General features: G+C 67.0%; 46 protein-coding genes and 3 pseudogenes. 18 read left to right on the top strand and 31 right to left on the bottom strand.

Annotated features, from left to right (window positions below; translation table 11 throughout):
• The 5 genes and pseudogenes from RT688_RS11965 to RT688_RS11945 form a co-directional block, all read right to left on the bottom strand.
• Positions 1-375 (bottom strand): annotated as a pseudogene (locus RT688_RS11965) (hypothetical protein); the annotation flags it as partial.
• 223 nt (positions 376-598) lie between these two features.
• Positions 599-910, bottom strand: coding sequence for an H-NS histone family protein (locus tag RT688_RS11960; RefSeq protein WP_313705099.1), 312 nt, complete (start codon positions 908-910; stop codon positions 599-601).
• Between the two features lie 76 nt (positions 911-986).
• On the bottom strand, positions 987-2,087 hold the full coding sequence (locus tag RT688_RS11955; protein WP_313705098.1) for a glycosyltransferase: 1,101 nt from the start codon (positions 2,085-2,087) through the stop codon (positions 987-989).
• A 351-nt stretch (positions 2,088-2,438) separates the two neighbouring features.
• A pseudogene (gene rfbC / locus RT688_RS11950) lies at positions 2,439-3,014 on the bottom strand (dTDP-4-dehydrorhamnose 3,5-epimerase).
• A gap of 88 nt (positions 3,015-3,102) precedes the next feature.
• Positions 3,103-3,324 (bottom strand): hypothetical protein, encoded by a 222-nt coding sequence (locus RT688_RS11945; protein WP_313705097.1) that lies wholly within the window; start codon positions 3,322-3,324, stop codon positions 3,103-3,105.
• Between the two features lie 113 nt (positions 3,325-3,437).
• On the opposite strand from RT688_RS11945, the gene RT688_RS11940 reads away from it, so the two are divergent.
• Entirely contained in the window at positions 3,438-4,295 is an 858-nt protein-coding gene (locus RT688_RS11940) for a symmetrical bis(5'-nucleosyl)-tetraphosphatase (protein ID WP_313705096.1), read from the top strand.
• 193 nt (positions 4,296-4,488) lie between these two features.
• Here RT688_RS11940 and RT688_RS11935 read toward each other — a convergent pair whose 3' ends face one another.
• The 6 genes and pseudogenes from RT688_RS11935 to RT688_RS11910 form a co-directional block, all read right to left on the bottom strand.
• A complete protein-coding gene (locus RT688_RS11935) occupies positions 4,489-5,235 on the bottom strand; it encodes a lysophospholipid acyltransferase family protein (RefSeq protein ID WP_313705095.1) in 747 nt (248 codons plus the stop codon).
• Between the two features lie 45 nt (positions 5,236-5,280).
• Entirely contained in the window at positions 5,281-6,561 is a 1,281-nt protein-coding gene (locus RT688_RS11930) for a dihydroorotase (protein ID WP_313705094.1), read from the bottom strand.
• 11 nt (positions 6,562-6,572) lie between these two features.
• Positions 6,573-7,541 (bottom strand): annotated as a pseudogene (locus RT688_RS11925) (aspartate carbamoyltransferase catalytic subunit); the annotation flags it as partial.
• Positions 7,531-8,061 (bottom strand): bifunctional pyr operon transcriptional regulator/uracil phosphoribosyltransferase PyrR, encoded by a 531-nt coding sequence (gene pyrR, locus RT688_RS11920; protein WP_313705092.1) that lies wholly within the window; start codon positions 8,059-8,061, stop codon positions 7,531-7,533. The pseudogene RT688_RS11925 and the gene pyrR, both read right to left, overlap by 11 nt.
• Positions 8,048-8,440: a Holliday junction resolvase RuvX gene (ruvX, locus tag RT688_RS11915; RefSeq protein ID WP_312551190.1), complete on the bottom strand. Its 393-nt coding sequence runs from the start codon at positions 8,438-8,440 to the stop codon at positions 8,048-8,050. Before ruvX ends, pyrR begins: the two co-directional genes overlap by 14 nt.
• A 2-nt stretch (positions 8,441-8,442) precedes the next feature.
• Positions 8,443-9,063: a YqgE/AlgH family protein gene (locus RT688_RS11910; protein WP_312551209.1), complete on the bottom strand. Its 621-nt coding sequence runs from the start codon at positions 9,061-9,063 to the stop codon at positions 8,443-8,445.
• A 233-nt stretch (positions 9,064-9,296) separates the two neighbouring features.
• Here RT688_RS11910 and RT688_RS11905 point away from each other — a divergent pair, with 233 nt between their 5' ends.
• A complete protein-coding gene (locus RT688_RS11905; protein ID WP_313705102.1) occupies positions 9,297-10,760 on the top strand; it encodes a deoxyribodipyrimidine photo-lyase in 1,464 nt (487 codons plus the stop codon).
• A gap of 113 nt (positions 10,761-10,873) precedes the next feature.
• On the opposite strand, the gene RT688_RS11900 is transcribed toward RT688_RS11905, so the two are convergent.
• The 6 genes from RT688_RS11900 to RT688_RS11875 form a co-directional block, all read right to left on the bottom strand.
• The gene (locus RT688_RS11900) at positions 10,874-16,342 is read right to left on the bottom strand and encodes an Hpt domain-containing protein (RefSeq protein WP_313705091.1); all 5,469 of its coding nucleotides are present in this window, start codon (positions 16,340-16,342) and stop codon (positions 10,874-10,876) included.
• Positions 16,343-16,356: 14 nt separating this feature from the next.
• Positions 16,357-18,663, bottom strand: coding sequence for a methyl-accepting chemotaxis protein (locus RT688_RS11895; protein WP_313705090.1), 2,307 nt, complete (start codon positions 18,661-18,663; stop codon positions 16,357-16,359).
• A 44-nt stretch (positions 18,664-18,707) separates the two neighbouring features.
• The gene (locus tag RT688_RS11890) at positions 18,708-19,247 is read right to left on the bottom strand and encodes a chemotaxis protein CheW (protein WP_313705089.1); all 540 of its coding nucleotides are present in this window, start codon (positions 19,245-19,247) and stop codon (positions 18,708-18,710) included.
• Positions 19,247-19,615: a response regulator gene (locus RT688_RS11885; protein ID WP_312552820.1), complete on the bottom strand. Its 369-nt coding sequence runs from the start codon at positions 19,613-19,615 to the stop codon at positions 19,247-19,249. The genes RT688_RS11890 and RT688_RS11885 overlap by 1 nt, the downstream gene beginning before the upstream one ends.
• Positions 19,616-19,638: 23 nt before the next feature.
• Positions 19,639-20,034: a response regulator gene (locus RT688_RS11880; RefSeq protein WP_313705088.1), complete on the bottom strand. Its 396-nt coding sequence runs from the start codon at positions 20,032-20,034 to the stop codon at positions 19,639-19,641.
• A 364-nt stretch (positions 20,035-20,398) separates the two neighbouring features.
• Positions 20,399-20,551 (bottom strand): rubredoxin, encoded by a 153-nt coding sequence (locus RT688_RS11875; RefSeq protein ID WP_091876441.1) that lies wholly within the window; start codon positions 20,549-20,551, stop codon positions 20,399-20,401.
• 95 nt (positions 20,552-20,646) lie between these two features.
• On the opposite strand from RT688_RS11875, the gene RT688_RS11870 reads away from it, so the two are divergent.
• From RT688_RS11870 to RT688_RS11855, 4 genes are all read left to right on the top strand, one after another.
• Positions 20,647-21,471, top strand: a complete 825-nt coding sequence (locus tag RT688_RS11870; RefSeq protein ID WP_313705087.1) for a hydroxymethylpyrimidine/phosphomethylpyrimidine kinase — start codon at positions 20,647-20,649, stop codon at positions 21,469-21,471.
• A 17-nt stretch (positions 21,472-21,488) separates the two neighbouring features.
• Positions 21,489-22,787, top strand: coding sequence for a glutamate-1-semialdehyde 2,1-aminomutase (hemL, locus tag RT688_RS11865; protein WP_313705086.1), 1,299 nt, complete (start codon positions 21,489-21,491; stop codon positions 22,785-22,787).
• Positions 22,788-22,867: 80 nt separating this feature from the next.
• Positions 22,868-23,674, top strand: a complete 807-nt coding sequence (locus RT688_RS11860) for a hypothetical protein (RefSeq protein ID WP_313705085.1) — start codon at positions 22,868-22,870, stop codon at positions 23,672-23,674.
• A gap of 7 nt (positions 23,675-23,681) precedes the next feature.
• Positions 23,682-24,194, top strand: a complete 513-nt coding sequence (locus RT688_RS11855) for a hypothetical protein (RefSeq protein ID WP_313705084.1) — start codon at positions 23,682-23,684, stop codon at positions 24,192-24,194.
• A gap of 120 nt (positions 24,195-24,314) precedes the next feature.
• Here the strand turns inward: RT688_RS11855 and RT688_RS11850 are convergent, their stop codons facing one another.
• Positions 24,315-26,720, bottom strand: a complete 2,406-nt coding sequence (locus RT688_RS11850) for an outer membrane beta-barrel family protein (protein WP_313705083.1) — start codon at positions 26,718-26,720, stop codon at positions 24,315-24,317.
• 299 nt (positions 26,721-27,019) lie between these two features.
• Between RT688_RS11850 and RT688_RS11845 the strand changes: the two genes are divergently transcribed.
• The 3 genes from RT688_RS11845 (at position 27,020) to RT688_RS11835 (ending at position 29,538) form a co-directional block, all read left to right on the top strand.
• Positions 27,020-28,237, top strand: a complete 1,218-nt coding sequence (locus tag RT688_RS11845) for a YeeE/YedE family protein (protein ID WP_313705082.1) — start codon at positions 27,020-27,022, stop codon at positions 28,235-28,237.
• A gap of 212 nt (positions 28,238-28,449) precedes the next feature.
• A complete protein-coding gene (locus tag RT688_RS11840) occupies positions 28,450-28,845 on the top strand; it encodes a GFA family protein (RefSeq protein ID WP_313705081.1) in 396 nt (131 codons plus the stop codon).
• A 27-nt stretch (positions 28,846-28,872) separates the two neighbouring features.
• Positions 28,873-29,538 (top strand): class I SAM-dependent methyltransferase, encoded by a 666-nt coding sequence (locus RT688_RS11835; protein WP_313705080.1) that lies wholly within the window; start codon positions 28,873-28,875, stop codon positions 29,536-29,538.
• Between the two features lie 17 nt (positions 29,539-29,555).
• On the opposite strand, the gene RT688_RS11830 is transcribed toward RT688_RS11835, so the two are convergent.
• The 5 genes from RT688_RS11830 to RT688_RS11810 form a co-directional block, all read right to left on the bottom strand.
• Positions 29,556-30,212, bottom strand: coding sequence for a PEP-CTERM sorting domain-containing protein (locus RT688_RS11830; protein ID WP_313705079.1), 657 nt, complete (start codon positions 30,210-30,212; stop codon positions 29,556-29,558).
• Between the two features lie 143 nt (positions 30,213-30,355).
• Positions 30,356-31,330 (bottom strand): magnesium/cobalt transporter CorA, encoded by a 975-nt coding sequence (corA, locus tag RT688_RS11825; protein WP_313705078.1) that lies wholly within the window; start codon positions 31,328-31,330, stop codon positions 30,356-30,358.
• A 123-nt stretch (positions 31,331-31,453) separates the two neighbouring features.
• Positions 31,454-32,176 (bottom strand): monofunctional biosynthetic peptidoglycan transglycosylase, encoded by a 723-nt coding sequence (mtgA, locus tag RT688_RS11820; RefSeq protein WP_313705077.1) that lies wholly within the window; start codon positions 32,174-32,176, stop codon positions 31,454-31,456.
• An 8-nt stretch (positions 32,177-32,184) separates the two neighbouring features.
• Complete coding sequence (gene aroE, locus RT688_RS11815; RefSeq protein ID WP_313705076.1) at positions 32,185-32,994, bottom strand: shikimate dehydrogenase; 810 nt, start codon at positions 32,992-32,994, stop codon at positions 32,185-32,187.
• A complete protein-coding gene (locus RT688_RS11810) occupies positions 32,991-33,842 on the bottom strand; it encodes a TonB family protein (RefSeq protein ID WP_313705075.1) in 852 nt (283 codons plus the stop codon). The genes aroE and RT688_RS11810 overlap by 4 nt, the downstream gene beginning before the upstream one ends.
• A 289-nt stretch (positions 33,843-34,131) precedes the next feature.
• Between RT688_RS11810 and nhaA the strand changes: the two genes are divergently transcribed.
• Positions 34,132-35,352 (top strand): Na+/H+ antiporter NhaA, encoded by a 1,221-nt coding sequence (gene nhaA / locus RT688_RS11805; RefSeq protein ID WP_313705074.1) that lies wholly within the window; start codon positions 34,132-34,134, stop codon positions 35,350-35,352.
• Between the two features lie 16 nt (positions 35,353-35,368).
• Here the strand turns inward: nhaA and RT688_RS11800 are convergent, their stop codons facing one another.
• From RT688_RS11800 to mpl, 6 genes are read right to left on the bottom strand one after another with little or no spacing between them, the layout of a single operon-like run.
• Complete coding sequence (locus RT688_RS11800; protein WP_313705073.1) at positions 35,369-35,677, bottom strand: hypothetical protein; 309 nt, start codon at positions 35,675-35,677, stop codon at positions 35,369-35,371.
• Entirely contained in the window at positions 35,674-35,940 is a 267-nt protein-coding gene (locus RT688_RS11795; protein WP_313705072.1) for a hypothetical protein, read from the bottom strand. The genes RT688_RS11800 and RT688_RS11795 overlap by 4 nt, the downstream gene beginning before the upstream one ends.
• A gap of 33 nt (positions 35,941-35,973) precedes the next feature.
• Positions 35,974-38,019: an RNB domain-containing ribonuclease gene (locus RT688_RS11790; protein ID WP_313705071.1), complete on the bottom strand. Its 2,046-nt coding sequence runs from the start codon at positions 38,017-38,019 to the stop codon at positions 35,974-35,976.
• Positions 38,016-38,600, bottom strand: a complete 585-nt coding sequence (locus RT688_RS11785) for a chorismate lyase (protein WP_313705070.1) — start codon at positions 38,598-38,600, stop codon at positions 38,016-38,018. Before RT688_RS11785 ends, RT688_RS11790 begins: the two co-directional genes overlap by 4 nt.
• Complete coding sequence (locus RT688_RS11780; protein WP_313705069.1) at positions 38,597-39,196, bottom strand: YqiA/YcfP family alpha/beta fold hydrolase; 600 nt, start codon at positions 39,194-39,196, stop codon at positions 38,597-38,599. The genes RT688_RS11785 and RT688_RS11780 overlap by 4 nt, the downstream gene beginning before the upstream one ends.
• On the bottom strand, positions 39,193-40,563 hold the full coding sequence (gene mpl, locus RT688_RS11775; RefSeq protein ID WP_313705068.1) for a UDP-N-acetylmuramate:L-alanyl-gamma-D-glutamyl-meso-diaminopimelate ligase: 1,371 nt from the start codon (positions 40,561-40,563) through the stop codon (positions 39,193-39,195). Before mpl ends, RT688_RS11780 begins: the two co-directional genes overlap by 4 nt.
• A 76-nt stretch (positions 40,564-40,639) precedes the next feature.
• Here mpl and RT688_RS11770 point away from each other — a divergent pair, with 76 nt between their 5' ends.
• The 8 genes from RT688_RS11770 (at position 40,640) to RT688_RS11735 (ending at position 47,992) form a co-directional block, all read left to right on the top strand.
• Positions 40,640-41,272 (top strand): hypothetical protein, encoded by a 633-nt coding sequence (locus RT688_RS11770; RefSeq protein ID WP_313705067.1) that lies wholly within the window; start codon positions 40,640-40,642, stop codon positions 41,270-41,272.
• A complete protein-coding gene (locus RT688_RS11765; protein ID WP_313705066.1) occupies positions 41,269-41,823 on the top strand; it encodes a TlpA disulfide reductase family protein in 555 nt (184 codons plus the stop codon). Before RT688_RS11770 ends, RT688_RS11765 begins: the two co-directional genes overlap by 4 nt.
• A 129-nt stretch (positions 41,824-41,952) precedes the next feature.
• Positions 41,953-42,384, top strand: a complete 432-nt coding sequence (aroQ, locus tag RT688_RS11760; protein WP_313705065.1) for a type II 3-dehydroquinate dehydratase — start codon at positions 41,953-41,955, stop codon at positions 42,382-42,384.
• Positions 42,385-42,481: 97 nt separating this feature from the next.
• Positions 42,482-42,955, top strand: a complete 474-nt coding sequence (gene accB, locus RT688_RS11755) for an acetyl-CoA carboxylase biotin carboxyl carrier protein (protein WP_313705064.1) — start codon at positions 42,482-42,484, stop codon at positions 42,953-42,955.
• A 94-nt stretch (positions 42,956-43,049) separates the two neighbouring features.
• Positions 43,050-44,438 carry an acetyl-CoA carboxylase biotin carboxylase subunit gene (gene accC, locus RT688_RS11750; RefSeq protein ID WP_313705063.1) on the top strand — a complete coding sequence of 463 codons (1,389 nt, stop codon included), beginning with the start codon at positions 43,050-43,052 and terminating at the stop codon, positions 44,436-44,438.
• A complete protein-coding gene (prmA, locus tag RT688_RS11745) occupies positions 44,435-45,391 on the top strand; it encodes a 50S ribosomal protein L11 methyltransferase (RefSeq protein ID WP_313705062.1) in 957 nt (318 codons plus the stop codon). Before accC ends, prmA begins: the two co-directional genes overlap by 4 nt.
• Positions 45,392-45,403: 12 nt before the next feature.
• Positions 45,404-47,044, top strand: coding sequence for a DUF3426 domain-containing protein (locus RT688_RS11740; protein ID WP_313705061.1), 1,641 nt, complete (start codon positions 45,404-45,406; stop codon positions 47,042-47,044).
• 6 nt (positions 47,045-47,050) lie between these two features.
• On the top strand, positions 47,051-47,992 hold the full coding sequence (locus RT688_RS11735) for a carbohydrate kinase family protein (RefSeq protein ID WP_313705060.1): 942 nt from the start codon (positions 47,051-47,053) through the stop codon (positions 47,990-47,992).
• Between the two features lie 178 nt (positions 47,993-48,170).
• Here RT688_RS11735 and RT688_RS11730 read toward each other — a convergent pair whose 3' ends face one another.
• Positions 48,171-48,704, bottom strand: a complete 534-nt coding sequence (locus RT688_RS11730; protein ID WP_313705059.1) for a YggT family protein — start codon at positions 48,702-48,704, stop codon at positions 48,171-48,173.
• Between the two features lie 152 nt (positions 48,705-48,856).
• Positions 48,857-49,662 (bottom strand): transcriptional regulator (locus RT688_RS11725; protein WP_313705058.1); only part of this gene is annotated, 806 nt, incomplete at its 5' end.

The following is a 49,662-nucleotide window of genomic DNA, read 5'->3' as shown; positions in this document are numbered from 1 at the left end:
CTCCTGCCAGCGCCGCCCGCCATCCTGCGAGCGCCACATGCCGTTGTAGTCCGGCGGGTTGTGGCTGCCGGTGACCATGATGCCCGAGCGGGTGCCTTCGAGGACGTTGGTCGCGAAGTAAACCATCGGCGTGGCGACCATGCCGAGGTCGATCACGTCGACGCCGGCGGCCTGCAGGCCTTCGGCCAATGCGGCCGCCAGCGCCGGACCCGACAGGCGGCCGTCGCGCCCGATCACGACCTTGCGCTCGCCCTTGGCCAGCGCGGCGCGGCCAAAGGCCGTGCCGATGGCACGCGCCACGCCGGCATCGAGCGTGCTGTCGATCACGCCGCGAATGTCATATGCCTTGAAAATCGTCTTCGAGAGAGCAACCATGTTCGACCTTAGAAAAACGGACGGCAGCCGGCATCGCCCGAATCACGATGCAGGCAGACGCAGCTTCGCCAAAAGTTGGAGGGATGACAAAACAGGGAGTATTGTAGCGGCAAGCGCACCAATGGGGGTTGCCCCATTGGTGCGCTTGCTTGTTTGTCTTTGGAAGCGTGCTTCTGAAGCGTGCTTCTTAAGCGATTCCTGCCGGCGAGCGCCGGAGGAACAATCAGACGCGCAGCTTGTCGAGCGACTTGCCGCCTTCGACCCATTCCTTGACCCACTTCGGTTGGCGGCCGCGGCCGGTCCACTGCTGGGACGAATTATCCGGGTGACGGTAACGAACGGCAACCGTACCGGTTTTCGCGCCGCGGGCATTGGTGGCGATCAGGTCCTTCAGGGGTACGCCCACGCTTTGGGCAATCGCCAGGATCTGTTCGCGTGCCTTCTGCACCTCTTGTACCTCACGCTTTTTCATTTCCTGTTTGATTTGCTCCTGCAGGTTGCGCAAATCGCCTACGGACATATTCGACAGATCCATCATCGTTCCTCGATAGTTGGGTTAATCTAATTCAGGTGAATTCTCACCAAATGTCGCAATATACTACAACGGCAATTTATTGCCAGTCCTTCTTGCGCCAAATCAGCCAGCGCGGCGACCTGAATCGAACAATACGCGCATACAGCCACAGGTAGCTGATAACGAACAATAAACAGAAAACTATCAGTACGCTTGTATTCTGCCAGAATAAAGTGGCCGGGATGACGGCCATGAGAGAAAAAAGCCACAAATAAGGGGAGGTCCGGGCATTACGCTTCAGCAGCGCCCGCGCTTCTTTTCTTCCCACCGTCCATTGCACTACCCTCCGGAAAATGAGACTGTGAAGGTGTATGCCGTCAGGCACTGCTGGAGATTTCCCGCGTACAAACATTCGTCGATAAGCGGAAAACACCGTTTCGAATGCCGGATATATCAGCAGCAGCGCGGCATACCAGGTCGAGACGTCGGGATTGCGCATTACCAGGAGCAATGCCAGCTCGCCGAGCATGAACCCGATAAAGTAGGCGCCGCCATCGCCCAGGAAAATCAGGCCGACCGGGTAATTCCAGACGAGGAAGCCCGCGGTTGCCCCGGCCACCGTCAACGCGGCAATCAGCACGAATACATCGCCCACCTGCAGCGCCACATAAGCAAGCGAAAGCAGCATACAAATGGTCACCATGCTGGCCAGGCCATTGAAGCCGTCGATGATATTCACCGCATTCGCGATACCGGCCACGGCCAATACCGTCAAGGGCGCCACGATCCAGCTTGAGGCAAACAATACCAGGCCGAATGGAAGGTCGATGCGGGCGATTTTGGCATCCAGCAGCAGATAACCCAGCATGGCGCCGGCCATGGTCAGCAGGAGCCGGCGCGAGGGCCGCACGGCGCCGGTGTAATCCTCGACAATTCCACCGATAAAGGCGACGAAAGCGCAGAACAGAAGCGTGGTCATCCATTGCAGCAGGACCGGCTCGCGCCAGATTGAAATGGTGGCGCTGACGATAACCGCAAAGTAGATCGGCAGGCCGCCAATCCGGGCCACCAGGTGGCTGTGCGCCCGCTGTACGCCCCGGAAATCGGTGTCGAGCGCGGGCTCATGCAGTTTCGCCTGCTTGATGACGAGCAGGGTCAGCAGGGTGGAGCAGACAAAGCTAACCAGGAATGAAAACATGAGGATCCTGCGGTTCCGACTCTCGGCAGACAACGGCCTGCAACGCGCATGCGGTGCCAGACGACGCCATGCGGGGCATGATGAAAGGCGGAGGCACCCAGCTCCGCCACGCTTGCCAAAAACGTAATTACATTGTAACCGCATAAAAGCGGCCAACCGCAAACACGGCAGTTTATCGCGCACGAAATACGCACGATTGATCAAGATCGCCTGTAACGGGAGATGTGGAAGAGAAACGCAGTACTGGCGCAGTGCCTTGGAGCGCCGAACAAAACTGTCAGGGGAAGGGATGCGGCCACCCGACGCAGTGCCGCAGACAGTACGCGGGTACGGCGAGGCGTTGCAACGCAGTCATGGCGGTTTTATTAGGCGCTCTTGGAAAAAGTCGCAGGTGTCGGCGTCGCGTAACCGCGTGCCGGTCCTGTCTTTTTCCGACAATATCGGTTCTCCGCTCAATGGCCATGCAATGGCCAGGTCCGGATCGCTCCACAGCAGCACGCGCTCGTGCGCGGGCGACCAATAGCCGCTGGTCTTGTAGACGCATTCGGCCCCTTCGCCCAGCGCCAGGAAACCATGGGCAAATCCCGGCGGAATCCATCACTGGCGCCGGTTTCCGGCGCCGAGCACGATCGTCATCGCCTGCCCAGAGGCGGGCGAAACGCGGCGCCTGTCGACCACGACATCGAATACCGCGCCCCGCACGACGCGCACCAGTTTGCCCTGCCGTATTCCGACCTGGTAATGCAGTCCGCGCACGGCATTCGGCACCGGGACCGACTGGTTATCCTGGACAAAATGCGGCCGCAGGCCGGTGGCCTGTTCGAATGCGTGCTCGTTACAGGTTTCGAAGAAAACGCCACGCTCGTCCTCGTGGACCAGGGGCTCGATCAGCAGCCCCCCGGGAATGTCGGTCGCTGGCGCTTTCATTTCAGCACCAGATAGTTCAGTCATGGCAACGGGATTTTCCGTTACTGGCTTGCCGTCATGGTCCAGTCCGGCTTTTCACACGGCCGCATCAATACAGCCCATGCGAAACGGCATTTAATTCGGCAGCACCATTTTCAGGCCCTGGCGCTTTTCGCGCACGGCCCTGCATCGCACCGCATCGCGCAGCGATACCGGTCGCCATTACCGGGATCGCCATCTCTGCTTGCATCAGCGTAGTCAGCGGGTAATTCATTACCGGCTTGCCGAGTACCGGCATTGGCGGCATCGACACGCCCGCCACCGAAATCATTTAGTATGCCACCACTGCAAGGGCGAGGACGGCGCCGCCGCCACGTCCCTGCAGGCATGATCGAACAAGAACAAGGGCCGCGGCGCGCGGCCGCGCCCAGGAAAGAGCAGACGATGAAAACCTATGTCATAGGCGACCTGCAAGGTTGCGCCCACGAGGCCCAGGCCCTGCTCGACAAGATCGCTGAGGATGCCGCGGGCGACGCCCGCATCCTGTTTGTCGGCGACCTGATCAACCGCGGCCCGGAGTCATTGATGGCGCTGCGCCGCATGAAGGCGCTGTCGGAAGCGAGCGGCGGGCGCGTCGAAGCCCTGCTCGGCAACCATGACCTGCACCTGCTGGCGGTCGCCGTCGGCGCCCAGAAGGCCAGCAGGTCCGACACGCTCGACGAGATCCTCGGCGCGCCCGACCGCGACGAACTGATCGGCTGGCTGCGCATGCGTCCGCTGGCGATGTTCGTCGACGCCCACCTGATGGTGCACGCCGGCGTCGCGCCGCAATGGGACGCGGCCCAGACCATGGCGCTGGCCGGCGAAGTCGAGGCCGTGCTGCGCGGCGAGCGCTGGATCGATTTCCTGGGCCGGATGTACGGCAACCAGCCCGACCGCTGGGACGACGGCCTGGAAGGCATCGACCGCCTGCGCTGCATCGTCAACGCCCTCACCCGCATGCGCCTGTGCCTGCCCGACGGCAGCATGGATTTCGCGCACAAGGAAAGCGAGAAGGGACCGGAAGGCTCGGGACTGATTCCCTGGTTCGACCTGCCGGGGCGCCGGACCAACGACGTGACGGTGGTGTTCGGCCACTGGTCGGCGCTGGGCCTGGTGCTGCGTCCGAACCTGGTGGGACTGGACAGCGGCTGCGTCTGGGGCGGCAAGCTGACCGCGGTGTGCCTGGACGACCGGACGCTGTTGCAGGTGGATTGCCCGGAATACCGCCCGGTAGGGTGGACTCCCGAGTCCACGCGGTGATGGTTACCGTATGCCGTGCCGCGCGCGACGATCTTGCCGATGGCTTGTCGTAGGGTGGGTTCCCGAACCCACGCGGCACCGCGCGGGCGTATCGAAACACGTGCCAGCGAAAAAGGCCGATGATCGGCGCATTTCTGCTAGATCATCGGCCTCGTTTTATCGACCGCCTTACCGGTGGGTACGAGTACCCACCCTACGGCACCACGCGTCCCTCGAGCGCTGCCGCCACCGCGTCGTGCGCTGCCTGCGCCAGCTCGCGCCGGTGCGCGCCTTGCGCGTCGAGCGGCGCCAGGCAGGCCAGGCGCGCGCGGATCGGCCCGCCGCGCAGGATCCTCAGGATGCTGTCGACGAAGGTGACCTCGCCGGCGTAGTCGACGTTCGGATGCCAGTTGCCGGCCTCGTCGAGGTAGGCCAGCGCGCAAGGCTGCACCTGGACGCCGGCGTCGATCGCCGCCTCGAACAGGTTGGCGTGAAACGGCAGCACTTGCCCCTGCCGCGCAACCGTCCCTTCGGGGAAGAAGGCAACGCGCTCGCCCTCCCCCAGCACGCTCACGATACCCTTGAAGATATGGCGCAGTTCGCGCCGGTTGCCGCGCGCGATGAAGACGGTGCCGGCCGCCCCGACCAGCCAGCCGAGCACCGGCCAGGCGCGGATCTCGGCCTTGGCCACGAAGCGGCAGGGATGCAGCGCGTTGATGACGAAGATGTCCAGCCAGGAGACGTGGTTCGAAACGAACAGGGCGTGCTCGAGCGCCGCGTTGCCGGGCGCCTCTTCGACGCGCACGCCGCAGATTGCCAGCAGGCGGCGCGACCAGCGCCGCGTAAGCGCGCCGCGCGTCCGGCTGCGCGCCCAGGGGAAGACCAGCGCGCAGGCGGCCAGGCCCGCCAGCAGGTGGAGGGCGACGCGCGCTAGGCGCCAGGCTAGCCGCAGGCGGAGCATGAAGTCAGGCGGGTTCGCGGCGCCGGAGACGCCGCGTAGTCAATCTCAACGCTGGTAGGCGACACGGCCGCCGACCACGGTCGCTTTCACCTGCCCGGTCAGCTCGTAGCCGAGGAAAGGCGTGTGCTTGCCCTGGCTGGCCAGCGCCGCGCCGTTGACCTGCCAACGCACATTCGGGTCGAAGACGACGATGTCGGCCGCGGCGCCGGGCGCCAGGTGGCCGGCGTCCAGGCCGGCGGTGCGCGCGGCCTGCGAGGTGATCTTCCCCAGCGCGCGCACCAGGGCGGCGTCGCCGTGCAGTTCCTCGGCCCACTTCAGCGTGAGCGAGAGCAGCAGCTCCAGGCCGGTCGCGCCGGGTGAGGCTTCGGCGAACGGCAGCAGCTTTTCGTCGTCGTCCACCGGGGTGTGGTCCGAGCAGATCGCGTCGATCGTGCCGTCCAGCAGGCCGGCGCGGATGGCGTCGCGGTCGCGCTGGGTGCGCAGCGGCGGCGTCAGGCGTGCGTTCGAGTCGAAGAAGCCGATGTCGGCGTCGGTCATGTGCAGGTGGTGCACGCCGACGTCGCAGGTGACCGGCAGGCCTTCGGCCTTGGCGGCGCGTACCAGCTCGAGACCCGCGGCGGACGACATGCGGCACAGGTGCACGCGCGCGCCGGTGCTGCGCACCAGTTCGAAGATCGTGTGCAGGGCGATGGTCTCGGCCATCACCGGCACGCCCGACAGGCCCAGGCGCGTCGCCAGCGGGCCGCTGTGGGCCACGCCGCCGCGGCCGATGTGGGGATCCTGCGGACGCAGCCAGACCGTGTAGCCGAAGGTCTTCGCGTACTGCAGCGCGCGCAGCAGCACGTTGGTGTCGAGGATCGGCACCTCGGCCTGGGCAAAGCCGATGCAGCCGGCCTCGGTCAGCTCGGCCATCTCGGTCAGTGCCTGCCCTTTGAGGCCCATGGTCAGCGCCCCCAGCGGGTGCACGTTGGCCTGGTTCAGGTTGCGCGCGCGGTGCTTGAGCATCTCGACCAGGCCGGGCTCGTCCAGCACCGGGTCGGTGTCCGGCGGGCAGACCAGGGTGGTCACGCCGCCCTGGATCGCCGCCTGCATTTCCGATTCCAGCGTGGCCTTGTATTCGTAGCCCGGCTCGCGCAGGCGCGCCGACAAATCGACCAGGCCCGGTGCGACCACGAGGCCGGTGGCGTCGATGGTGGAATCGGCCGTGAAGCCGTCCGGCGCGTCGCCGATGGCGGCGACCTTGCCGTCCGCGATGAAAAGGTCGGTGACCGAGTCGATGCCGTTTGCCGGGTCGACCAGGCGCCCGTTCTTGATATGTAAGTTCATCCGTGCGAAGTTCAAACCCGGCCTCCCGCCAAAATACTCATCACTGCCATGCGCACCGCGATACCGAAGGTCACCTGCGGCAGGATCACCGCCTGCTTGCCGTCGGCGACCGCCGAGTCGATTTCCACGCCACGGTTCATCGGCCCCGGGTGCATCACGATCGCGTCCGGCTTCGCCAGCGCCAGGCGCTCGGGCGTCAGGCCGTAGCTCTTGAAATACTCCTGCGCCGAAGGCAGCAGCGCGCCCGACATGCGCTCGTTCTGCAGGCGCAGCATGATGATCACGTCGACGTCCTTCAGGCCCTCGTCCATGTTGTTGAAGACGCGCACGCCCATGTGGTCCAGGCCGCCCGGCAGCAGGGTCTGCGGGCCGATGGCGCGCACTTCCGGCACGCCCAGGGTGGTCAGCGCATGGATGTCCGAGCGCGCCACGCGGCTGTGCAGGATGTCGCCGACGATGGCCACGCGCAGGTTGGTGAAGTCCTTCTTGTAGTGCCTGATCGTGTACATGTCGAGCAGGCCCTGGGTCGGGTGCGCATGGCGCCCGTCGCCGGCGTTGACGACGTGGATGTCCTTCTGGCCGGTCTTGTCCAGGTGCTGGGCGATCAGGTAGGGCGCGCCCGACTGCGCATGGCGCACCACGAACATGTCGGCGTGCATGGCCGCCAGGTTGTCGATGGTGTCGAGCAGCGACTCGCCCTTGGAGGTCGACGAAGCCTGGATGTTCAGGTTGATGACGTCGGCCGACAGGCGCTTGGAGGCGATCTCGAAGGTGGTGCGGGTGCGCGTGGAGTTCTCGAAGAACAGGTTGAACACGCTCTTGCCGCGCATGAGCGGCACCTTCTTGACTTCGCGGTCGGAGATGCCGACGAAGCTCGACGCGGTATCGAGGATGTGGTTGATGATCGACTTCGGCAGGCCTTCGATGGTCAGCAGGTGCTGCAGTTCGCCGTTCTTGTTCAGTTGCGGGTTATTGTTCAGAATCGGCATTGTCGTCTTCGATGGTAAGCGAGAGTTGGCCGGCCGCATCGCGCGCCAGCGACAGCAGCTGGTTGCGCGCCAAGCTGGTGCGCACGCCCACGAAGTCCGGCGCCACCGGCAGTTCGCGGCCGCCGCGGTCGGCCAGCGCGGCCAGCTTGATGCAGGCGGGACGGCCGTAGTCGAACAGCACGTTGATCGCGGCGCGCGTGGTACGTCCGGTAAACAGCACGTCGTCGACCAGCACGATGGTCGCGCCGTCGACGTTGAAGCCGATATGGGTCGGTTTCACGTCCGGGTGCAGGCCCTTCTTCGCGTAGTCGTCGCGGTAGAACGAGACGTCGATGAAGCCCAGGCGCGCTTTCAGGTCGAGGTCCGAGGCGAGGCGCTCGGCCAGCCAGGCGCCGCCCGAATGAATGCCGACGATGGCGGCGTCCGGCACGCCGGCAAGGCCCGTGCGTACCTGTTCGAGCAGGGCGCGGTACAGCGCCTCGGCATCGAAGTCGTGATTAGTTGTTGGCATGATCGTCAAAGTACTGTTGCAAAATAATGGCGGCCGCCTTGGCGTCGATGCGCTCACCGCGCTTGGAGGGGATGACGGCGGAGGAATAACGTTCGTCGACCAGCTCGACGGGCAGGTTGAAGCGGCCATTGAGCTGGTTGGCGAAGCGGCGCGAGCGCAGGGTCATGTCGTGCTCGGCGCCGTCGGGATGGCGCGGCTCGCCGACGACGAGGCGCGTCGGGCGCCACTCGTCGATCAGCTCGCCGATCACCCTGAAGCGCGTGGCGTTGTCGATGGCATCGATGATGGTCAGTGGTTGCGCCTGCCCGGTGAGCGTGTTGCCCATCGCGATGCCGATGCGCTTCACGCCGAAGTCGAACCCGAAAACGATGTCAACCATTGTCACGCATGGCCGGCCTCGGTGGCGAGCATCATCGGGTCGATGCCCAGCAGTTTGATGGCAGCGTTGTAGCGCTCCTCGATCGGCAAGTCGAACAGAACGTGGGCGTCGGCGCCCACGGTGAGCCAGCCGTTGCGCGAGATTTCTTCCTCGAGCTGGCCGGGGCTCCAGCCGGCGTAGCCGATCGAGACCAGCATGCGCGCGGGACCGGCGCCGCTGGCGACCGCCTCGAGCACGTCGATCGACGTGGTGAAGGCCACTTCGTCGGTGACGTTGAGCGAGGACGAATAGCGTCCGCCCGGGCTGTGCAGCACGAAGCCGCGGTCGTCCTGGACCGGGCCGCCGAACATGATCGGTTCGTCCACGACGGCCGAGCGCAGGCCGTCGGCCAGTTTCAGGTCGATGCGATCGAACAGCACCTCCATCGTCATGTCGGTCGGCTTGTTGATGACCACGCCGAGCACGCCTTTTTCGTTGTGCTCGCAGACGTAGACCACCGCGCCGCCGAAGATCGGATCTTCCATGGACGGCATGGCGATGAGGAAATGATTGGCTAAATTCAACCCAGATGGCGCCGGACCGATGTTTCCAAGGATTTCGCCTTGCTGCGGCAGGCCGGCCATGGGTAGAGTTTTGCCGATTTTGCTCTTCTTCATACGCTGACTCTCTCTTGGCTCACTCTCTGATTGACCACTAGTATCCAGACTACAACATTAGGCTTTTCGTTAGTTTACACTGAAACGCACAACGGGCCATCCGGCAGCGCGGTTGCGCGCGCAACCGCGCGCTTGACAGGGAACGCACCGAAGCATGGTAGCCAGTAAAATGACGCGCCGTGTTGACTGAACACACAATGATGCCGATAAGCAATTCTCTCGTCTGGTTCCGCCGCGACCTGCGCGTGTTCGACCACGCCGCCCTGCACCACGCCCTGCGCGCGTCGAAGGCCGTTTACTGCACCTTCGTCTTCGATACCGCCATCCTGGCCGGCCTGCCGCGCGACGACCGGCGCCTGCGCTTCATCCACGCCAGCCTGCGCGAACTCGATGCCGAACTGCGCCGGCTCGGCGGCGGCCTGATCGTGCGCCACGGCGCGGCGCGCGAACTGATCCCGGCGCTGGCGGCCGAGCTGGCGGTGGACGCGGTCCACGTCAACGACGACTACGAGCCGGAAGCGATCGCGCGCGATGCCGCCGTGGCCGAGGCGCTGGCGGCGGCCGGACGGACACTGCTCGGCTACAAGGACCAGGTGGTGTTCGAGAAGAACGAGGTATTGACCCTGGCCGGCCAGCCCTACGGCGTGTTCACGCCCTACAAGAACGCCTGGCTCAAGCGCCTGGCGGCGCAGCCGGAGGCGGTGGCGCCATGGCCGGTTGAGCCCTACGCGGCCGCGTTCGCGGCGCCCGCCGCACAGTCCATGCCGACCCTGGCCGAGCTGGGCTTCGACGACGGCCCCCTGCCCGCCCCGGCCGGCATGTCGGGCGCCGGCGCCTTGTTCGAGGCCTTCCTGCCGCGCCTGGCGGACTACGGCACGGCGCGCGATTTTCCGGCGCAAGCCGGCACCTCGCAGCTGTCGGTGCACCTGCGCTTCGGCACCACCTCGGTGCGCCACCTGGTGCGCACGCTGCAGCAAGCCATGGCGACAGGCCTGGGCGGCAGCGGCGCCCCGGTCTGGCTGTCGGAACTCGTCTGGCGCGATTTCTACGCGATGATCCTGTTCCACCATCCGCACGTGGCCGGGCGCTCCTTCAAGCCGGCCTTCGATGCCGTCGAATGGGAAGCGGGACCGCAGGCTGACGAACTGTTCGCGGCCTGGTGCGAGGGCCGCATCGGCTATCCGCTGGTCGACGCGGCGATGCTGCAACTGAACCGGACCGGCTTCATGCACAACCGCCTGCGCATGGTGACCGCCAGTTTCCTGGTGAAGGACCTCGGCATCGACTGGCGCCGCGGCGAGCGCTATTTCGCGCGCCAGCTCATCGACTACGACCTGGCCTCGAACGTCGGCGGCTGGCAATGGGCCGCCTCCACCGGCTGCGATGCCCAGCCCTGGTTCAGGATTTTCAATCCGGTGACGCAGTCGCAGAAGTTCGATGCGAAAGGCGCATTCATCCGGCAGTACCTGCCGCAATTGGGCAAGCTCGATGCGCGCGCCATCCACGCGCCGTGGACGGTGCCGGCGGAGGGGTTGGCGAAATGCGGCGTGGTGCTCGGGCGCGATTATCCGGCGCCGATCGTGAAGCATGAGGAAGCGCGGCAGAAGACCCTGGCGCGCTTCGCGGTGGTCAAGGCAGTCGCGCCGCCGCTCGAAGGGACGTAGAGTGGGCGGCTGCGCCGCCCACGCGTCGATCGATACCGCTTGAATTGTCGAGCGGGCAGATCTGGCGCTCGTTGGACGCGTGGACGGCGGAGCCGTCCACCCTACGGGTCAGATCAAGCGTCGTGGTCGGCGCTCACCGCCGGCATTTCTCCCCCCAGCAGCCCCGCGATCGCCGCCAGCAGCACATCTTCCTGGTAGGGCTTGCCGAAGTAGGCATTCACGCCCAGCCCCAGCGCGTAGTTGCGGTGCTTGTCCGCCGTGCGCGAGGTGATCATGATGATCGGCAGCGCCTGCGTCGCGGCGTCGTTGCGGACGTGGCGCACCAGGTCGAAGCCGTCCATGCGCGGCATCTCGATATCGACCAGCATCAGGTCCGGCCGCACTTCCGGCAGCTGTTCCAGCGCGTCGACGCCGTCCTTCGCCAGCGCGACCCGGTAGCCTTCGCGCTCGAGCATGCGCTGGGTCACGCGGCGTACGGTGAGCGAATCGTCGACCACCATCACCGTCGGGCGGTGCGCCGGCGCCGGATGGAGAACCACGTCGGCCAGCGGCGCGGCCGTGCCGGCGTTGCGGCCCAGGGCCAGGGGATTGAGGATCAGGACGATGTCGCCCGAGCCCAGCACCGTGGCGCCGGCGATGCCCGGGACGCGCGCCAGTTGCGGCCCCAGGTTCTTGATGACGACCTCGCGGTTGCCCAGCACCTCGTCGACCTGCAGCGCGATGCGCTCGCCGGCGCTGTGCAGCAGCATCACCGGGCGCGAGCGCAGGCCCGGTTCGAAGCTGGCGGCCTCGCCCAGCAGCGCCGGCAGGTAGTGGAAGGGCAACACCTGCCCCTGCACTTCCAGCATGCCGGCCTGGGCCGCCGCAGCAAGGTCGGGCTCGCGCACCGGCAGCACCTGCTCGACCAGGGTCGACGGCAGTGCGTAGGTCCGGCCCGCGCTGGCGACCAGCACCACCTGGGTGACGGCCAGCGTCAGCGGCAGGCGGATGGTGAAGCGCGTGCCCTGCCCCGGATTCGAATCGATGACGACGCGTCCGCCAAGCGCCTGCGCCTCCGAGCGCACCACGTCCATGCCGACGCCGCGGCCGGCCAGTTCGGTCAGGCTGTCGGCGGTCGAGAAGCCCGGCGCGAAGATCAGCTCGGACGCGTCCTTGTCCGGAACCTCGGCGTCGGGCGCGACCAGCCCCTGCGCACGCGCCTTGGCGCGGATGCGCTCCAGGTCGAGGCCGGCGCCGTCGTCGGAAAACTGCAGCACGACTTCGTTGCCCTGCTGGCTGACCTGGACCAGCACCTCCCCCGTCTCGCTCTTGCCGGCGGCCAGCCGCTGCGCGCGCGGCTCGATGCCGTGCACGATGGCGTTCCTCAGCAGGTGTTCGAAGGGCGCGGCCATCTGTTCCAGCACGCTGCGGTCGATCTCGACGCCGCCGCCGCGAATGTCGAGGTTGACGCGCTTGTCGGTCTCCTTCGCGGTCTGGCGCGCCACGCGGAACAGGCGCTCGGACAGGCTGGCGAAGGGCACCATGCGCACCCGCATCAGGTCGCGCTGCAGGTCGCGCGTCATGCGCGACTGCGCGGCCAGCTCCTCGCCTGCGCCTTCCACCGTGCGCGCCAGCGACTCTTGGAAGGAGGCGACGTCGTTCACGCTTTCGGCCATCATGCGCGTCAGTTCCTGCAGGCGGGTGAAGCGGTCGAATTCGAGCGGATCGAATTCGCGCTCGCCGGCGATGGACAGGCGCGAGGCGATCTGCGATTCGGCCTGCATCTCGACTTCGCGCAGCTGGCGGCGCAGGCGCGCCAGGTTGTCCGAGAAGTCGGTCAGTGCGCCCTTCAGCGTGCCGACCTGGTTTTCCAGGCGCGAGCGCGCGATCGACACTTCGCCGGCCTGGGTCACCAGGCGGTCGAGGATGTCGGCGCGCACCCGCACCAGCGGCGTACGCGCCTCGGGCGGCGGGTCAGAGGAAGCCGGGGCGGCGCCTGGCGCCTCCCCGGCGTCCGAGCTGTCATCATCCGGCGCCTCATCTTCGCTCGCGGCATCGGCCTGGGCCGGCTGTACCAGTTGCTCGAACAGCGCCAGCGCCTGGTCGTAGCTCGCCATCAGTTCGTCGAAGGCAGCCGGCGCCGCGGTCCCGGCGTGCACCATGTTCCCGACCTGCGTTTCCAGTTCGTGCGTGTGCTGGCCGATGCGCATCGCGCCGGCCATGCGCGCGCTGCCCTTCACGGTATGCAGGGTGCGCAGCAGGCCCTGGGCCGGGGCGGTGTCGTGCGGATCCTGCTGCCACTGGCGCAGGCCGTTGCCGATCTGCGGCAGCAGGTCCGCCGCCTCTTCCAGGAAGACCGGCAGCAGGTCGGGATCGAGCTCGTCGTGCGGCACCGGCTCGGCGGCCAGCGCCGGCGACGTGAGCGGCAAGGCGGTGGCCGCGAATTGCGCCACTGTCGTTTCTTCCGGCACGGCCGCTTCCGCTTCCGGCTCCGCTGCCGCTTCCGATACGGCGATGTCCAGGTCGATCGGCAGCGCGATGGCTTCGGTTGGCGGCGCCTCGACCGGATCGGCGCCGAAATCGGCTTCGGCCGCGGCCAGCGCCTCGTCGTCCGTGACCGCATCCGGTGCCGGCGCGGCCGATTGCTGAGCGGGCGCGTCGAACAGCTCGTCGACGTCGAGCCCGAACAGCGCGTCGATGTCGTCGCTCGCGGCGGCGGGTGCGCTCGCCGGCTGCATCGCGGCCGATGGCGCGAATTGCGGCGGCTCGGCCACCAGGCTGTCGTAGGCCTGGGCGAACAGCGAGTCCAGGTGCCGGGCCAGGTCCGCCGGCACGTCGCCGTAGATTTCGTTGGCCCGCTGCGCGTTGAATTCCTCGCGCAGGGCCTCCAATTGCGCGATCAGCGCGGGCTGGGCCGGCGCCAGCTCCGCGCGCCCGAAGGCCTGCAGCATCCGGCGCACCTGGAGCAGGACGGCATCGAACAGGTCGTGCTGGGCGGCCTGCAGCACCGGCGCCGGCGCGTCCAGCGATTCCAGGGTGGCTTCCAGCGCCTGCGCCAGGTCGCGCAAGGCCTCGAAACCGACCGTGGCCGAGGTGCCGGCCAGCGTATGCACCGCCTTCAGCGCGTCCGCCGTGGCCGGGCGGCCCGGCTCGTGGCGCCATTCGCCGAAGTCGCGCTCGAGCGTGCGCAGCAGCTCGTCGGTCTCGGCGACGTAGATGTTGTACAGCGCCAGCGGGATCTCCAGCGTGCCGACGCGGCGCAGGTTGTCGTCCTGCGGTGGCGCCGGACGGGTCGCGGTCGGCAATGCGAAGACGTTCGAATGCGCGTTCGAATGCGCTGCCTCCGGCTCGTCGGCGGCGGCCTCCTCCGGCGGCGTGTCAGGCGGCGCCTGCGTCGACGCGTCCTGCCCATCGGGCGCGAACGGCCCGCCCGCCTGCACGCGCTCGGCGGCCGCGATCAGCTCGGCGCCGCTGCGCGGCGACTGCCCGGCCTGGGCCAGCTCCGCCACCCAGGGCGCGAGCTCGGCGTGGGCATGTTCGGCCAGCGCCAGCAGGTCCGGCGTCGCGGCACGGCCGTCGGCCAGCCAGACGTTCATCGTGCGTTCCAGCGCGGCGGCGGCGGCGGCGAATGCGTCCAGGCTGACCATGCGCGCGCTGCCCTTGAGCGTATGGAAGGCGCGGCGCACGATGGTCAGTGCTTCCTGCGCGCCCGGATCGCGCCGCAGTTCCGGCAGCGTCGCCGCCACCGTGCCCAGCACTTCCTCGGCCTCGGCCACGAAGATCTCCAGCAGCTCGGCGTCGATGCCGGGCGCCTCATGTTCATGCTCGGGCGCCGACGCCGGCGCCGGCGCGGCCTCGATGGCCTGTGCCTGCTGCTCGGCGGCCTCGGCGATCGTCAGTTCGCGCAGCAGGCCGGCTTCCTCGTCGAAGGCGAAGCGGCTCTGCGCGCTCGCGCTGTTCTGGGCCAGCATGTCGGTGAAGAAGCCGAGCGCGCCGATGTTGCGGGCGATGTTGTGCAGGGGCGCGGCCTGGGCTTCGAGGTCGCCGTCGCCCTGCGCCAGCGCGCGCACGGCGTCGCGCACGTGGACGGCGGCGCGGGCGGCCTGGTCCTGGTCGAGGATGCGCAGCGCGCCCTCGATCTGGTGCAGCAGCGGCGCGGCCTGGTCGAGCGCGCCGCGCTTGTCGACGGGCGCGTCGTAGTACTCGTCGAGCAGCTTCTCGACCTGGCGCAGGCCGCTCTTGATCTCGCCGGCCAGCACGGCCACGGTCTGGCCCTGCTGGATGCGGCTGGCCAGTTCGCTTTGCCAGTGCGGCGCGTCCGGCGGCGTTTCGCCGGCAGCCAGGGCCAGCAGGCGCTGGCCGACCACTTCGGCATGCTGGTCGAAATCCTGGGGCAATTGGCGCACCTGGTCCAGGCTATGCTCGACGAACAGCATCGCCGCCGCCATCTCCAGCCCGAACTGGTCGTTGCGGCCGGAGGCGATCGAATCGCTCGCCGCCTGCCCGAGTTCGCGCAGCAGCTGCGCCAGGGCCGGCGCGCCCAGTTTCTCGCTGGCGCCGGCCAGGGTCGACAGGGCCTGGTTGAAGTCGGCCTCGCGCGTGTCGTCGGCCTGCACCGCCAACTGGTCCCAGTCCGACTTGGAGCGGGCCAGCGCCTCTTTCGCCTGCTTCAGCGCGTTCGGGTCGACCTTGCCGTAGCGGCGCTCGGCATAATCCGGCGGCACCGCGCCGTCCAGGCGGAAGACGCGCCGCAGTTGCGCGGCGTCGGGGTCGGCGTCCGGTCCGGGAGCGGCGGCGATGAAGAACAGCGCGTCGCGCAGCAGCGCATCGGGCAGGCCGGCCTGGCCCTGCGCCAGGCGGCGCAGCTGCAGGTTGACCTGGCCGAACAGCTGCTTCACGTACAGGTCGCCGGCCAGGCGCCCGCTCGCCACCGACTGCGCAACGCTGCGCAGCGCGCTCCAGAAGGTGCGCGCACGCGCGTCGCCGGCCTCGGCCAGCGGCGCGAGCGCCTCGGCCAGCGCCTGCGCATGGGTGCGCTGGGCCGCGGCATCGGCGCTTTTCAGGTAAGGCAGCAGCGCCTTTTCGAAGCGGGCGCGGCAGGCGGCGTGGTCGGGCGCGGCGCCGTCGGTCGGCGGCAGGTCGAGCGTGACCGTGGTGTCCACCGCCAGCAGGTCCGCGGGGTGGACGCGCTCGGCGCCCAGCAGTTCCTGCAACGCGCGGTAATAAGGGAACAGACGGGCCGGTTGCGGCGGCGTTCCCGCCACCAGTTCCTCGAGGTATTCGCCGATCGCGCCGTAGGCCTCGCGCACCGCCTGCACGCTGTCCGGGGTGCAGGCAATGGCGCGCTCCTTGAAGCCGTCGAGCGCGCGCTCGGCGGCGGCGGTCAGCAGCCCCACCCCATCCACGTCCACCATCTGCAACGCGCCATGGGCCTGGTGCAGGTGGGTCTTCGCGTGCAGCAGCAACGTCGCCTGCGCCTCGGGCGAACGCGCGGCGGCGTCCAGCAGCGCGCTGCCGGAACGCTCGAGCGCATCGCGGATCTCGCCGATCACCCAGGACAGGGGGCCGGTATCGAAGCTGCTCGCGGACGGGGATGAAGTCATGGTCGATGGACGGCTCATTGGGCGACGCGGAAGCGCGACACCGAGTTTTTCAGTTCCTGGGCCAGCGCGGCGAGCTGGTGGATCGAATGCGCGGTCTGGCGCGTGCCGGCCTGGGTGTGCTCGGTCACCGACAGGATGTGCTGCATATTGTGCGCCACGCCGTTGGCGGACGTCGCCTGCAGGCCGGCCGCGAACGAGATGCCCTGGATCAGTTCGGCCAGGCGGTTCGACACGCGCGAGATGTCGGCCAGCGCGGCGCCGGCCGCGTCGGACAGGCGCGCGCCTTCGACCACGCCCTGGGTCGACTTTTCCATCGCCGCGACGGCGTCGTGGGTGTCCGTTTGAATCGTGCGCACCAGCGCGCCGATCTGCTTGGCCGCCTCGGCCGAGCGTTCCGCCAGGCGCTGCACCTCCTCGGCCACGACCGAGAAGCCGCGTCCCGCCTCGCCGGCCGACGCGGCCTGGATCGCCGCGTTCAGCGCCAGCACGTTGGTCTGTTCGGTAATGTCCGAGATCAGCTCGGTGATTTCGCCGATCTCCTGCGAGGATTCGCCCAGGCGCTTGATGCGCTTCGAGGTTTCCTGGATCTGCTCGCGGATCTCGTGCATGCCCGAGATCGCGTTCTGCACGGCAGCCGAACCCTGTTCGGCCGCTGCAACCGACTGGCGCGCCACCTCGGCCGATTCGTTGGCCGACTTCGACACGTCGGTGATCTCGCCGGCCATGCGCAGGACGGTCGACGACGCTTCCTCGATCTCGCGCGACTGCTGCTCGGTCGCGCCCAGCAGTTCGGTCGAGATCTGCTGCGCCTCGTTCGAGGCCTGGGTCACCTGCTCGGCGGTGCCGGTCACGCGCAGCACCAGGCCGCGCAGTTCCTCGACGGTGAAGTTGACCGAATCGGCGATCGCGCCGGTGATGTCCTCGGAGACGGTGGCGTGCACGGTCAGGTCGCCGTTCGCCACGTCCTGCAGCTCGTTCATCAGGCGCAGGATCGCCGCCTGGTTCTGGTCGTTGGTCGCCTTCGCTTCCTCTTCCTTGGCCTGGGCCAGCTGGCGCATCGCCTCGGCTTCGCGGCGGCGCGTCTCGGCGCCGCGGGTACGGTTGCGCGAGTCCTGCAGCATGACGCGGCTGATCGAGCCGGCCGTGGCCAGGGTGAAGATCGAGGCCGCCACGAGCAGCCAGAACCAGGGGTTGGACGAGGACTGCCGCTCGCGGTAGCCGCCCTGCAGCGCCGCGACCTGCTTCTTCATCTCTTCGTTGTCGCGGTGGATGGTGCGCGCGGCGGCGCGCGCCTTGGAGTAGGCGGTCGGGTTGTCGAGGAAGGGCGCGAAGTCCTTGCGGAAGGCGTCGAAGCGCACCTGCACCTGGCGCAGCTTGTCGCGCAGGTCGTCGTTGCGCTGGGCCGCGCCGCCCGCCAGCAGGGTCTCGAGCGCGTGCTCGAAGGCGGCGCTGTCGGCGCCGATGCGCACCGCCGCGTCGTCGCGCGGCACGCCGATCGCGAAGAAGCTGCTGGCGCCGCGCGCCAGGCGCTGGGTCAGCATCATCATGCGGCCGATCGCGGCCAGTTCGCGTGCGCTGGCGCCGCGCTCGACGTTCTGGGCCATCAGGTCCTCGGTCAGCACCAGCATCTCGGAGGCCAGCGCATCGAGCTGGCGCACGCTCTTGTCGAAGCCGATCAGCGCCGGCTTCATCTGCAGGATGTTGGCCGCGCCCAGCTCGGACGCGGTCCAGGTGGCGCGCACCCGCGCCAGCAGCGCGCTCTGGCGTCCGCTGGCGCCCGGCACCTCGACGCTGCCGACGTCGCCGCCCTGGGTCAGCAGGCGCAGGTCGCGATTGACTTCGGCGCGGCTCTCGGCCAGCTGGTCGAAGGAAGCGGGATTGCCGGCCAGCGCGTTCGGCGCTGCCTTGCCGACCCGCTGCGAGTGCATCAGCAGGTCACTGGCGACCTGGACCTGGGCTGCGACGCGGGCGTTGACGGCGGCGTTCTGCCACATCGCCAGGATGGTCAGCAGGATGCCGGCGCCGAAGGCAACCAGCAGGATGCGCAGCTGGCGCGGCAGCGACAGGTGGCCGATCAGGGGCAGGCGCAGGCTGCTGTCCTCGTCGTCGTCTTCGTCGGCGGCGGGAGCGCGGCGGCGGATCGCGTGCCCCAGGCGCAGCATCGCCTCGCCGGCCGAGCCGTGGGCCGGCGGCAGCGTACCGGCGGGGCCGGACGGCGAGTCCAGCGCGAGTTCGGGCCCGAATTCGGTATCGGGCGAGGCCAGCACGGTTTCGTCCGCGTTCCTACCCTTCGACAGAAAATTCAACGACATGATTCCCATTGCGGCTCCTGGTCCTGCGGGTTGATTATTATTTTGATCCGAACCTATAGTCCAACGTGCAGGAAGCGCTGCTCCCGCACCAGCGCCGCGAGCGACAGCGGCGTCCATGCATGGCCGTCGGCATCCAGCAGGCGCGCCGGGTTGTCCTCCGCCGGCGTCATCGTCTCGGGACGGCGCAGGCCGTGCACCTGGGTCACCAGCAGCGCGCAGTTCAGGCCCAGGCGCGGCGCCAGCGACAGGAAGCGCGCATCGGGGCCGGCGGCGCTGCCCTGGCCATTGGCGCCGAAATAGCGCGCCAGGTCGACCACGCCGAGCAGGCTGCCGCGCACGTTGGCCAGGCCCAGGTACCAGGGCTGGGTCAGCGGCACGCGCGCCAGCGGCTGCGGCGGCACGATCTCGCCGGCCTCGGCCAGCGCCAGCAGGTAGCGTTCGCCGCCGATGGTGACGCCCAGCTGGTGCACGGCCTGGGCCGCGCCCGCCTGGGCCGCCTGCATGCGCTCCAGCAGCTGCGCCTGGTAGTCGCGCAGGCGGGTGCGGCGCGAGGATGCCGGGGCCAGCTCGCTGCCGTTCGCGGCCGCGTTCATCAGGCGCCCAGGGCGGCGATCTTCGCCAACAGTTGCTGCGGATCGACCGGCTTGACGAAGTAATCCTTGGCGCCCTGGCGCATGCCCCAGATGCGATCGGTTTCCTGGTTCTTGCTGCTGCAGATGATGACCGGCACCGAGGACAGCTCGGGATCGCGGGCGATCGAACGCGTGACCTGGAAGCCGTTAGCGCCGGGCATGACCACGTCCATCAGGATCAGCTCGGGGCGGTCGGCGCGCATCTTGAGCAGCGCTTCCTCGCCGTTGTCGGCGGTAGAGACGGAAAAACCGTTCTTTACCAGGATGTCGGTCAGGTAGTAGCGTTCGGTCGGGGAGTCGTCGACGATCAGGATTTTTTGAATGGCCACGGTGGGCTCCGTACTCGGTTGGATCAGGCTTGTTGAGCCGTGTGCTCGCGGACGGCCGCGAGCAGGGTGTCTTTGGAAAAAGGCTTGGTGAGGTAGGCGCTCGAGCCGACCATCGCGCCGCGCGCGCGGTCGAACAGGCCGTCCTTGGACGACAGCATGACCACCGGCGTTGCGTGGAAACGCGCGCTCTTCTTGATCAGCGCGCAGGTCTGGTAGCCGTCCAGGCGCGGCATGAGGATGTCGCAGAACACCAGCGCCGGATGGTGGTCGTTGATCTTGGCGAGCGCGTCGAAGCCGTCCTCGGCCAGCACCACCTGGTAGCCGGCCTGGGTCAGGAAGATTTCGGCGGAGCGACGGATCGTGTTGCTGTCGTCGATCACCATGATAGTGGGGCCGGAGGCTTGCTGCGATGTCGTCATGTTCGTTTCACTTCAGCATGGACCGCAACGATAGCATAGGGCTGTCGGCTTGTGCGCGATGTGTTGCTCAAAGTCAACTATTCGCAAATACAGGGGAGAAAGGCTTGTCGGAAGGGCTAGAAATTCAGTTATCGGGTGGAGTGGATTTGATAACTTGGTTGATCAAAATGCAGCAATTTTGACCCGTAGGGTGGGCGGAGTAATTCAGGCCAATGCCTGAATTACTCCGCCCACGCGGTGATACGTAATGGATGATCAGCCGTAACCGATCCGATATTGGATGCCGGCTCCGGCGCGAATGCGCGTATGCCAACGATCACCGCGTGGGCGGCAAAGCCGCCCACCCTACGAAACCAACAACGACTCAGATCGCCGTCATCTCAAAATCGTCTTTCCGTGCGCCGCATTCCGGGCAGGTCCAGTTCATCGGCACGTCGGCCCAGCGCGTGCCCGGCGCGATGCCGTCTTCCGGCGCCCCGGCTTCTTCGTCGTAGACCCAGCCGCAAATCAGGCACATCCAGGTCTGGTACGCGGTCGCCGTCGTTTCGTTACTCACGGTGTCGTTCCTTCTATCTAGTAAAATGGGGAATCAGGTATCTTAATCTACCCGTCGTGCAAAACCAACCGTCTCCGCTGATTCTCACTTTCGGCGTTTCCGACCCCGTCGGCGCGCTGGGTGTGCAGGCAGACCTCGCCACCTTCGCCGCCCATGGCTGCCACGCCCTCACCGTTACCACCGCCCTGCTGGTGGCCGACAGCGCGCGCGTCGAAGACCTGCACGAAATCGACGTCGGCTGGATGGCCGACCAGGCGCGCGTGGTGCTCGAGGACATGCCGGTCGCCGCGGTCAAGATCGGCGCCATCGCCAGCATCGAGCAGGCCGCGGCGATCGCCGAGATCGTGTCCGACTACGCCGAGGTGCCGCTGATCGTCGATCCCTTCCTCTCGTCTCTGCCCGATGCCGGCATGTCCGACGAGGACACGGTCGTGGCGATCCGCCAGATCCTCGCGCCCCAGGCCACGGTATTGATGCTCTCGCAATCGGAACTGGGCCGCATGGCCGAGACCTGGCGCGAGCCGGGGCTTGAGGGCAGCCTGGAAGCCGATGTCGCGGAACTGACCGGGCGCGGCTGCCAGTACGTGCTGGTGACCTGCACCCAGGGCAGCGGCAACAACCGCGCCAATACCCTGTTCGACCGCGACGGCGCCGTCGTCACGATCGACTGGCAGCACCTGCCCGGTCCTTTCGTCGGCGCCGGCACCACGCTGTCCGCCGCGCTGACCGCGCTGATGGCCCAGGGCATGGACGTGACCGACGCCCTGCCCGCGGCCCAGGAATACACCTATGGCGCGCTGCGCCATGCCCAGCGTTTCGGCATGGGCAAGTTCGTCCCCAACCGCTTCTACCGCGCCCTGCCCCTACTGGGCCGACAATAAAATAAAGGCAAGCCAAGATGACCACTGCACAGCATACTTCCAAGAACGACATCCTCTTCGAGCGCGCCCAGAAGAGCACGCCCGGCGGCGTGAACTCGCCGGTGCGCGCCTTCCGCTCGGTCGGCGGCACCCCGCGCTTCATCACCCGCGCCGAAGGCCCGTATTTCTGGGATGCCGACGGCAAGCGCTACATCGACTACATCGGTTCCTGGGGCCCGGCCATCGTCGGCCACGCGCACCCGCAAGTGATCAAGGCGGTGCAGGATGCCGCCGCCAACGGCCTGTCGTTCGGCGCCCCGACCGAGGGCGAGATCGAGATCGCCGAGGAAATCTGCAAGCTGGTGCCCTCGATCGAGCAAGTGCGCCTGGTGTCGTCCGGCACGGAAGCGACCATGAGCGCGCTGCGCCTGGCGCGCGGCGCGACCGGCCGCGACAAGATCGTCAAGTTCGAAGGCTGCTACCACGGCCACGCCGACTCGCTGCTGGTGAAGGCCGGCTCGGGTCTGCTGACCTTCGGCAACCCGACCTCGGCCGGCGTGCCGGAAGACTTCGTCAAGCACACCCTGGTGCTCGACTATAACAACGTCACCCAGCTGGAAGACGCCTTCAAGTCGATGGGCGACACCATCGCCTGCGTGATCGTGGAGCCGGTGGCCGGCAACATGAACCTGATCCGCGCCACGCCCGAATTCCTGCAGCGCATGCGCGAACTGTGCACCGAATACGGCGCCGTCCTGATCTTCGACGAAGTGATGTGCGGCTTCCGCGTCGGCCTCGGCGGCGCCCAGGAAATGTACGGCATCCAGCCGGACCTGACCGCGCTGGGCAAGGTCATCGGCGGCGGCCTGCCGGTCGCGGCCTTCGGCGGCAAGCTTGACCTGATGCAGAAGATGGCGCCGATCGGCCCGGTCTACCAGGCCGGCACGCTGTCGGGCAACCCGGTGGCGGTGGCCGCCGGCATGACCACGCTGAAGCTGGTGCAGGAGCCGGGCTTCTACGAGCAGCTCACCGCCGCCGGCGAGAAGCTGATCGCCGGCCTGACGGCGGCCGCCAAGGAAGCCGGCATTCCCTTCTGCGGCGATTCGGTCGGCGGCATGTTCGGCATGTACTTCAGCGAGACCATCCCGGCCTCCTATGGCCAGATGATGGCCGGCGACAAGACGCGCTTCAATGCCTTCTTCCACGGCATGCTCGAGGAAGGCGTGTATTTTGCGCCAGCCATGTTCGAAGCCGGTTTCGTGTCCGCGGCGCACGACGACGCTGTCATCGAAGAAACGGTTGCAGCCGCGCGCAAAGTGTTCGCACGCCTGGCTTAAGCCAGCTCAAATCCCGCGCGCCCGTGCACGCGGCGCCGCGGGCGCGTTATGCCATCATGGGTCACCACCTGGACTCGATCATGGCGCGCCTTCGACGATCCCCTCCCGGCGCGGCGCGCTCCCGCGTGCCGCGTTCGCAGCAAGCGCCGTCGCACAGCGGCGGCGCACCGGTCACCGTGACCGTCGCGCTGCTGCGTGTTGCCGAAGTGACCAATCCCGAGGATTATTACGCCGCCATCGTCGACGGCCTGAACGCCAGCGCACGCCGCTACGGCGTCGACACGGCGCTGCGCCTGGCCCACTTCCTGGCCCAGATCGGGCACGAAAGCAGTTTCCGCGCGACCGAGGAGAACGGCCGGTATTCGGCCGTCCGCATGCGCGAGATCTTCGGCTGCAAGGGCGGCCGCGCCCAGTACGACCGCAACGCCGACGACTGCCGCCTCGGCCCCGACGGCAAGCCGGCGCGCCTGCGCACCAAGCTCTGGACCGAGCAGGATGTGTATGCCGGCAACGCCGAGCGCCTGCTCGGCTACGTGTATGCTGACCGCCTGGGCAATGGCAACGAGGAATCCGGCGACGGCTACCGCTACCGGGGCCGCGGCCTGGTCCAGCTCACCGGCAAGGACAACTATGCTGCCTTCACCGCCGCGCACAACGCGCGCGATGCGGGCGACCCGCGCGATTTCGTCGCCGACCCGGACTTGCTTGTGAGCGAGCTCAAATACGCCATCGAATCGGCTTTCTGGTACTGGGATGCGCGTAAAGTGAATGCGCTTGCCGATGCCGACGACCTCGAGGGGGTGACCCGCGCCGTCAACGGCGACCTGAACGGACTGGAAGATCGTGGAGCGCGCCTTGCGAGGATCAAGACAGCATTGGGTATCTGAGGGAATCGTGGCGCTGGCCCGCGTTGCCTTGACGCTTGCCCTGGCGCCTGCCTGGGCGCACGCAGCGGGCGCTCAGGCAGGCGAACCTGCAGCCGAACCGGCGAACGCACCAGCGGACGCATCGCTGTGCCTGGCGCATGAGCCCGTCGTCTTCGCCTGCAGCGTGGGGGGCAAGATCGCCTCCCTGTGCCGCTCGGGCGACGCCGGCAACGGACTGAGCTACCGCTTCGGCAAGCCGGCGGCGGTGGAGCTGCGCTATCCGCAGCCAGGCCAGCGCGCCCGCCCCGCCTTCAGCATGAAGACCGAACCGCTGATCGGCGGCGGCGTCACCAAGGTCACCTTCCAGCGCGGCGGCTACACCTATACCGTCTACAGCCGCGTCGCGCGGGCGCCGGACGGCGGCACGCCGGAATTCGAGGACGGCATCACCGTCGAGCGGCGCGGCAAGCTGCTGCGGCGCCTGCGCTGCGACGACGGCGGCGCCGGCTTTCGCGAGCCGCCGGGGCAATATGTCAGGTAGGGTGGGCGCTGTGCGCCCACGCGGCAATAGTGAATGGCGAGATCATCCAGTCCGATATCGGAACCGATAACCATCCCCGCGTGGGCGCTGCGCCCACCCTACGCCATGCATTTCACGTGTTTACATCCCCGGTCCGCCGAAGCCACCCGGCGGCATGCCGCCTGGCGGCGGGCCACCGCGCCAGCCTTCGCCCGGCGGGCCGTCCGGACGCCGGTTCGACTGCACGCCGCCGAAGCGATACGACAGGCCGACGTAGACGATGCGGCCGTCGAAGCGGCGGATGCCGCGCTCCTGCAGCGTCGGCGAATCGGTGATGGTTTCCATCTTCTGCGAATCGAAGATGTCGGTCGCGTTCACCACGAACGTCAGGTTCGGGCTCAGGTTGCGGCGGTAGCTCAGGTTGGCGGTGGCGCTCGGCTCGCGGTAGCCGTAGCCGGTCAGGGTCTTGCCCTGGGCATTGAACATCAGTTGCAGCTGGTCCTGCGGCGTCGCCTGCCAGTTCAGGCGTCCGCGCACGTTCACCGAAGTGGCGCTGCGCTTGCTCTCGATACCGGCCAGGTCGATCTGCTGCTGCTCGACCACGAACACGTTGCCGCTGGTATTGAGCGACAGCGTCGGCGTAAGCTTGCCGCTGAGCGTGAACTCCAGGCCGCCGGAGCGGTTGCTGCCGCCGTTCTCGAACGTGGTCAGGATCACGGTGTCGCTCACCGGCACCTGGCGGCTGCGGATGGTGTCGCGCTCGTTGCGGTAGTAGGCGCGCAGGTTGGCGTCGAGCACGCCGGCTTTCGTTTCATAGCCGAGCTCGAAGGAATCCGTCTTCACCGGCTTCAGGTAGGGATTGCCGCTCGCCTCGTTGAATTCGTCGCGGTAGGCCACGAAGGGATTCAGTTCGCTCGCACTCGGCCGGCGGATCCGGTGCGCGTAGGCCAGGCGCAGGTTGGTCCTGTCGCCCAGCTTATAGGTCGCGAAGGCGCTCGGCACCCAGTTCAGGTAGTCGTTGCTTGCCTCGATGCGGCTGGTCGCCTGCTCGAGCTTCATGTCGGTGTATTCGCCGCGCAGGCCGAGCTGGGCGCCCCAGCGCTCGCTGAGTTTCCACTGGTAGGACCCGTACAGGGCGGCGACGCGCTGATCCAGCTCGAAGGCATTGGTCAGGCGGTCGTTCACGCTCGGCGCGCCGCTGGCCAGGTCGAAGTCGTAGTAGCGGTTGTCGAACTCGCTCTTCGTATCGGAGAGCTTGTAGCCGACTTTGACGATCGCATCGTTGTCGAGCGGGCGTTCGTAGTCGCCGGTGTAGTCGACGATGCGGGTGCGGTTGTCGACGTCCTGCAGGTTGCGGCTGTCGGCCGCGCGCGGCGGCGTGACCGTATAAGTGTTGGCGGAGTCGGTCTCGCTGTCGTTCTCGCTGCCGGAGACGCGCAGGTCCATCTTGAACGATTCGCCCAGCTTCTCGCCCTTGTGGTCCCAGCGCAGGCCGGCCATGCCGTTGCTGCCGTCGCCCGTCCTGCGGCTGGCGCGCACGTAGTCGCTGGTGACCGCTCCCATGCCGTCGGCCACGTTGTAATGGTCCTGCACCTGCTGGTCGTTATCGCGCCGCATGTACATCAGGCTCGCTTCCAGCGTATCGTCCTGGCCGATGTTGTAGCTGAGCTGGCCGCGCAGGCCGACGCTGTCGTTCAGGCCGGTGCTGGTCGTCGACTGGGTGCTGCGCTGCACGTCTCCGGTGACCGGGTCGATGCGCTCGCGCTCGTTCTCGTAGGTCGAGTCGCGCCCGTCGTGACGGACGTGGATACCGCCCTGGAAGCCCCATGCGCCGCTGTTGTAGGAACCGTTCAGCGCCGAGTTGTAGCGCCCGGCCGAACCGAGATTGACGTTAGCCACGCCGAAGCCGCCGGCGCGGCGGGTGCGCTTCATGACCAGGTTCAGGATCGGGCCGCCGCCGCCCTCGTTGCCGAATTCGGCGCCCGGGTTGTTGATGACCTCGATCGAATCGATGTCCTCGGACGGCATGGCCTGCAGCGCGCCGCCGCGGTTTTCGCCCTGCAGCATGGCCGAGGGCTTGCCGTCGACCAGGATCTGCACGTTGGTGCTGCCGCGCAGCGACACGGTGCCGTCCGGATCGACCGACACCGAGGGCACGTTGCCAAGCGCATCGGCGGCGCTGCCGTTCGAGGCGTTCACGTCCTGCTTGACGTCGTAGACCTGGCGGTCGATGAACTTGGTGGTGCGCTCGCCGACCACGTTGACGGACTGGATCGGCGCCGTTTGCGCGCCAGTGGTATCGCCGGCCGCGGCCGGCTGCATGGCGCCCGCCGGCGCCGCCGGTGCGCTTGCAGGGGCGAGTTGCGCCGCCGGGGCGGGCGTTGCCGGCTTCGCCGGCGTGGTGGCACGGGCGGGCTGCGCGGCGGGTGCATTGGCGGCGCTTTGCGCCAGGGCGGAACCTGCGGCGCCCAGCTCGCACACGGCGAGCAGCACGGCAAGGCAGAGGGCGCGGCGGCGCGGCGATGCGTCGGCAGCGCCAGGCTGCATGCCGCCTTGGGTGAAACGATTTCGTTGGACCATTTTTGGTGTTGTTGACGTTGAGAGGCATCGCCTGCGCCATGTTCGCGAATAAACGTTTCATCAAACGCTTAATCGAAAACAATAGTGCACGCGCAAAGTTTCAATTTTAAAACGTCACGCCGCCTTTGCGCCGTTCGATGGCGTAAAGAAGCGTAAAGTCGCACGGTTTTGCCTCGCATTCCCGGCTGCTCAGCAGGAGGCCTTCTGCAGAAAAGAAAAAAACACGCGAAAATAACGGGTTACGTGTTTACGGCTATCTCATTCCTATGTCCAATACCGCTACTTTGCCCGTTCGTCCCCGCGGCGACATCAACATCAAGCCGCTGGGCGTGGCGCTGCTCTTCATCGTGCTCGGCGCCCTCTACCTCGCCCAGGTGGTCGACGCGCGCCAGTCCGCGCTCTACCTGGTCGGCGCCCTGCTCGGCGTGGCGCTTTACCACGCGGCCTTCGGCTTCACCTCGGCCTGGCGCGTCTTCATCGCCGACGGCCGCGGCGCCGGCCTGCGCGCGCAGATGCTCATGCTCGCGGTCGGCGTGCTGCTGTTCTTCCCGGCGCTGTCCAGCGGCACCCTGTTCGGCACGCCCGTGACCGGCCTGGTCTCGCCCGCCGGCACCTCGGTGGTCGTGGGCGCCTTCATCTTCGGCATCGGCATGCAGCTGGGCGGCGGCTGCGCCTCCGGCACGCTGTACACGGTCGGCGGCGGCAGCACGCGCATGATCGTGACCCTGATCGCCTTCATCGCCGGCTCGGTGATCGCCACCGCGCACATGCCCTGGTGGACCTCGCTGCCGCAACTGGCGCCGATCTCGCTCGTGAAAACCCTGGGCCTGGCGCCGGCGCTGCTGCTGAACCTGGCCGTGTTCGCGCTGATCGCGGGCATCACGGTGCTGGTCGAGAAGCGCCGCCACGGCCGCCTGGTCACGCCCGATGCGAAGCCGGTGAACGGCCCGCGCTGGCTGCGCGGCCCCTGGCCGCTGGTGGCCGGCGCGCTGGCACTGGTGGTGCTGAACTTCGTGACCCTGGCCCTGGCCGGCCGTCCCTGGGGCGTGACCTCGGCCTTCGCGCTGTGGGGCGCCAAGGCCGCATCGAGCATCGGCATCGACGTCGCCAGCTGGACCTACTGGTCGACCAAGGCCAACGCCGCCGCCCTGGCCGCGCCGATCTCGCAGGACATCACCTCCGTGATGGACATCGGCATCGTGCTCGGCGCCATGCTGGCCGCCGCCCTGGCCGGCCGCTACGCCCCGGTCTGGAAGCTGCCGCTGCGCTCCTTCCTCGCCGCCGTGGCTGGCGGCCTGCTGCTCGGCTACGGCGCCCGCCTGGCCTACGGCTGCAACATCGGCGCCTACTTCAGCGGCATCATCTCGGGCAGCCTGCACGGCTGGCTGTGGCTGGTGTTCGCCTTTGCCGGCAATGTCCTCGGCACGCGCCTGCGTCCGCTGTTCGGGCTGGAAGTGGAGCGGGTCAAGCTGGCGGCCTGCTAAGCTGCTTCACGATGCCCGCGCCGTGCTTTCACGGCGCGGGGACTGGTTGTCGACAGACGGCGTCCAGCGCCGTGCAGCGTGACGGGCGCACAGCAGCAATGGCAGCAACTGCGGCAGCAACAGCGGCGTCGGGACACGCTTCATGGTCGCAGCGCCCAAGGATGCGCTTCGTGCTCTACAATCGACGGACACCAGACCGCCAGGAGTCGCCCATGTTACAGGGAAGCTGCCTTTGCCGCGCCGTCGTCTACCGCGCCGCCGGCTCCATCGAACACACCAGCCACTGCTATTGCACGATGTGCCAGAAACAGCATGGCGCGGCGGCTGGCAGCTACGCCAACGTCGCCCGCGCCGCACTGACGATCGAGCGCGGCGAGACCTTCATCACCGAGTATGCATCGTCCGAGCACGGCCGGCGCGCCTTCTGCCAGCGCTGCGGCTCCACGCTGTTCTGGCGCAGCGAGGAGACGCCCGAGCGCATCGCGATCACCCTCGGCACCCTGGACACGCCCTTCACCGGCACCGTCGACCGCGAGCTGTACACCGACACCAGGCCGTCATGGCTGCCGCGCGCAGATCCGGCCGCGCCCACCCAAGCTGACGCATAATGCGCTTTTGACATGGGAGGCCACACGATGCACCAGCTCGACGCCACGATCATCGATTCCTGGCACCGCAATTCCGATCCCTGGGTCGCCGCCGTCAGGAATGGCGAAATCGAAACGCGCACCCTGGTCACCAATGGCGCCATCGTCGACACCGTGCGCGCCTATGCGCCGCGGACGGCTGTCGATCTCGGCTGCGGCGAAGGCTGGCTGGTGCGGGCGCTGCCGGAAGTGGAGATGACCGGGGTCGATGCGATTCCCGGCCTGGTCGCAGCGGCGCGCGCGGCCGGTGGCGGCGAGTTCCAGTTGCTGTCCTATGAGGACATCGCCGAGGGGAAATTGACGCTGTCGGTCGACCTGGCCGTCTGCAATTTCTCGCTGATCGGGAACGAGCCCGTGAACGGCCTGTTCCAGGCTGCACCCTCCTACCTGCGGCGCGGCGGCCACCTGGTCGTGCAGACCGTGCACCCGGTCGCCGCCTGCGGCGATGCGCCCTACGTCGACGGCTGGCGCGAAGGCAGCTGGGCCGGTTTCAACAGCGGCTTCCAGGACGCGCCGCCCTGGTATTTCCGCACCTTGTCGAGCTGGATCGCGCTGTTCGCCGCGAACGGCCTGCAGCTGCGCGAGATGCGCGAACCGCTGCATCCGCGCACCGGCAAGCCGGTCTCGCTGATCCTGGTGGGCCAGCTGGTCTAGCCCACCAGCCGTGGAGATCAGGCCGCCTGCTTGCGGCGGCGCAGCCCGAGGGCGCCGAGACCCAGGCCCAGCAGCGCCAGCGAGGCCGGTTCCGGCACCTCGGCGGCGGCGCCAATCGCGTCGATTTCCTGCAGGCGCACGCCGGCATACGGGCCATAGGTGACGCCCTGCTCGACTTCGTAGCGGAAGCGGCTCGCGGTCACGGTGCGGCCGAACATGAAGACCGCCTCGAGCGCGTCCTGGGCCGAAGCCAGGTCGTCGAAGCTCTGCGCGCCGCTGTAGTCGGGGTTGACGCCCACGTTCACCAGCAGGGTCTCGTAGACGCCGTCGTTGTCGGTGTCGCTGTAGAAGCGGAAGGCGCTCATCGAGCGGCGGTGGCCGATGCCGGCGCCGTCGCTGGCCGCGAACAGGTGGATGCCCGACAGCGAGACGACCGATGCGGTTTCGAAGTCGAGGTAGCCCAGGCTGCCCGCCGCGCCGGTATCGAAGAAGGTCACGCCGGACGGGTCTTCGAGCGAGCCGTCGAAGGAGCTGCCGGGCTGCGCGCCGCCGCTGAAACCGGTCACGCTCGCGCCCGTGAATGCGTCCTCGACCGACACCACGCCGGCCTGGGCGCCCGCCATCGCGACCGCCAGCAGCGCCGCGGCGGCGCCTTGCTTGATCAATGCTTTCATTTGGAATCCCTGGTTAATGGTTGCGCTCTTTTCTAGAGCTTGAGTGCCATCAAGCAAGTTTGATGCCAAAAAAGCAAATCATTGATTTTATTGGCAACAATTTCTTGCGGGATTGTTGCGTGTAATGTTTCCCGACAGCGGAGTTAGGCCAGCTTCAGCCAGCCTCGGCGGCGGAAGTACAGCAGCGGCGCGGCGGCGCTGGCGATCATCAGGCCGAGCGCGAACGGATAGCCGTAGGTCCAGTCCAGCTCCGGGAACCACTTGTGGAAGTTCATCCCATAGATGCTGGCGATCAGGGTCGGCGGCAGGAACACTACCGAGGCCACCGAGAAGATCTTGATGATCTTGTTCTGGTTGATGTTGATGAAGCCGACGGTGGCGTCCATCAGGAAGTTCACCTTGTCGAACAGGAAAGAGGTGTGGCCGTCGAGCGATTCGATGTCGCGCAGGATCTGGCGCGCCTCGTCGAACTGGTCGGAATTGAGCAGGCGGCCGCGCATCAGGAAGCTGACGGCGCGCCGCGTGTCCATCATGTTGCGGCGGATGCGGCCGTTCAAGTCTTCCTCGTGGGCGATCGCGTTCAGCGCGGCGGCCGCGTCCTGGTCGGTGAATTCCTTCTGCAGCACGCGCTGGCTGACTTCTTCCAGGCTCTCGTAGATCCCTTCCAGCGCGTCCGCCGAGTATTCGGCGTCGGTCGCGTACAGGTCGAGCAGCACGTCCATGTAGTCGGCGATCGAGCCCGGACGCGAGCGCGCGCGCATGCGCACCAGGCGGAACACCGGCAGGTCGTCCGAATGGACGGAGAACAGCATCTTGCCCGACAGGATGAAGGCGACCGTCACCACCCGCGACGGGCCGTCGTCTTCCTCGCGCAGGAAGTCGGTGCGCAGGTGCAGATCGCCGTTCTCGGCTTCGTAGTAGCGGGCCGAGGCCTCGATGTCCGACACTTCGTCCTCGCCCGGCAGCGAGACGTTATAGATGGCCTTGACCCAGGCGCGCTCGTCGTCGTCCGGATCGGTGAGGTCGACCCAGACAGGCTTGACGTTCTCCAGGTCGGCGCGCGAGGCGATGGGTACCTGGTTCAGTCGGCCATTTTGTAGGACAAATACATTGATCATGCGCGCTTTCTCGGCCGGAATCAAAACTGACGCAAGTGTACCCGTTAGGCCCGGGGCCGACCACCCCGAAACGACGGTTTTGCCCCGTCTTCAGCGTTTTTTCAGCGTTTCTGGCGCCTGGCGTTAAGGTAACTCCGCTGCGCGCATCCGGCGCTGGATCAGGCTGGTCCGCTTGATCAGGTAATTGGTGCTGCGGTTGCGGTCGTAGTAGCGGGGATTGGGCAGCATCACGGCCAGGCGTGCCGCCTGGTTCGGGGCCAGCTTGGCGGCCGAGGTGCGGAAATAATAGCGCGCCGCCGCTTCCGCGCCGAACACGCCGCGTCCGAACTCGACCACGTTCAAGTACACCTCGAGGATGCGGCGCTTGCTCATCACCGATTCCAGCATGAAGGCGATGATCATTTCCTGCCCCTTGCGCAGGTAGCTGCGCGAGCCGGACAGGAACAGATTCTTCGCCAGCTGCTGGGTGATGGTCGAGCCGCCGCCGACGACCTTGTGGCGGCGGTTGTTGCGCTCGTAGGCGCGCTCGAGCGCATCGAAGTCCACGCCCGGATGGTCGGCGAAGTTGGCGTCTTCGGAAGCCACCACCGCGCGCTTGAGGTTGTCCGAGATGCGTTCGTAGGGCACCCACTCGTGCTTGAGCCGGGCGTTCGGGTTGGCTTCGCGCAGCTCCGATAACTGCTGGCGCATGAAGCTGGTCGAGCTCGGGTTGAAGTAGGCGAACCAGCAGACCTGCACGAAGAAATACAACTGGATCAGCAGCACGGCCAGGATCGGCCCCAGGAAAATCCACTTGATCCAGCGGCGCCGTCCGGATGCGCCGCCCGCATTGCCTTTTTCTGCCATTGTTTTAATTATGAACGCAGAGTCGTCAGGAGATCGTGGGTGTCCGGGCGCACGCCGCGCCAGATCGCGAAGGCTTCGGCGGCCTGCTCGACCAGCATGCCGAAGCCGTCGCGGGTGGTGGCGCCCTGCCGCGCGGCGAATTGCATGAACGGCGTCGGCTGGTCGCCGTACATCATGTCCAGCGCCAGCGTGTCCTTCGTAAATGCCGAGGCCGGGACCGGCGGCAGCGCCTGGCTCAGGCTGGCCGAGGTGGCGTTGACGACGATGTCGAACGCGCCGCAAATGCCGTCGAAGCCGCAGGCGCCGACCTGGGTCACCTGGTCCTGGAAGGCCGCCACCAGCGCCTCGGCCGTGGCCAGGGTGCGGTTCGCCACCACGATCGCCGCCGGCCCCTGTTGCAGGAAAGGCAGCATCACGCCGCGCGCCGCGCCGCCCGCGCCCAGCAACAGGATGCGCTTGCCCGCCAGCGGCACGCCGGCGTTGCGCACGATGTCGGCGACCAGGCCGGGCCCGTCGGTGTTGTCGCCGACGATCTCGCCATCGACGAAGCTGAGCGTGTTGACGGCGCCGGCGGCGCGCGCCCGCTCTTCCAGGCGCGTGGCCAGGGCGGCGGCCTCCAGCTTGAAGGGCACCGTCACGTTGGCGCCCTTGTATCCCTTGGCGACCAGGTCGCGCACGACGTCGGCGAACCCGTCGAGCGGCGCCAGGCGGCGGCCGTAGGCGATGCCTTGACCCGTCTGGACGGCAAAGGCGGCGTGGATCTGGGGCGACTTGCTGTGCGCGACCGGATTGCCGATCACACAATATTGGTCGGTCATGATGCCTCCTGCAATTCGGCCTTCATTTTCTCCTCGCGCGTGAAGGTAAAGCGGGTGATCACGATCCACAAGTCGTCCTTGCCGGCCGTGCGCATGTTCTGGGGGAAGCTGCCGAAGGGCGCGGCGCGGCGCACGATCTCGAGCGCGGCCCGGTCCAGCGCCGGGTTACCGGAACTGCGCTCGATGCGCGGGCCGCCCTCTTTCTGGTACAGGCTGCCGTCCTGGAAGATCGGGATCGACACCACCAGTTCGCCGTACAGCTTGCGCCCGTTCTGTTGCGGGAAGTTCAGCGTGCCCATCTCTTCCACGCGCTTTTGCATCGCCTTGTAGTACAGCGCATAGCCGACCTGGCGCGTGCTCGGCGAAATGTGGGTGCGCTTGGGACGCTTGTTCTGGTCCTCGATGGTCTGGGTGATCTCGGCCGTCATGCGCGCGATCTGGCGCGCGGTGTCGACCTCGTCCTGGCCGCTGCGGTTCGGGTCCGGCTTGTCCTTGTCGCGCACCGGGGCCGCCGCGAAACGCGACTGCTGCACGCGGGTCAGCACGTTCTGCTGCAGTTGCTCGAGTTCGGCGATGCGGCGCTGCAGGGCCTTGATGCTGTCGCCGTTCTCGTTCCTGCGCAAATCCGGCAGCGGCGACTTCGAACGGCCGGCGTCCTGGGCGCCGCCGCCTTCCAGGTTGGCCTGGGCCAGCGCATCGGCCTTGACGGGCGCCTTGGCGTGCCTGGCGTTGACCAGGATGACCTCCAGGCCGGGGTCGGCCGGCTGCACCCGGAACGCCTCGGGCGCGGCGAAGCGGACCGCCAGCAGCAGCGCGTGCGCCGCCACCGAGGCGGCAAGGGCGATCATCAGGGGTCGGTTTTGTAGTGAATACTTCACGCGGGCGCGCCGGACGGCTTTGAATCAAGGGAATCCGGGCATTCTACCGTGCCGCAAGGCACTGCGGGAGATTGGTGGCGGCAAGGCAACGACTCAGGTTCCGGCGCGCCGCAGGCGATGGCGCCGCCCGCCCGCGCGCGGCACGGGCAGCCGCGCATGCCGGGTTATAATGTCCCCAGGGTGCACACACATCGTGTGGAGCAGGATGCGCGTTGGTCGGGCCGCCACGCGGAACGCGTCCGTCCATGAAAGGCACCCGATGATGGTCATCCAACGCGCCCTGTCGCGCAGCTTCACCCGTTTTTTCCAGTCCAAGAAAGCCGGCGGCATCGTCCTGATCGCCTGCACCGCGCTCTCCCTGCTGCTCGCCAATTCGCCCCTCGGCGCCGACTACCTGCACATCTGGCACATGAAGGTGCTCGGCATGAGCGTCGAGCACTGGATCAACGACGGCCTGATGGCGATCTTCTTCCTTCTCATCGGGCTGGAGCTCGAGCGCGAACTGTACAACGGCGAACTGTCCGACATCCGCAATGCCATGCTGCCGATCCTGGCGGCAGTTGGCGGCATCGCCGTGCCGGCCCTGATCCACTTCCTGCTCAACGGCGGCACGCCGACCCAGGCCGGCATCGGCATCCCGATGGCGACCGACATCGCCTTCGCCCTCGGCGTGCTGGCCCTGCTCGGCAGCCGCGTGCCGGCCTCGCTGAAGATCTTCCTGACCGCGCTGGCCGTCATGGACGACCTCGGCGCGATCATCGTGATCGCCGTGTTCTACACGACGGAACTGGCGGGCCTGTACCTGCTGGGCGCGCTGGCCGTGTTCGCGCTGCTGGTGTGCATGAACCGCTTTCTGCGCGTGATGGCCCTGACGCCCTACCTGGTGGGCGGCGCGCTGATGTGGTTCCTGATGCTGAAATCCGGCGTGCATGCGACCATCGCCGGCGTGCTGCTGGCCTTTGCGATTCCCTATTCCGCGCGCGAGGACGATGCCGCCTCGCCGTCGCACCGCCTCGAGCACGTGCTGCATACGCCGGTCGCCTTCGGCATCCTGCCGGTCTTCGCGCTGGCCAATACCGGGATCGTGATCGCCGCCGGCTGGACCCAGGAACTCCTGTCGCCCAACAGCCTCGGCATCATGGGCGGCCTGCTGCTGGGCAAACCGGTCGGCATCGTGCTGGCCAGCCTGGGCGCGGTGGCGCTGGGCCTGTGCAAGCTGCCGCTCGACCTCAACTGGAAACACGTGCTGGGTGCGGGCCTGCTGGGCGGGATCGGCTTCACGATGTCGATCTTCATCACGAATCTCGCCTTCGTCGGCAGCCCGGAACTGGTGAACGCGTCGAAGATGGCGATCCTGCTGGCCTCGCTGATGGCGGGCGTGCTGGGCTTCGCCTGGCTGAAGCTGTTCGGCGCGCCGACGGCGGTCGACGTCGATCCGGACACGATGGACCTGGAGCAGGACGCGCATCGAGCGCGCTGACAGTGCGACTGGAAGCCTACCGGGCGCCAGCCCCGTTGTCTGCGGTACTGGCCGCGTTGCCGGCACTCGCCTGGAGCGCGGCCATGATCTCCGAGCAGTCCGACTCGTAACCGCGATTTGGCAGGGACTTGATCCGCGCCGCGTAGCGCTCGATCTCGGCGCGGTCGCCGGACGCGGCGGCCTGCTCGGCCTGGCTGGAGAGCGTGCTCAGCAATTCTGAATAACACACATTGGTGTCGAACGAGGTCGAGAACACGCCAACGTAATAGGAAACGGCGCAAGGCACCGCGAGCACCAGCGGGATGGCGAGATAGGCAGGCTTCATCGTTTGTCCTGGCAGACCAGCTTCAGCGCCGCTCCGTCCTTCTCGGCGAAGTACTCGACGCATTCGCTGCCGTCACGGTAGATGGTGCGCATGCCGAACGAGGAGGCGTAGTCCGCCTCGTCGAAGCTGACCGAGCCGTCATGGTCGAAGTCGATCGCCTCGTAGCTCAGGGGCGAGCGGTACACCATCCAGGCGAAGACGGCCCAATACGCCAGCACGAGCACGGCCGTGACGATCGCGAGGCTTCGTATCGACCTGCTCATGGTGTATCGGCGCCCTCCCTTGGTTGGCTTGGTTTACTGCTGGCTGCCGGCCGGCGTGCCGTCGCCGGTGCTGATGGCCGCCACCGCGCCTTCGGCTTCCACGACCTCCTCCACCGCGGCTTCGCCGGTGTCGCCCTCTTCTTCCTCTTCGAAGACCAGCTCCTCGCTTGGTGCGGCCTGCGCCACTTCGAGCAGGCGCGCTTCGAGCGAGAGGTCGACTTCGTCCCAGCGCACGATGTCGAGCTTGACCTGGGCGCCGCGCGCCACCTGCGGCAGGCCGGCCAGGCGGATCACCAGCGGGATGTCGACCAGGCGCAGCACGTCTTCCTTCAACACCACGGCGTCGGCCTGCTTCGCGTTTTCCTGGCCCAGCCAGCGCAGGCACCAGTAGCGTTCCATGGTCTGCTGGAAGTCGTTGTAGGCCGAGTAGGCGGCATCGAAGGCGGAGACGATCGAGAACAGGGTCGCGTCGCGCGGCTTGAACGGCGCCACCAGGGGCGCGGTCACGCCGTGCTCGGCGCAGGCGATGATCTGCCACTGGTTGACCAGGTCGGTGTAGCGGCGCAGCGGCGAGGTGCTCCAGGCGTACTGGTCGACGCCCAGGCCCTGGTGCGGCGCGGCGTGCGTGACCATGCGCACCTGCATCTTGGCGGCCCAGCCGGCGCCGCTGCCGGCGCCCTGCGAGCGGTAGATGCCCGGCACGCCGGAGTCGTGCAGCAGCTTGCCCCAGGTGCTGTTGGCGAAGATCATCAGCTCGGCGACGATCTTGTCGAGCGGCGCGCCGCGCTTCCTGCGCACGATCGAGACCACGTCGTCCTCGACGTAGAAGTTGAAGTCGACCCGGTTCGCCTGCTCGGGCTTCAGGCCGAAGGCTTCGCGCTTGGCCATGCGGCCCGCTTCCAGCTTCAGGGCCCACTTCCACAGCAGGGAAAGCTCGGCCTTGTGCGGATAGTCGCCTGCGCCGTTTTCCAGCGTCGCCTCGTTGACCACGTCGTCCAGGTCGTTATGGCGCAGGTTGCTCTCGATCGGCACCAGCTCGGCGCGGGTCGTGGTCGACACCAGCGACCAGTCGGCCGGATTGAGCACCGCGTACAGCGACAGCGCCGGGCAGGTGCTGCCTTCGGCCAGGGTGAAGGCGTCCACCACCTCGTCCGGCAGCATGGTGATCTTGTCGCCCGGCATATAAACGGTCGACATGCGGCCGCGCGCGATCTTGTCGATCTCGTCGTCCGGCTTGATGGCCAGGCCCGGCGCGGCGATGTGGATGCCGACGCGCACGTTGCCGTCTTCCAGGTGCTCGACCGAGAAGGCGTCGTCGATCTCGGTGGTGGTCACGTCGTCGATCGAGAAGGCGGCGACCTTGGCGGTCGGCAGGTTGGCCGGGGCGCTCGGCACCGGCAGCGCCGGGAAGCCGACGCCGCGCGGGAAATGTTCGAACAGGAAGCGGCCCATGTGCAGCTCTTTCGGCGAAGCGATGCCCTTCGTTGCCAGCATCAGCCGCGGCGCCGAGGTCTGCAGTTCGCTGGCGGCCGTTTCCATCGCCTTGTACTCGATGGTGTTCTTGTCCGGCTTGAACAGCAGTTGCTGGACGATAGTCGCCATCGCTTCCGGCAGCTTGCCCGCCTTCAGTTCCTCGACATAGGCGGCCTGGATCAGCGCCTGCTGCTTCTTCTTCTCGATGCCGGCCTGGGCCGCGCGCAGCGACTGCTCGGGCGCGGCCTTGTAGCGTCCGCGTCCCTTTTTATAGAAGTAGATCGGGGCCGAGTGCAGGGCCAGCACCAGGCCGGCCGCCTCCACGGGCAACGGCGCATGGCCGAAGTACTCGGCGCCCAGCTCGGCGAAGCCGAATTCTTCCTGGCCGGCTACTTCCCACAGGAACTCGAGGTCGACGTCGGCGGCGATGCCTTTCGCCGCTTCCAGCAGCGCTTCGGGATCGGGTTTCTCGAACTGCAGGAGCACGTCCTTGGCTTTCACCTTGGTGCGCTTGCCGCTTGCCAGTTCTACCTGGTAAGCCTCGCCTGCCTGGGACAGCACCGAGCCGACCTTGAAATCGCCCGACTCTTCAAAAAATACATTCATGTTTCGTTTCGCGTTATAGGTGTTGCGCCCAGATCGAGTACCGCCGGCAAGAATACCTCGGTGACCATCAGCAGGCCTTGACGGCGGCGGTAGACACAACGCCGCGCATAAAATACGTTTCCTTGCAGCTCGCCGCCAAGCGCCTTGTCCAGCTTGTCGACCAGCGGGTGGCCGCGGCGCAGCCTGGCAAATTCCAGTGTCCCGCGCACCACCTTCGGGTCGTAGAACAAGGTGGTGCCGAGCGAACGTTCGCCCAGCGCCGAAAACAGCGGCCAGTCCGCCGCCGTGGCCGACATCGGCACCACGGTGTGGCCGAACACCACCGGCCTGCCGTCGCAGCACAGCAATACCTCGCGCTCCCAGACGCGCTCACGCCGCGGCAGGCCGATCGGTCCCGCTTCTTCGAGCGCGCACAGCGCCGCCTGCTGGTGCAGGCGCCGGACGCGGAAGGCCGCGCTGCTCTTCACCAGGCGCGCGGTCAGCGAACCTGGCGTCGTCAGCCAGTCGCGCATCGTCGCGGGCGCGCGCAGGGCGTCGGCATGGCGATGCCATTTCGCCCGGCGCAGGGAAGCGCTTCTCACCCTGCCTTGCCCGCGCCGGCCCAGTCGACCTGCGGCTGGCAGAAGGCCAGCACCTCGTCCACGTACTGCGGGAATTCCGAGATCGCATGGTCGCTGCCTTCGATCACGTGCTGGCGCGCGCCGGCGTAGTGGGCCACCATGTCGCGGTAGTCCAGGACCTCGTCGCCGGTCGCGGCGATCAGGAAATAGCGCTCGGGACGGGTAATGCGCTCCACCTTCAGTTCGGCCAGCTCGTCGATGTACTCGCGGCGGAACTCGAACGGCTCGCTTGAGTGCCAGGCGGTGGTCACGCCGACGTGCTTTTCCAGGCTCTTCAAGGGATCGACCGAAGGGTTCAGCAGCACCGCCGGCACGTCCAGGCGCTCGGCCAGCCAGGTCGCATAGAAGCCGCCCAGCGAAGAGCCGACGATCGCCAGGTTGTCCGGCGCATGGCGCTCGGCCAGCAGCAGGGCCAGTTCCATCGCCGCTTTCGGCGAGGCCGGCAGTTGCGGGCAGATCAGCTCGCCCGCGCGCCCGGCGGCCGTCATCCGCTCCTGCACCACGCGCGCCTTGAACGAGCGCGGCGAGGAGCGAAAGCCGTGCAAATAGAGAATCATGTCGTCAGGGCCTCGAGCAGCTTCTGGTGCACGCCGCCGAAACCGCCGTTGCTCATCACCAGGATGTGGTCGCCCGGCTGGGCCGCCTGCACGATGGCCTGCACCATGTAGTCGATCTGGTCGAAGCTGTGGGCGATCGCGCCCAGCGGCTTGAGGGCGTCGGCCAGCGACCAGCCCAGCGCCTGCTGGCTGCCGAAGCCGAACACGAGGTCGGCATCCTTCAGGCTCCCCGGCAGCGCATCCTTCATCGCGCCCAGCTTCATGGTGTTCGAGCGCGGCTCGAGCACGGCCAGGATGCGGCCCGAGGTCCCGATGCGCTGGCGCAGGCCGCCGACCGTGGTCGCGATCGCGGTCGGGTGGTGGGCGAAGTCGTCGTAGACGGTGACATTGTTCACCACGCCGCGCACTTCCATGCGCCGCTTGACGCTCTGGAAGCGCGACAGCGATTCGACCGATTGCGCCACCGGCACGCCGACGTGGCGGGCGGCGGCGATCGCGGCCAGCGCGTTCGAACGGTTGTGCTTGCCGGTCAGTTCCCAGTGGACCGTGCCCTGAGTCTCGCCATTGAAGACGACGTCGAAGCTGGCGCCGCCCGGATGCTCGACCAGCGACCAGTCCACGCCCTCGGACAAACCGAAGGTTTCCTTCTCGCTCCAGCAGCCGCGCTTGATCACGCGCGCCAGCGAGGCTTCGTCGCCGTTGACGACCAGACGGCCCACGCCCGGCACGGTGCGCACCAGGTGGTGGAACTGGGTCTCGATGGCGCCGATGTCCGGGAAGATGTCGGCGTGGTCGAATTCCAGGTTGTTCAGCACGGCGGTCTTGGCGTGGTAATGCACGAACTTGGAACGCTTGTCGAAGAAGGCGGTGTCGTATTCGTCAGCCTCGATGACGAAGAAGTCCGATTCGGTCGCGCCTTGCAGGCGCGCCGAGATGCCGAAGTTCATCGGCACGCCGCCGATCAGGAAGCCCGGCGCGTAACCCGCGTCTTCCAGGATCCAGGCCAGCATCGACGAGGTCGTGGTCTTGCCATGGGTGCCGGCCACGGCCAGCACCCATTTATTGCGCAAAATATGTTCCCCGATCCATTGCGGACCCGACATGTACGGCAGGCCGCGGTTCAGGATTTCCTCGATCAGCGGATTGCCGCGGGTCATGACGTTGCCGACCACGTAGAGGTCGGGATTCAGCGACACCTGCTCCGGACCGTAACCCTGGATCAGTTCGATGCCCTGGGCTTCGAGCTGGGTGCTCATCGGAGGATAGACGTTGGCGTCGCAACCGGTGACGCGGTGGCCGGCCTCCTTGGCCAGGACCGCCAGGCCGCCCATGAAGGTGCCGCAAATGCCGAGGATATGAATGTGCATGGTCGTGGGAAAAAAAGCGAATACGCGATTTTACCCGACGCGATGCCGTTTTCCGTTCAAGAGTATGATCTGCCTCATGATGCCAAGCCAGAACAATGACCTACTTCAGCTGCGCGCCGAGATCGCCGCAACGGCCGCGCGCATGATCGCCCAGGACGGCGCCGACTACGCCACCGCCCGCCGCAAGGCCGCACGCCAGGTGCTCGGCGTGGACCAGCCGGCCCCCAACCTGATGCCCGACAATATCCAGATCGAGGACGAGGTCCGTAAATACCAGTCCCTGTTCGGCGGCAGCGCGCATGCCGAACGCGTGCGCCAATTGCGCGAGACCGCGCTGCAGGTGATGGATGCGCTGGCCGACTTCCGCCCCTATCTCACCGGCGCGGTACTGAACGGCACCGCCGGCGAGCACGACGACATCCACCTGCAACTGTTCGCCGACAGCGCCAAGGAGGTCGAGATTTTCCTCCTGAACCGCAACGTCAATATAGAGATCTCCGAAACCCCGCACTTCAAGGGTGCGCGCCATGAGCCGGTTGAAACGGTGAGCTTCCTGTGGCATAAGGAAGCGGTGCACGCCGAGTTGTACGATTTTCATGACTTGCGTGGGGCACTCAAGCCGCGCGCCGATGGCCGCCTGCAGCGTGTCGACGCGGCCGGCCTGCGCGCCTTGATGACGACCGATGAATCTCTGGAACAGGACGAATGAATAAAAAGAAGCTGGCCGCCTTCGCGGCCGTGGCGGTACTCTTCGGCGCGCTCGGCGCTTATCTGGGTGTCAAGAAACAGCCGCAAGGCCCGGTCACCACCGCCATCGCTCCGACCGGCGGCCCGGCCCACAGCGCCTCGACGCACTTATATGCGCAATCGCTCAACGACCTGGCCGGCAAGACCGAGTCGCTGGACAAGTGGAAAGGCAAGCCGCTGCTGGTGAACTTCTGGGCTACCTGGTGCGCTCCCTGCGTGCAGGAGATGCCGGAACTGTCGGCGCTGGCGGATGAAGAAGCTGGCAAACGCTTCAACGTGATCGGCATCGGCATCGATTCGCCGTCGGCGATGAGCGAATTCGCTGCCAAGCACAACATCAAGTACCCGCTGTACGTCGGCGGAATGGGCGGCACCGAGCTGTCGCGCGGCTTCGGCAATCCGAGTGGCGGCCTGCCGTTTACGGTCCTGATCGGCGCCGATGGCCAGGTAAAGAAGACCTATCTGGGCAAGCTGAAGTTCGACGAACTGAAGGCGGACCTGGCGGCACTCTAGGGCTCGCGAACGGTCGTTCTTTTCCGAACTCCGCCCAAGTCACGCTTATCCGCACTGAATTTTATTGCTTGCCAATACGTATTGTTGGCGGCAAAATGCGTCACTTTCGAGCATAGACTCTACAAAAACATGGCGAAAAAGCTACTGCTGCTCAACGGTCCCAATCTGAATCTGCTGGGAACCCGGGAGCCTGCGGTGTACGGCGCGGCAACGCTGGCCGACATCGAAAGCGCTGCGACGGCTCAGGCTGCCGCAGCGGGCGGATCGCTTTCCTGCTTTCAGAGCAACCACGAAGGTGCGCTGATCGACCGCATCCACGCCGCCCGTGACGAGGGCGTGGACGCGATCGTCATCAATCCTGGCGGGCTGACCCACACGAGCGTGGCACTGCGCGATGCGCTGGCCGCGGTGGCGATCCCGTTTATTGAGGTACATATCTCAAACATTTACCAGCGTGAAGCGTTCCGGCATCACTCGTACCTGGCGGCGATCGCCCGCGGGACGATCTGCGGACTGGGCGTGGACGGATATCGGTTTGCCATCGACTTTGCGCTTAAATAGCGTTAATCTACGTCAACTTCATGCATCATGCGCGGATGCGCCCTCGTATTGGCGCTTCGCTTACTCTTAAAACACAAATAATTCCAAGGGGTTTCACATGGATCTTCGTAAACTCAAGACTTTGATCGACCTCGTCGCCGAATCGGACATCGCTGAACTCGAAGTGACCGAAGGCGAGAGCAAGGTCCGCATCGTCAAGTCGTCCGCAATGCCCCAGAACCAGATGGTGATGCTGCCGTCCGCCGGCGTGCAGCAGTACTCGGCGCCGGCCGCCCCGGCCGCGGCGCCTGCCGCTCCGGCGGCCGCTCCGGCCCCCGCCGTCGCCGCCGAGCCGACCGGCCACGTCGTCAAGTCGCCGATGGTCGGCACCTTCTACCGTTCGTCGGCACCGGGCGCGCCCGCCTTCGTCGAAGTCGGCGCCAACATCAAGGAAGGCGACACCCTGTGCATCATCGAAGCGATGAAGCTCCTGAACGAGATCGACGCCGACGTGTCCGGCGTGGTCACCAAGATCCTGGTGGAAAATGGCCAGCCGGTCGAATTCGGCCAGCCGCTGTTCGTGATCGGCTAATCGTTAGCCCCGCCGGCCGTGACTTCTTCGCGGCCCATGATCCGAACCCAGCCGGCGCCCGACGCCGGCTTTCTCTCACCTACCCAAGCTAACCATGTTTGAAAAAATCCTCATCGCCAACCGTGGTGAAATCGCGCTGCGTATCCAGCGCGCCTGCCGCGAAATGGGCATCAAGACGGTGGTCGTTCACTCGGAAGCGGACAAGGACGCCAAGTACGTGAAACTGGCCGACGAATCGGTCTGCATCGGCCCGGCGCAGTCGTCGCTGAGCTACCTGAACATGCCGGCCATCATCAGCGCCGCCGAAGTCACCGACGCCGAAGCGATCCACCCGGGCTACGGCTTCCTGTCCGAGAACGCCGACTTCGCCGAGCGCGTGGAAAAATCGGGCTTCGTCTTCATCGGCCCGCGCTCCGACTCGATCCGCCTGATGGGCGACAAGGTCTCGGCCAAGCAGGCCATGATCCGCGCCGGCGTGCCTTGCGTGCCGGGTTCGGACGGCGCCCTCTCGGACGATCCGAAGGAAATCATCCAGACCGCGCGCCGCGTCGGCTACCCGGTCATCATCAAGGCCGCCGGCGGCGGTGGCGGCCGCGGCATGCGCGTCGTGCACACCGAAGCGGCCCTGCTGAACGCCGTGCAGATGACCAAGACCGAAGCCGGCACCGCCTTCGGCAATCCGGAAGTCTATATGGAGAAGTTCCTGGAAAATCCGCGTCACGTGGAAATCCAGGTGCTGGCCGACGAGCACAAGAACGCCGTCTGGCTGGGCGAACGCGACTGCTCGATGCAGCGCCGCCACCAAAAGGTGATCGAGGAAGCGCCGGCGCCGGGCATCCCGCGCAAGCTGATCGAGAAGATCGGCGACCGTTGCGCCGAAGCCTGCCGCAAGATCGGCTACCGCGGCGCCGGCACCTTCGAATTCCTGTACGAGAACGGCGAGTTCTACTTCATCGAGATGAACACCCGCGTGCAGGTCGAACACCCGGTCACCGAAATGATCACCGGCATCGACATCGTGCAGGAACAGATCCGCATCGCCTGCGGCGAAAAATTGCGCTTCCGCCAGCGCGACATCATGCTGTCGGGCCACGCGATCGAGTGCCGCATCAACGCCGAGGATCCGTTCAAGTTCACGCCGTCGCCGGGCCGCATCACCAGCTGGCACCCGCCGGGCGGTCCTGGCATCCGTGTCGATTCGCACTCGTATGCGGGATATTATGTTCCACCTCATTACGACTCGATGATCGGCAAGGTAATTTCCTACGGTGCAACGCGCGAGCAGGCAATTCGCCGCATGCAAATTGCGCTCTCGGAAATGGTGGTCGAGGGTATCCTCACCAACATCCAGCTGCACCGCGAACTGATGGTGGACGCCCGCTTCATCGAAGGCGGCACCAACATCCATTACCTGGAGCAGAAGCTGGCCAACCGCCCGGACACCAAAGTGACCCTGGGCACGGACAATAAGGCTGAGGCATGAGCTGGACTGAAGTCGTCATCGAAATCGCACGCGAGCACGCTGAGGCGCTCTCCGACGCCTTGATGGAAGCGGGCGCGCTGTCGGTATCGGTGGAAGACGCCGACGAAGGCACCGAGCAGGAAAATCCCCTGTTCGGAGAACCCGGCATGGAACCGCTTGAGGCGGCCTGGGACCACAGCCGCGTGGTCGCCCTGACCGATACGGACGCGGACCAGGCGGCGATCGTCGCCGAAGCCGCAGCCGCCATCAAGCTGGCGAATCCCCCTGCATTCACCACCCGTTCGGTGGCGGATGCCGACTGGGTGCGCCTGACCCAGTCGCAGTTCGAGCCTATCCACATCGGCAAGAACATCTGGGTCGTGCCGAGCTGGCACGAGGCGCCGGAGCCAAGCGCCCTGATCCTCGAACTCGATCCGGGCCTGGCCTTCGGCACCGGCAGCCATCCGACCACCCGCCTGTGCATGGAGTGGCTGGAAGCGCACCCGGCGCCCGGCAAATCGGTGCTGGACTACGGCTGCGGCTCGGGCATCCTGGCGATGGTCGCCAAGAAGCTGGGCGCTGCCGACGTCGCCGGCGTCGACATCGACCCGCAGGCGATCGAATCGGCGAAGTCGAACGCCGAGCGCAACCGCTGCGAGATCGACTTCTACCTGCCGGACGCCTTTGCCGTTGCGCCGAACGAGCGCCACGCCAAGGGCCAGTTCGACATCGTGGTGGCCAACATCCTCTCGAGCCCATTGAAGCTGATGGCGCCGATGCTGTCCGGCCGCGTGGCGCCGGGCGGTTCGCTGATCCTGTCGGGCGTGCTGGCGCGCCAGGCCGAGGAAGTGGCCGCCGCCTACGCACCTTTCATCAAGCTGGGCGTCTGGGCCGAGCAGGACGGCTGGGTCGCCCTTCACGGCACGCTCGGCCAGGACACCGCACCGCCCGCGCGTAGCTCCACTCCTCAATAAGGAGAGCCCGGCATGGCGCTCGCCACTCAATGCCCCCACTGCGGCACGATGTTCCGGGTCGCCTCGGACCAGCTCAAGCTACGTGGGGGCATCGTGCGCTGCGGCGCCTGCCAGGAAATCTTCGACGGCAGCGCCACCCTGGTCGACCTCGACGCCCCGCCGGCGCGCGCGCCGGTGGCGCCGCAGCCGGCCGTTCCTTCCGCTGCCTCTGCCGCATCTGCTGCCGCACCTGCTGCCGAAGCACCTGCCGCGGTTGCTGCCGCATCGCCTTCCCCTGCCCCCGAAACGGCTCCTGTCGCCGAACCGGAACCGGATCCCCCGCCCTTCACCATCGTCGACGGTCCGGCGGAGTCGTCCGATGCCGTGAGCGACGCGGCGGCGCCGGATTTCGACGGGCAGCCGGTCTACACGCTCGACTTCGACCACACCTTCGACCCGTTCGGCATCCTGCCGAAGGTCAACGCGGACGAGGCGAATCCGGAGCCTGCGGCGCAAGCCCTGCCGGCCGAGGCCGGCCCCCTGGCCGAGACGGCGCCGGAGGAACCGGCGGCGGCGCTCGAGGCCGAGGCAGCCGCCGCAGCGCCCGTCGAGGCTGCGCCGATGGAAGCGGAAACCTCGGCGGCGGCGGAAACCGCGGCGCAGGCGGAAGTCGCGCCCGAACCGGCCGCCGCCGAGGCCGCGCCGATCGAGACGGCGCCTGCCGCCTTGACGCCTGACGAAACGGCATCCATCGAACCAACGCCGGCGCCTGTGGCGCCGGTACGCACCGACGAGAAAAAGCCGGCCGCGGCAATGCCGGCGCCTTCCTCCGGATCGCGACGCATCGAACCCAGCCTCGGCCTGCCCGTGGACGAAGAACTGGTGGCCCAGCCGCTGCCCGACCACGCACCCGAACCGGCAAGCAAGGCCCCGGCGCCGCGCGCGGCGGATGCGCCGCCGCTGCCGATGCGCGAAGCCGCGGCCAGCGTCATCAACGCGCACGCGCCCAGCCTGCCCAGCGCGCCGCCGGTGGCGCGCACGCCGGCCGCCCGCCGCGCCGAAAAGGCGGCCGCGCGCCGCTCGCGCCTGACCCCGACCAAAATCGACGCGCCGCCGAAGATCCGCGTGCCCGAGAGCGACGAGCCCGAATTCGTCCGCCGCGGGCGCCAGCAGGAGCAGAGCGGCCGCACGCGCAAGATCGCGATGCTGGCCGGCTCGATCGTGCTGCTGCTGATCCTGGTCGCGCAGGGCGTAATTACCTTCCGCAACGCGCTGGCCGCGCGCTTCCCGGCCGCCAAACCGGCGCTGGTATCGAGTTGCGCGCTGCTCGGCTGCCGCGTCGAGCTGCCGGCCCAGATCGACAACCTCGTGATCGAGACCGGCGAACTGACCACCCTCGGCGGCGGCGCCTATGCCTTCACCACGCAGCTCGCCAACCAGGGCGCGGTGCCCCAGGCCTGGCCGAGCCTGGAACTGTCCCTGACCGACGCCAACGACAAGCCGCTGGTGCGCCGCGTGTTCGCGCCGCGCGACTACTTGAAATCGGGTTCCAGCCCGGGTGCCGCGGCTGCGGCCACCGGACTTGCGCCACGCGTCGAACAAGCGATCACGCTCCACTTCCGCGTGGACGACCTTCAACCATCCGGCTACCACATCGCCGTTTTCTACCCCTGACAGAACATGACCCACCCTACCCTGATCTGCGGATCGCTGGCATTCGACAAGATCATGCAGTACCACGGCCGCTTCGCCGATACCCTGCTGGCTGACCAGCTGCACCGCGTGAACGTCTCCTTCCTGGTCCCGACCCTGCGCACCGAATACGGCGGCTGCTCGGCCAACATCGCCTACAACCTGAATCTGCTGGGCGGCGATCCGCTGATCATGGCGACCATCGGCCAGGACGGCGCCGACTACCTCGAGCGCCTGCGCAACTTCGGCATCAAGACGCGCGCCATCAAGACCATCGGCGATGCCTACACCGCCCAGTGTTTTGTTACGGCCGACCAGGACAACAACCAGATCAACGCCTTCCACCCGGGCGCGATGCAGTTCTCGCACGAGAACAACGTCGCCGACTGCGGCCCGCTGCGCGTGGCGATCATCGCGCCGGACGGCCGCGACGGCATGCTCAAGCACGCGCGCGACTGCGCCGCGCTGGGCATCCCCTTCATGTTCGATCCGGGCCAGCAACTGCCGATGTTCAGCGGCGAAGAACTGCTCGCCTTCATCGAGCAGGCCACCTACCTGGCGGCGAACGACTACGAGTTCGAGATGATCATGGACCGCACCGGCCTGACGCTGCAGGACATCGCATCGCGCCTGGACGCGCTGATCGTCACCCGCGGCGAAAAGGGTTCCGAGATTTATGCCGGCGGCGAACGCTACGACATCCCGGCGGTGCCGGCAGCGGCCGTGGTCGACCCGACCGGCTGCGGCGACGCCTACCGCGCCGGCCTGCTGTACGGCATCGCCCAAGGCTATGACTGGAAGACCAGCGGCAGCATCGCCAGCCTGCTCGGCTCGATCAAGATCGCCCACCAGGGCGGCCAGAACCACAGCTTCACCCCCGCCGAGATCGCCGACAAATTCGAAGCCGCCTTCGGCTACCGCTTCAAGTAAGCCGATACGCTGACCGCAGGGTGGGCACTCCGTGCCCACACGTTACGTGCGGGGCACTTGGCCACCTGCCGCAACGCTCCGCCCGCACCGCCAAGCGCGAGCCACGAACCGCAAGACTAGAAACGCAAAACAAAAAAAGGGCAGCCTCGGCTGCCCTTTTTCACATCCGTACCATGACTCAATACGGCCCCGGAATCAGCATCCGCAGCACGTACAGCGCAATCTGCAGCAGCAGCACCGCCACCAGCACCGACAAGTCCAGCCCGCCGATCGGCGGCACCACGCGGCGGATCGGCCGCAGCAGCGGATCGTTCAGCGCGTGCACGAAGGGCGCCAGCGGCGCGTGGGGATTCACCCAGCTGAAGATCGCCTCGATGATCAGGAGCGCCACGAAGCCGTAGATGATCCACTTCACGAAGCGCGCCAGCGCCAGCAGGAATACTTCCTGCCCGCTGGCCCCGACCAGCAGGTAGATGGAGGTGGCCAGCAGCACCACCAGGAAAGCGCCGAGCAGGCTCGCCCAGTCGTAGCCGCCGGCGCCCGGCACCACGCGGCGCAGCGGCTTGACCAGCCAGTCGCTCAGTGTGAACGTGAACTGTGCCACGGACGCCGGGGGACGCACCCGGATGGCCTGCATCCAGAAACGCAGAAGCAGCACCGCGCCCAGCACGCTGGCGGCGGTATCGACGATCAACTGAAGAATGGGCAGCACGAAGACTCCTTGAGATGAAAACCTATTTCGGTAGGAATGCCTTGCTGCGGGCAAGCCATCAGCTTTCAGCCTACTGAAATAGATTCGAAAAAAAACCGCTGTGCGACGATATCACACAGCGGTATTTTGCCCTAAGCGGGCTCGGCTTGCCGTTACGGACGGCTGCTGGTCGGGAACGGCCATGCGGCGGCCGGCGCCAGCACGGTCTTCGCGGCCGGTGCCGGAGCGGCCGGCTTGGCTTCGCCGCTCGCTTCTTTCGAAGCTTGCTTGGCTGCCTGCGGCTTCGCCTCTGCTTCCTTGGCTGCCTTCTTGGCTGCCGGCTTCTTGGCCGCAGGCTTGGCCGCCGCTTCCGGCTTGGCTTCGGCTTTCGCTTCCGGCTTCGCTTCAGCCTTGGCTTCCGGCTTCGCTTCGGCCTTCATTTCCGGCTTTGCCTCGGCCTTGACTGCCGGTGCTGCCGGCTTGGCCGCGGTTGCCGCTTCCGGCTTGGCGTCGGCCTTCATTGCGGTCTTGGCTGCCGGCTTGGCTGCGGTTTTGCTTGCTGCGGTCTTGGCCGGGGCTTTCGCTGCGGTCTTGGTCTCGGCGGCCTTGGCCGGAGCTTTTGCTGCGGTCTTGGTTGCGGCAGCTTTGGCCGGAGCTTTGGCCGGAGCTTTGGCTGCGGTCTTGGTCGCGGCTGCCTTGGCCGGAGCTTTTGCCGCGGTCTTGGCTGCCGACTTGGCCGGAGCTTTTGCTGCGGTCTTGGTCGCGGCTGCCTTGGCCGGAGCTTTTGCCGCGGTCTTGGTTGCTGCCGACTTGGCCGGAGCTTTTGCCGCGGTCTTGGTTGCGGCTGCCTTGGCCGGCGCTTTTGCCGCGGTCTTGGTTGCTGCCGACTTGGCCGGCGCTTTTGTCGCGGTCTTGGTTGCTGCCGCCTTGGCCGGAGCTTTTGCCGCGGTCTTGGTTGCTGCCGACTTGGCCGGAGCTT

It is taken from the genome of Massilia sp., from assembly GCF_032106685.1.
In the GTDB taxonomy this organism is placed as follows: domain Bacteria; phylum Pseudomonadota; class Gammaproteobacteria; order Burkholderiales; family Burkholderiaceae_D; genus Telluria.
Note: the sequence above shows the minus strand (reverse complement) of the source record. Positions and strands in the feature narration are given on the sequence as shown.

Excerpts from the sequence above, each read along its gene's own strand:
- RT688_RS11890 (WP_313705089.1), bottom strand. The coding sequence starts at position 19,247 with ATGAACGCGGCCGCGAACGGCAGCGAGCTGGCCCCGGCATCCTCGCGC.
- RT688_RS11850 (WP_313705083.1), bottom strand. The coding sequence starts at position 26,720 with ATGCAGCCTGGCGCTGCCGACGCATCGCCGCGCCGCCGCGCCCTCTGC.
- prmA (WP_313705062.1), top strand. The coding sequence starts at position 44,435 with ATGAGCTGGACTGAAGTCGTCATCGAAATCGCACGCGAGCACGCTGAG.
- RT688_RS11740 (WP_313705061.1), top strand. The coding sequence starts at position 45,404 with ATGGCGCTCGCCACTCAATGCCCCCACTGCGGCACGATGTTCCGGGTC.
- aroQ (WP_313705065.1), top strand. The coding sequence starts at position 41,953 with ATGGCGAAAAAGCTACTGCTGCTCAACGGTCCCAATCTGAATCTGCTG.
- RT688_RS11845 (WP_313705082.1), top strand. The coding sequence starts at position 27,020 with ATGTCCAATACCGCTACTTTGCCCGTTCGTCCCCGCGGCGACATCAAC.
- RT688_RS11800 (WP_313705073.1), bottom strand. The coding sequence starts at position 35,677 with ATGAAGCCTGCCTATCTCGCCATCCCGCTGGTGCTCGCGGTGCCTTGC.
- RT688_RS11910 (WP_312551209.1), bottom strand. The coding sequence starts at position 9,063 with ATGGCCGGCCTGCCGCAGCAAGGCGAAATCCTTGGAAACATCGGTCCG.
- mtgA (WP_313705077.1), bottom strand. The coding sequence starts at position 32,176 with ATGGCAGAAAAAGGCAATGCGGGCGGCGCATCCGGACGGCGCCGCTGG.
- RT688_RS11945 (WP_313705097.1), bottom strand. The coding sequence starts at position 3,324 with ATGATTTCGGTGGCGGGCGTGTCGATGCCGCCAATGCCGGTACTCGGC.
- hemL (WP_313705086.1), top strand. The coding sequence starts at position 21,489 with ATGACCACTGCACAGCATACTTCCAAGAACGACATCCTCTTCGAGCGC.
- RT688_RS11830 (WP_313705079.1), bottom strand. The coding sequence starts at position 30,212 with ATGAAAGCATTGATCAAGCAAGGCGCCGCCGCGGCGCTGCTGGCGGTC.
- RT688_RS11875 (WP_091876441.1), bottom strand. The coding sequence starts at position 20,551 with ATGTGCCTGATTTGCGGCTGGGTCTACGACGAAGAAGCCGGGGCGCCG.
- RT688_RS11840 (WP_313705081.1), top strand. The coding sequence starts at position 28,450 with ATGTTACAGGGAAGCTGCCTTTGCCGCGCCGTCGTCTACCGCGCCGCC.
- RT688_RS11960 (WP_313705099.1), bottom strand. The coding sequence starts at position 910 with ATGGATCTGTCGAATATGTCCGTAGGCGATTTGCGCAACCTGCAGGAG.
- aroE (WP_313705076.1), bottom strand. The coding sequence starts at position 32,994 with ATGACCGACCAATATTGTGTGATCGGCAATCCGGTCGCGCACAGCAAG.
- RT688_RS11735 (WP_313705060.1), top strand. The coding sequence starts at position 47,051 with ATGACCCACCCTACCCTGATCTGCGGATCGCTGGCATTCGACAAGATC.
- RT688_RS11770 (WP_313705067.1), top strand. The coding sequence starts at position 40,640 with ATGATGCCAAGCCAGAACAATGACCTACTTCAGCTGCGCGCCGAGATC.
- accC (WP_313705063.1), top strand. The coding sequence starts at position 43,050 with ATGTTTGAAAAAATCCTCATCGCCAACCGTGGTGAAATCGCGCTGCGT.
- RT688_RS11935 (WP_313705095.1), bottom strand. The coding sequence starts at position 5,235 with ATGCTCCGCCTGCGGCTAGCCTGGCGCCTAGCGCGCGTCGCCCTCCAC.
- RT688_RS11900 (WP_313705091.1), bottom strand. The coding sequence starts at position 16,342 with ATGACTTCATCCCCGTCCGCGAGCAGCTTCGATACCGGCCCCCTGTCC.
- RT688_RS11765 (WP_313705066.1), top strand. The coding sequence starts at position 41,269 with ATGAATAAAAAGAAGCTGGCCGCCTTCGCGGCCGTGGCGGTACTCTTC.
- RT688_RS11795 (WP_313705072.1), bottom strand. The coding sequence starts at position 35,940 with ATGAGCAGGTCGATACGAAGCCTCGCGATCGTCACGGCCGTGCTCGTG.
- RT688_RS11930 (WP_313705094.1), bottom strand. The coding sequence starts at position 6,561 with ATGAACTTACATATCAAGAACGGGCGCCTGGTCGACCCGGCAAACGGC.
- RT688_RS11835 (WP_313705080.1), top strand. The coding sequence starts at position 28,873 with ATGCACCAGCTCGACGCCACGATCATCGATTCCTGGCACCGCAATTCC.
- RT688_RS11810 (WP_313705075.1), bottom strand. The coding sequence starts at position 33,842 with ATGATCGCCCTTGCCGCCTCGGTGGCGGCGCACGCGCTGCTGCTGGCG.
- RT688_RS11860 (WP_313705085.1), top strand. The coding sequence starts at position 22,868 with ATGGCGCGCCTTCGACGATCCCCTCCCGGCGCGGCGCGCTCCCGCGTG.
- accB (WP_313705064.1), top strand. The coding sequence starts at position 42,482 with ATGGATCTTCGTAAACTCAAGACTTTGATCGACCTCGTCGCCGAATCG.
- RT688_RS11780 (WP_313705069.1), bottom strand. The coding sequence starts at position 39,196 with ATGATTCTCTATTTGCACGGCTTTCGCTCCTCGCCGCGCTCGTTCAAG.
- RT688_RS11955 (WP_313705098.1), bottom strand. The coding sequence starts at position 2,087 with ATGTTTTCATTCCTGGTTAGCTTTGTCTGCTCCACCCTGCTGACCCTG.
- RT688_RS11790 (WP_313705071.1), bottom strand. The coding sequence starts at position 38,019 with ATGAATGTATTTTTTGAAGAGTCGGGCGATTTCAAGGTCGGCTCGGTG.
- RT688_RS11895 (WP_313705090.1), bottom strand. The coding sequence starts at position 18,663 with ATGGGAATCATGTCGTTGAATTTTCTGTCGAAGGGTAGGAACGCGGAC.
- pyrR (WP_313705092.1), bottom strand. The coding sequence starts at position 8,061 with ATGCCAACAACTAATCACGACTTCGATGCCGAGGCGCTGTACCGCGCC.
- corA (WP_313705078.1), bottom strand. The coding sequence starts at position 31,330 with ATGATCAATGTATTTGTCCTACAAAATGGCCGACTGAACCAGGTACCC.
- mpl (WP_313705068.1), bottom strand. The coding sequence starts at position 40,563 with ATGCACATTCATATCCTCGGCATTTGCGGCACCTTCATGGGCGGCCTG.
- RT688_RS11940 (WP_313705096.1), top strand. The coding sequence starts at position 3,438 with ATGAAAACCTATGTCATAGGCGACCTGCAAGGTTGCGCCCACGAGGCC.
- RT688_RS11905 (WP_313705102.1), top strand. The coding sequence starts at position 9,297 with ATGCCGATAAGCAATTCTCTCGTCTGGTTCCGCCGCGACCTGCGCGTG.
- nhaA (WP_313705074.1), top strand. The coding sequence starts at position 34,132 with ATGATGGTCATCCAACGCGCCCTGTCGCGCAGCTTCACCCGTTTTTTC.
- RT688_RS11880 (WP_313705088.1), bottom strand. The coding sequence starts at position 20,034 with ATGACGACATCGCAGCAAGCCTCCGGCCCCACTATCATGGTGATCGAC.
- ruvX (WP_312551190.1), bottom strand. The coding sequence starts at position 8,440 with ATGGTTGACATCGTTTTCGGGTTCGACTTCGGCGTGAAGCGCATCGGC.